At 64.7% G+C, this 56,180-nt stretch carries 56 protein-coding genes, 1 tRNA gene and 1 pseudogene (1 of these 58 running past the window's edge); 35 read left to right on the top strand and 23 right to left on the bottom strand.

What is annotated here, in order from left to right; translation table 11 throughout:
• The 3 genes in view from QM588_RS07485 to QM588_RS07475 are tightly spaced (at most 58 nt apart) and all read left to right on the top strand, a layout consistent with a single transcriptional unit that may run on beyond the window.
• Positions 1-9, top strand: the 3' portion of a protein-coding gene (locus QM588_RS07485; RefSeq protein WP_283312425.1) for a PDR/VanB family oxidoreductase. Its footprint begins 954 nt before the window's first position; only the last 9 of its 963 coding nucleotides appear in the window; its start codon lies beyond the left edge, outside the window; it ends in the stop codon at positions 7-9.
• Between the two features lie 58 nt (positions 10-67).
• Positions 68-847 carry an IclR family transcriptional regulator gene (locus QM588_RS07480; RefSeq protein WP_167328312.1) on the top strand — a complete coding sequence of 260 codons (780 nt, stop codon included), beginning with the start codon at positions 68-70 and terminating at the stop codon, positions 845-847.
• Positions 848-898: 51 nt separating this feature from the next.
• Positions 899-2,431: a protein adenylyltransferase SelO gene (locus QM588_RS07475; protein ID WP_283312424.1), complete on the top strand. Its 1,533-nt coding sequence runs from the start codon at positions 899-901 to the stop codon at positions 2,429-2,431.
• Between the two features lie 69 nt (positions 2,432-2,500).
• Here QM588_RS07475 and QM588_RS07470 read toward each other — a convergent pair whose 3' ends face one another.
• On the bottom strand, positions 2,501-2,704 hold the full coding sequence (locus tag QM588_RS07470; protein ID WP_283312423.1) for a hypothetical protein: 204 nt from the start codon (positions 2,702-2,704) through the stop codon (positions 2,501-2,503).
• 160 nt (positions 2,705-2,864) lie between these two features.
• Here QM588_RS07470 and QM588_RS07465 point away from each other — a divergent pair, with 160 nt between their 5' ends.
• From QM588_RS07465 to QM588_RS07450, 4 genes and pseudogenes are all read left to right on the top strand, one after another.
• A complete protein-coding gene (locus QM588_RS07465) occupies positions 2,865-3,299 on the top strand; it encodes an STAS domain-containing protein (protein ID WP_283312422.1) in 435 nt (144 codons plus the stop codon).
• Positions 3,251-3,352 (top strand): annotated as a pseudogene (locus tag QM588_RS07460) (hypothetical protein); the annotation flags it as partial. The gene QM588_RS07465 and the pseudogene QM588_RS07460, both read left to right, overlap by 49 nt.
• Positions 3,353-3,742: 390 nt before the next feature.
• Positions 3,743-4,027, top strand: coding sequence for a DUF3263 domain-containing protein (locus tag QM588_RS07455; protein ID WP_283312840.1), 285 nt, complete (start codon positions 3,743-3,745; stop codon positions 4,025-4,027).
• A gap of 492 nt (positions 4,028-4,519) precedes the next feature.
• Complete coding sequence (locus QM588_RS07450) at positions 4,520-5,719, top strand: glycosyltransferase (RefSeq protein ID WP_283312421.1); 1,200 nt, start codon at positions 4,520-4,522, stop codon at positions 5,717-5,719.
• 12 nt (positions 5,720-5,731) lie between these two features.
• On the opposite strand, the gene QM588_RS07445 is transcribed toward QM588_RS07450, so the two are convergent.
• A complete protein-coding gene (locus tag QM588_RS07445) occupies positions 5,732-6,433 on the bottom strand; it encodes a GAF and ANTAR domain-containing protein (RefSeq protein ID WP_283312420.1) in 702 nt (233 codons plus the stop codon).
• A gap of 123 nt (positions 6,434-6,556) precedes the next feature.
• On the opposite strand from QM588_RS07445, the gene QM588_RS07440 reads away from it, so the two are divergent.
• On the top strand, positions 6,557-6,706 hold the full coding sequence (locus tag QM588_RS07440; protein ID WP_167735401.1) for a hypothetical protein: 150 nt from the start codon (positions 6,557-6,559) through the stop codon (positions 6,704-6,706).
• A 1-nt stretch (position 6,707) separates the two neighbouring features.
• On the opposite strand, the gene QM588_RS07435 is transcribed toward QM588_RS07440, so the two are convergent.
• Both QM588_RS07435 and QM588_RS07430 read right to left on the bottom strand, forming a co-directional pair.
• Positions 6,708-7,133: a nitroreductase/quinone reductase family protein gene (locus QM588_RS07435; RefSeq protein ID WP_283312418.1), complete on the bottom strand. Its 426-nt coding sequence runs from the start codon at positions 7,131-7,133 to the stop codon at positions 6,708-6,710.
• A 60-nt stretch (positions 7,134-7,193) separates the two neighbouring features.
• Positions 7,194-7,868, bottom strand: a complete 675-nt coding sequence (locus tag QM588_RS07430) for a GntR family transcriptional regulator (protein ID WP_283312417.1) — start codon at positions 7,866-7,868, stop codon at positions 7,194-7,196.
• Between the two features lie 99 nt (positions 7,869-7,967).
• Here QM588_RS07430 and QM588_RS07425 point away from each other — a divergent pair, with 99 nt between their 5' ends.
• Together QM588_RS07425 and QM588_RS07420 are read left to right on the top strand one after the other, a co-directional pair.
• The gene (locus QM588_RS07425) at positions 7,968-8,972 is read left to right on the top strand and encodes a 1-aminocyclopropane-1-carboxylate deaminase (protein ID WP_283312416.1); all 1,005 of its coding nucleotides are present in this window, start codon (positions 7,968-7,970) and stop codon (positions 8,970-8,972) included.
• Positions 8,973-9,080: 108 nt separating this feature from the next.
• A complete protein-coding gene (locus QM588_RS07420) occupies positions 9,081-10,070 on the top strand; it encodes an Lrp/AsnC family transcriptional regulator (RefSeq protein WP_283312415.1) in 990 nt (329 codons plus the stop codon).
• A gap of 27 nt (positions 10,071-10,097) precedes the next feature.
• Here the strand turns inward: QM588_RS07420 and QM588_RS07415 are convergent, their stop codons facing one another.
• Positions 10,098-11,672 carry an AbgT family transporter gene (locus QM588_RS07415; RefSeq protein ID WP_080729091.1) on the bottom strand — a complete coding sequence of 525 codons (1,575 nt, stop codon included), beginning with the start codon at positions 11,670-11,672 and terminating at the stop codon, positions 10,098-10,100.
• Between the two features lie 251 nt (positions 11,673-11,923).
• Here QM588_RS07415 and QM588_RS07410 point away from each other — a divergent pair, with 251 nt between their 5' ends.
• Positions 11,924-13,348, top strand: a complete 1,425-nt coding sequence (locus QM588_RS07410) for an amidase (protein WP_283312413.1) — start codon at positions 11,924-11,926, stop codon at positions 13,346-13,348.
• A 19-nt stretch (positions 13,349-13,367) separates the two neighbouring features.
• On the opposite strand, the gene QM588_RS07405 is transcribed toward QM588_RS07410, so the two are convergent.
• On the bottom strand, positions 13,368-13,943 hold the full coding sequence (locus QM588_RS07405) for a TetR/AcrR family transcriptional regulator (protein WP_283312412.1): 576 nt from the start codon (positions 13,941-13,943) through the stop codon (positions 13,368-13,370).
• Between the two features lie 79 nt (positions 13,944-14,022).
• Between QM588_RS07405 and QM588_RS07400 the strand changes: the two genes are divergently transcribed.
• A complete protein-coding gene (locus tag QM588_RS07400; RefSeq protein ID WP_283312411.1) occupies positions 14,023-14,628 on the top strand; it encodes an NAD(P)H-dependent oxidoreductase in 606 nt (201 codons plus the stop codon).
• Between the two features lie 29 nt (positions 14,629-14,657).
• On the opposite strand, the gene QM588_RS07395 is transcribed toward QM588_RS07400, so the two are convergent.
• Positions 14,658-15,836, bottom strand: coding sequence for an acyl-CoA dehydrogenase family protein (locus tag QM588_RS07395; RefSeq protein WP_283312410.1), 1,179 nt, complete (start codon positions 15,834-15,836; stop codon positions 14,658-14,660).
• Positions 15,837-15,972: 136 nt separating this feature from the next.
• Here QM588_RS07395 and wrbA point away from each other — a divergent pair, with 136 nt between their 5' ends.
• Together wrbA and QM588_RS07385 are read left to right on the top strand one after the other, a co-directional pair.
• Complete coding sequence (wrbA, locus tag QM588_RS07390) at positions 15,973-16,572, top strand: NAD(P)H:quinone oxidoreductase (RefSeq protein ID WP_027495694.1); 600 nt, start codon at positions 15,973-15,975, stop codon at positions 16,570-16,572.
• Between the two features lie 238 nt (positions 16,573-16,810).
• Positions 16,811-19,018 (top strand): EAL domain-containing protein, encoded by a 2,208-nt coding sequence (locus tag QM588_RS07385; RefSeq protein WP_283312409.1) that lies wholly within the window; start codon positions 16,811-16,813, stop codon positions 19,016-19,018.
• 23 nt (positions 19,019-19,041) lie between these two features.
• Here QM588_RS07385 and QM588_RS07380 read toward each other — a convergent pair whose 3' ends face one another.
• The gene (locus QM588_RS07380; protein WP_283312408.1) at positions 19,042-19,662 is read right to left on the bottom strand and encodes a TetR/AcrR family transcriptional regulator; all 621 of its coding nucleotides are present in this window, start codon (positions 19,660-19,662) and stop codon (positions 19,042-19,044) included.
• 105 nt (positions 19,663-19,767) lie between these two features.
• Between QM588_RS07380 and QM588_RS07375 the strand changes: the two genes are divergently transcribed.
• The 5 genes from QM588_RS07375 to QM588_RS07355 are packed head-to-tail and all read left to right on the top strand — an operon-like array spanning position 19,768 to position 28,560.
• Positions 19,768-21,792, top strand: a complete 2,025-nt coding sequence (locus tag QM588_RS07375) for an amidase (RefSeq protein ID WP_283312407.1) — start codon at positions 19,768-19,770, stop codon at positions 21,790-21,792.
• A gap of 2 nt (positions 21,793-21,794) precedes the next feature.
• Positions 21,795-23,036: an MFS transporter gene (locus tag QM588_RS07370; protein WP_283312405.1), complete on the top strand. Its 1,242-nt coding sequence runs from the start codon at positions 21,795-21,797 to the stop codon at positions 23,034-23,036.
• On the top strand, positions 23,033-24,694 hold the full coding sequence (locus tag QM588_RS07365) for an amidohydrolase (RefSeq protein WP_283312403.1): 1,662 nt from the start codon (positions 23,033-23,035) through the stop codon (positions 24,692-24,694). The genes QM588_RS07370 and QM588_RS07365 overlap by 4 nt, the downstream gene beginning before the upstream one ends.
• Positions 24,687-27,572: an aminotransferase gene (locus tag QM588_RS07360; RefSeq protein ID WP_283312402.1), complete on the top strand. Its 2,886-nt coding sequence runs from the start codon at positions 24,687-24,689 to the stop codon at positions 27,570-27,572. Before QM588_RS07365 ends, QM588_RS07360 begins: the two co-directional genes overlap by 8 nt.
• A gap of 58 nt (positions 27,573-27,630) precedes the next feature.
• Complete coding sequence (locus QM588_RS07355) at positions 27,631-28,560, top strand: aldo/keto reductase (protein WP_283312401.1); 930 nt, start codon at positions 27,631-27,633, stop codon at positions 28,558-28,560.
• 48 nt (positions 28,561-28,608) lie between these two features.
• Here QM588_RS07355 and QM588_RS07350 read toward each other — a convergent pair whose 3' ends face one another.
• Positions 28,609-29,469: a class I SAM-dependent methyltransferase gene (locus tag QM588_RS07350; RefSeq protein ID WP_283312400.1), complete on the bottom strand. Its 861-nt coding sequence runs from the start codon at positions 29,467-29,469 to the stop codon at positions 28,609-28,611.
• A gap of 63 nt (positions 29,470-29,532) precedes the next feature.
• Here QM588_RS07350 and QM588_RS07345 point away from each other — a divergent pair, with 63 nt between their 5' ends.
• Genes QM588_RS07345 through QM588_RS07335 form a run of 3 tightly spaced genes read left to right on the top strand, consistent with a single transcriptional unit; the run spans position 29,533 to position 32,705 of the window.
• Complete coding sequence (locus QM588_RS07345; protein WP_283312399.1) at positions 29,533-30,345, top strand: class I SAM-dependent methyltransferase; 813 nt, start codon at positions 29,533-29,535, stop codon at positions 30,343-30,345.
• A complete protein-coding gene (locus QM588_RS07340; RefSeq protein WP_283312398.1) occupies positions 30,336-31,322 on the top strand; it encodes a phytanoyl-CoA dioxygenase family protein in 987 nt (328 codons plus the stop codon). The genes QM588_RS07345 and QM588_RS07340 overlap by 10 nt, the downstream gene beginning before the upstream one ends.
• Before the next feature lie 54 nt (positions 31,323-31,376).
• Positions 31,377-32,705, top strand: coding sequence for an esterase/lipase family protein (locus QM588_RS07335; RefSeq protein ID WP_283312397.1), 1,329 nt, complete (start codon positions 31,377-31,379; stop codon positions 32,703-32,705).
• An 82-nt stretch (positions 32,706-32,787) separates the two neighbouring features.
• Here the strand turns inward: QM588_RS07335 and cynS are convergent, their stop codons facing one another.
• Positions 32,788-33,237 (bottom strand): cyanase, encoded by a 450-nt coding sequence (gene cynS, locus QM588_RS07330; protein ID WP_283312396.1) that lies wholly within the window; start codon positions 33,235-33,237, stop codon positions 32,788-32,790.
• 183 nt (positions 33,238-33,420) lie between these two features.
• Here cynS and QM588_RS07325 point away from each other — a divergent pair, with 183 nt between their 5' ends.
• Entirely contained in the window at positions 33,421-33,810 is a 390-nt protein-coding gene (locus QM588_RS07325) for an aldo/keto reductase (RefSeq protein ID WP_283312395.1), read from the top strand.
• Positions 33,762-34,334: a hypothetical protein gene (locus tag QM588_RS07320; protein WP_283312394.1), complete on the top strand. Its 573-nt coding sequence runs from the start codon at positions 33,762-33,764 to the stop codon at positions 34,332-34,334. The genes QM588_RS07325 and QM588_RS07320 overlap by 49 nt, the downstream gene beginning before the upstream one ends.
• Before the next feature lie 41 nt (positions 34,335-34,375).
• Here QM588_RS07320 and QM588_RS07315 read toward each other — a convergent pair whose 3' ends face one another.
• Positions 34,376-35,257, bottom strand: coding sequence for an oxygenase MpaB family protein (locus QM588_RS07315; protein WP_283312393.1), 882 nt, complete (start codon positions 35,255-35,257; stop codon positions 34,376-34,378).
• Positions 35,254-37,197: a linalool dehydratase/isomerase domain-containing protein gene (locus QM588_RS07310; protein ID WP_283312392.1), complete on the bottom strand. Its 1,944-nt coding sequence runs from the start codon at positions 37,195-37,197 to the stop codon at positions 35,254-35,256. The genes QM588_RS07315 and QM588_RS07310 overlap by 4 nt, the downstream gene beginning before the upstream one ends.
• A 232-nt stretch (positions 37,198-37,429) precedes the next feature.
• Here QM588_RS07310 and QM588_RS07305 point away from each other — a divergent pair, with 232 nt between their 5' ends.
• Positions 37,430-38,059: a TetR/AcrR family transcriptional regulator gene (locus tag QM588_RS07305; RefSeq protein WP_051365028.1), complete on the top strand. Its 630-nt coding sequence runs from the start codon at positions 37,430-37,432 to the stop codon at positions 38,057-38,059.
• Positions 38,060-38,178: 119 nt separating this feature from the next.
• On the opposite strand, the gene QM588_RS07300 is transcribed toward QM588_RS07305, so the two are convergent.
• The gene (locus QM588_RS07300) at positions 38,179-38,955 is read right to left on the bottom strand and encodes an SGNH/GDSL hydrolase family protein (protein WP_283312390.1); all 777 of its coding nucleotides are present in this window, start codon (positions 38,953-38,955) and stop codon (positions 38,179-38,181) included.
• 93 nt (positions 38,956-39,048) lie between these two features.
• Between QM588_RS07300 and QM588_RS07295 the strand changes: the two genes are divergently transcribed.
• Positions 39,049-39,609 carry a PadR family transcriptional regulator gene (locus QM588_RS07295; RefSeq protein ID WP_027495681.1) on the top strand — a complete coding sequence of 187 codons (561 nt, stop codon included), beginning with the start codon at positions 39,049-39,051 and terminating at the stop codon, positions 39,607-39,609.
• Positions 39,610-39,704: 95 nt separating this feature from the next.
• Positions 39,705-40,115 carry a nuclear transport factor 2 family protein gene (locus QM588_RS07290; protein ID WP_283312389.1) on the top strand — a complete coding sequence of 137 codons (411 nt, stop codon included), beginning with the start codon at positions 39,705-39,707 and terminating at the stop codon, positions 40,113-40,115.
• Positions 40,116-40,923: 808 nt separating this feature from the next.
• Here QM588_RS07290 and QM588_RS07285 read toward each other — a convergent pair.
• Together QM588_RS07285 and QM588_RS07280 are read right to left on the bottom strand one after the other, a co-directional pair.
• On the bottom strand, positions 40,924-42,249 hold the full coding sequence (locus tag QM588_RS07285; RefSeq protein WP_283312388.1) for an ISL3-like element ISPfr2 family transposase: 1,326 nt from the start codon (positions 42,247-42,249) through the stop codon (positions 40,924-40,926).
• Between the two features lie 940 nt (positions 42,250-43,189).
• A complete protein-coding gene (locus QM588_RS07280) occupies positions 43,190-43,501 on the bottom strand; it encodes a putative quinol monooxygenase (protein ID WP_283312387.1) in 312 nt (103 codons plus the stop codon).
• Positions 43,502-43,608: 107 nt separating this feature from the next.
• On the opposite strand from QM588_RS07280, the gene QM588_RS07275 reads away from it, so the two are divergent.
• Positions 43,609-44,550 carry a GlxA family transcriptional regulator gene (locus tag QM588_RS07275; protein WP_027504856.1) on the top strand — a complete coding sequence of 314 codons (942 nt, stop codon included), beginning with the start codon at positions 43,609-43,611 and terminating at the stop codon, positions 44,548-44,550.
• Positions 44,551-45,013: 463 nt separating this feature from the next.
• On the opposite strand, the gene QM588_RS07270 is transcribed toward QM588_RS07275, so the two are convergent.
• From QM588_RS07270 to QM588_RS07260, 3 genes are all read right to left on the bottom strand, one after another.
• Positions 45,014-46,462 (bottom strand): aldehyde dehydrogenase family protein, encoded by a 1,449-nt coding sequence (locus QM588_RS07270; protein ID WP_283312386.1) that lies wholly within the window; start codon positions 46,460-46,462, stop codon positions 45,014-45,016.
• 86 nt (positions 46,463-46,548) lie between these two features.
• Entirely contained in the window at positions 46,549-47,415 is an 867-nt protein-coding gene (locus tag QM588_RS07265; RefSeq protein WP_008719926.1) for an alpha/beta fold hydrolase, read from the bottom strand.
• 37 nt (positions 47,416-47,452) lie between these two features.
• On the bottom strand, positions 47,453-47,866 hold the full coding sequence (locus QM588_RS07260; RefSeq protein ID WP_283312385.1) for a hypothetical protein: 414 nt from the start codon (positions 47,864-47,866) through the stop codon (positions 47,453-47,455).
• A 109-nt stretch (positions 47,867-47,975) separates the two neighbouring features.
• Here QM588_RS07260 and QM588_RS07255 point away from each other — a divergent pair, with 109 nt between their 5' ends.
• The 3 genes from QM588_RS07255 to QM588_RS07245 all read left to right on the top strand — a co-directional run bounded on the left by QM588_RS07255 (position 47,976) and on the right by QM588_RS07245 (position 50,345).
• Complete coding sequence (locus QM588_RS07255; protein WP_283312384.1) at positions 47,976-48,950, top strand: LysR family transcriptional regulator; 975 nt, start codon at positions 47,976-47,978, stop codon at positions 48,948-48,950.
• Between the two features lie 296 nt (positions 48,951-49,246).
• Positions 49,247-49,624 (top strand): cupin domain-containing protein, encoded by a 378-nt coding sequence (locus QM588_RS07250; RefSeq protein ID WP_283312383.1) that lies wholly within the window; start codon positions 49,247-49,249, stop codon positions 49,622-49,624.
• A gap of 202 nt (positions 49,625-49,826) precedes the next feature.
• Entirely contained in the window at positions 49,827-50,345 is a 519-nt protein-coding gene (locus tag QM588_RS07245) for a MarR family winged helix-turn-helix transcriptional regulator (RefSeq protein ID WP_283312382.1), read from the top strand.
• Here QM588_RS07245 and QM588_RS07240 read toward each other — a convergent pair.
• Positions 50,258-50,893, bottom strand: a complete 636-nt coding sequence (locus QM588_RS07240) for a nucleotidyl transferase AbiEii/AbiGii toxin family protein (RefSeq protein ID WP_283312839.1) — start codon at positions 50,891-50,893, stop codon at positions 50,258-50,260. The two genes, QM588_RS07245 and QM588_RS07240, sit on opposite strands and share 88 nt — an antisense overlap.
• Here QM588_RS07240 and QM588_RS07235 point away from each other — a divergent pair.
• A complete protein-coding gene (locus QM588_RS07235) occupies positions 50,783-51,106 on the top strand; it encodes a hypothetical protein (protein WP_283312890.1) in 324 nt (107 codons plus the stop codon). The genes QM588_RS07240 and QM588_RS07235 overlap by 111 nt on opposite strands.
• Before the next feature lie 388 nt (positions 51,107-51,494).
• On the opposite strand, the gene QM588_RS07230 is transcribed toward QM588_RS07235, so the two are convergent.
• Both QM588_RS07230 and QM588_RS07225 read right to left on the bottom strand, forming a co-directional pair.
• Positions 51,495-51,668, bottom strand: a complete 174-nt coding sequence (locus QM588_RS07230; protein ID WP_283312380.1) for a hypothetical protein — start codon at positions 51,666-51,668, stop codon at positions 51,495-51,497.
• Positions 51,669-51,991: 323 nt separating this feature from the next.
• Positions 51,992-52,066: transfer RNA gene (locus tag QM588_RS07225), tRNA-Thr, on the bottom strand.
• A gap of 89 nt (positions 52,067-52,155) precedes the next feature.
• Between QM588_RS07225 and QM588_RS07220 the strand changes: the two genes are divergently transcribed.
• Positions 52,156-53,619, top strand: a complete 1,464-nt coding sequence (locus QM588_RS07220) for a threonine/serine ThrE exporter family protein (protein ID WP_283312379.1) — start codon at positions 52,156-52,158, stop codon at positions 53,617-53,619.
• A gap of 10 nt (positions 53,620-53,629) precedes the next feature.
• On the opposite strand, the gene QM588_RS07215 is transcribed toward QM588_RS07220, so the two are convergent.
• A complete protein-coding gene (locus QM588_RS07215; RefSeq protein WP_027495672.1) occupies positions 53,630-53,890 on the bottom strand; it encodes an MbtH family protein in 261 nt (86 codons plus the stop codon).
• A gap of 90 nt (positions 53,891-53,980) precedes the next feature.
• A complete protein-coding gene (locus QM588_RS07210) occupies positions 53,981-54,790 on the bottom strand; it encodes an alpha/beta fold hydrolase (RefSeq protein ID WP_283312377.1) in 810 nt (269 codons plus the stop codon).
• 92 nt (positions 54,791-54,882) lie between these two features.
• Between QM588_RS07210 and QM588_RS07205 the strand changes: the two genes are divergently transcribed.
• A complete protein-coding gene (locus QM588_RS07205) occupies positions 54,883-55,410 on the top strand; it encodes a general stress protein CsbD (protein WP_222087294.1) in 528 nt (175 codons plus the stop codon).
• 31 nt (positions 55,411-55,441) lie between these two features.
• Complete coding sequence (locus QM588_RS07200) at positions 55,442-56,095, top strand: hypothetical protein (protein WP_032389807.1); 654 nt, start codon at positions 55,442-55,444, stop codon at positions 56,093-56,095.
• The last annotated feature ends 85 nt before the right edge of the window (positions 56,096-56,180 follow it).

Raw genomic sequence — 56,180 nt, 5'->3', positions numbered from 1 at the left:
GAACTGTAGAGCTTGTTGTACGACATTCCACACGAATCGAAGCCCGACGAATCGAAGAAAGCACTCCATGACGGCCGAGGGCCCCGCTCGCACCGGTCCGGTGGCCGTACGCGCGCTGACACTGCTGGAGGCGTTCACGCCAGAGCATCCGACCTTGACGTTGAGCGAGCTCGCTCGACGATCGGGGTTCCCGCTCTCCACCACGCACCGGCTCGCGCTCGATCTCGTCGGGTGGGGAGCGATCGAGCGCGATGACCGGACGGGCAGATTCCACATCGGTCTGCGACTGTGGGAGATCGCGTCACTCGCACCGCGGGGCCTGGTCCTCAGGGAAAGCGCGTTACCGGTCATGGAAGATCTCGCCCACGTCACTCAGGAGAACGTGCAGCTGGGAGTACGCGACGGTCACGAGGTCGTGTTCGTCGAGAGAATTCGCAGCCGCGACTCGGTGGCCCTGCGCACGCGCGTCGGCGGCCGTTTCGCGTTGCCGCCCACCGGAGTCGGTCTGGCGCTGCTGGCCCACGCGCCCGCCCACGTGCAGGAGGAGGTGTGCTCGGCACCGTTGACCAGATTCACCGAGCACACCATCTGCGATCCGGACATCCTGCGGCGCACGCTGGCCGATATTCGGAGAACCGGAGTCGCCGTCAGCGACAGACAGATCACCTCGGACGCCGTATCGGTCGCCGCACCGATCTTCGACCGCACTCGCACGATCCGCGCGGCCGTCTCGGTCGTCGTCGACGCCGATACCGCAGCCCCGCACATGCTCGCCCCGTTGCTGCGGGCAGCCGCCCTGAGTATCGAACGCGCACTGTCCCCGCCCGACATATCCGCGCGCTCGTAATGCGCGGAGCACGGTCGGTGTGATTACCCGATCTCGTGGTACCCCTGGAGTATGAGTGAATTCGCGACGGGACCGGTAGCTGCGTCCGACAACCCGCCTTCATCGGTCCCATCGTCATGGGGACTGGAGTCGACGTTGGTGGACGACGTTCCCGGCTTCACGGTGCCGTGGCAGGGCGCACCTGCACCGAATCCGCGGGTGCTGATCCTCAACGAGAACCTCGCCAGGTCACTGGGGCTCGACCCGTCGATGCTGCGCTCCGAGCAGGGCGCAGGCGTGTTGTCCGGGGCTCTCGCACCGGCCGATTCGACCCCCTCGGCGATGGCGTACGCCGGTCATCAGTTCGGCGGATTCGTGCCGTTGCTGGGCGACGGTCGAGCACTACTTGTGGGCGAGCTGCACGACGAACACGGCCGACGAGTCGATCTGCATCTCAAGGGCTCCGGTGCCACGCCGTTCTCCCGCGGCGGAGACGGGCGCGCGGTGGTGAGTGCGATGCTGCGCGAGTACCTGATCAGTGAGGCCATGCACGCTCTGCACATCCCGACCACCCGCTCGTTGGCCGTCGTCACGACGGGTGAGCAGGTGGTTCGAGAGGCAGGTCCGCAGCCCGGCGCAGTGCTGGCTCGGGTTGCCTCGAGCCACCTGCGCGTAGGTACCTTCGAGTTCGCGGCCCGTCGCGAGGGTCTCGCGCAGAACCTCGCCGACTACGCCATCGCGCGTCATTATCCCGAGCTTGCCGAACTCCCGGCAGAGGGCGCGGAGAGTCGATACCTCGCATTCTTCGAGGCCGTCGTCGACAAGCAAGCGCAGTTGGTGGCGCAGTGGATGTCCGTCGGCTTCGTGCACGGCGTCATGAACACCGACAACACGACGATCTCCGGTGAGACAATCGACTACGGGCCGTGCGCGTTCATCGACGCCTACGATCCTGCAACGGTCTTCAGCTCGATCGATCACGGCGGCCGCTACGCGTACGGCAACCAACCCGCCGTCCTGGGTTGGAACCTGGCACGATTCGGCGAAACACTACTGCCGCTGGTCGATTCGGTTCCGGACCGCGCCATCAGCGCGCTGACGACGGTGTTGGACTCCTACGGTGATCGCTACCGACAGCACTACGAGAACCTGATGGCCGCCAAGCTCGGCCTCGATGCGATCGAACCGGACGGCAGTCTCCTCGACGAACTGCACGTGCTTCTGCAGGATCATCGTGCCGACTGGACCCTGACCTTCCGCGCGTTGGCGGAGAATCTGCGGGGCAACGACGCAGATTTTGCGTCACTCGTACCGCACGAGGCAGCTGCACCGTGGCACGAACGATGGCGCGCAGCGGTGCTCGAGCGGGGCCACGACCTCCGGTCCGTCTCGGACGCCATGGACCGAGTGAACCCGGCGTACATTCCTCGAAACCACATGGTCGACGCGGCGCTGGCAGCAGCGACCGAGGGCGACCTCGCGCCCTTCGACCGCTTGTTGTCGGTCGTGACGAATCCGTTCGACAGTCGGGTCGAGCTGTCGGACTACGCCGGACCCGCGCCGGTCGACTTCAGCGCGGGGTTCCGCACATTCTGCGGGACGTGACCGGCTGATCGCAGCAGTTGCGTCGAGACGTCCGCGTCGCAACTGCCCTGCGGCACAGGGAGTTCGGGCCTACATCTCGTCGGGATCCAGGGCGCGCTCGGTCTTTCCTCGACGACTGGTCGCACCCGCTTCGGTCGACGCATGCGCCGTGCGGTCGACGACCGATATCCGCGAAACAGCCAACATCAAGGTCAGCGAGATTGCGTCGGCGCTGATCGAGTCGGTTGCCGAACGAACGAACTCTCGAACCGGCCGACACGGGCAAACGGACACTGAGTATGATTCGGACAGCGTGGTGAAGCCCCTGCCCGCAGTCGACAGCGTCGATGGCACAGGGTTCGCCTCGGTTCTGCACACCGTGCCGGTCTCGGTTACGCCGCAGTGCGCTGTTCGACGAACATGCCACTGCACACGGTAAGGACGGTGACCCCCTATGAAACACAACGAAGCGCTCGGGCTCGGCATCGCCAGCGAGCACCATGACAGCGCAATTGTTCTGCGGGTCAACGGAGAAGTGGATCTCGCGACCGCGTCCGATCTCGCCCACCACATCGAACGAGCGGTCACGGCAGCGCCGGCAGCCGTGATCGTCGATCTGTCGGGGGTGTCCTTTCTGGCGTCCGTCGGCATGAGCGTGCTCATCGCAGCTCGCCGAAAGGCATGCTGCTCAACCTCGTTGGTGGTGGTCGCATCCGGGCCGACCACGGGTCGCCCGATGCATCTGGTCGGACTCGATGCTGCGATTCCGATTTTCACCGATATCGATTCGGCCCTCGAGTCCGTCGGTTCGTCGCTGACGAAGTCAGCGACAGAAACTCCGTGTCGTACAGACCGGCGCACCGACTCCTGTTCCGGCAGCGTGCAGTAGGGGTCACAGTGCGCGTCGGCAACATACTTGCCATCAGCGGTCTCGCCATGTTGGGAGTACCGCTGGTCGGTGCTGCCGCCCTGACGTTCGAGATAGTGCTCGATGTACGCGCCGCAGCCCCGCGGCCACAGTCGTGGCGTCGACGGCCGTCGCGTTCTGGTTCCTACTGCCCCGGATCCACCGCCCTCGGTGACATCCCATCGACAGTGCCTCGCAACCGGCAGTCGACGGCGGAGGAGTCAGGGGTCGAACCTCCGACCCCTGACTCGACCGCACGGCCCGGGCGCGTATGCCGGGCTGGGTATCGACTTCCACGCCCGACGACAGTCCGAACCCGGTATGTGCGACCGATATTCGGCTTTGTATTGCAGGTGCCGGACCCTTGGCACGTGTTCGCGAGCAGTGCTAATTTCGGATCGACAGTCAGTTCCAGGAGGTGGGTTATGCCGAATCGACATACTTCTGCGGGGGCAGAGCGGCCGGTTGCGTTCTATTCCGACACAGACCGCGCCATGATCGACTTCGCCCTGAGATGGGTCAATCACGGAGGCGGACCGGACGACGAAATCCGGTCCGCCTTCTCGATGTCGACTCAGGACTTCTACCGCACCGTGCTGGAGATCCTCGACCGCGACCCAGGCAGCGTGTTCGGTGAGTTCGGCCTCAGCCCCGTCATGGTGACGCGAATCAAAGCCATTGCCAGACGGCGCATCTGGCTTACTCAGTGACCAGCCGGTGGTGAGGCACGCAGACTGTGGACAGGACCGACCAGCGTGATCGACCCGCGTCCTGTGCCACCGGCGAGTTCCACTCGGCTGTAGTGAAACGGGCTGCGTGAGCAGCAACGGCTGCAGCGTCGTCGGTGCCGACACCGGTCTCCCGGTGCTCGGATCCACTCCGGCGACCGTATTCCAGTGTGCGGTAGCCGTACCGAACACGCTCCCCGCTTCGGTCGCAATGGACGTCGACTCTGCCCGTTGTGAACGTTCCAGCAAGGGCGACGCCCTCGTGTCAGGTTTCGCATTGTGGCTCCACGTAATAGAGTGTTGTTCGACGCCCAGTTGCGATGACCGCTCTGGCCGCGTCTCGAGTACGCTGACTCCAAAATCGGGTCGGCATATCCCACACCCTTCACCGGTGCCGGGCTATGCGCCCGAAAGGGGCCGTGCGAACCCATCAGGGATCGAATCGATATGCACGTTGCGCTTGTCTCCGAACACGTGAGTCCGATAATGGATGCTGCCGGCATCGAGGCAGAACAATCGGCTGCCCAGCTCGATCGGCTGGCCTCGTCGCTGGCCCGCGCCGGCACCCGAGTCGACGTATACACCAGGAAGCAGAACCCGGATCACGAGGACGAGCTACTCACCCCCGACGGATACCGGGTGGTCAACCTGTCTGCGGGGCCGACCGTCCCGATGACCGAGGAGCAATCGATTCCTCACACGAGCGCGTTCGCCTCCTCTCTGCGCGATCACTTGATCCGATCGAAACCCGATGTAGCACATGCACATTCATGGGTGTCAGGGCTGGCAACCGTACTGGCCGCCGGCGCGACGGGCGTTCCCACGGTGATGTCGTTCCACGGTCTCGCCGCGACCGACCGATCCGTGCCCCCGACGGCCGGCACCGATTCGGTGGTTCCCCGGGCGGCTATGGAGAAGAAGATCGCTCGATCGGCGAGCCGCATCATCGCGTCATGTCCCGACGAGGCCGACATGTTGACGCGGATGGGCGTCGCCAGAGCCAAGGTGTCCATCGTCCCGACCGGGGTGGATCTGAGTGACTTCGATCCATCCGGACCGACCGCACCACGCACCGATGCCGCTGTTCGGGTGGCGATCGTCGGGTCGGACGCCGACGTGTCGACGATCATCGAACTGCTCGGAAAACTCGAGAACACCGAACTGATGGTCGTCGACGGTGAGCCACGCGATTCGAGCGGCGTCGCGCGTCTACGCACGGTGGCCGCAGCACACGGTATGGCCGGCCGAACGGTGTTCACCGGCCCGGTCCGCCATCGCCACATGTCGTCGCTGCTCAGGTCGGCCGACGTTTTCGTCTGCCTGTCCCCGACCGAATCGGCAGGGATTGCCACTCTCGAAGCCATGGCCTGCGGACTTCCCGTCGTCGCGTACGGAGTGGGCTACGCGGGCGAGCTGGTGATCGACGGAGTCACCGGCAGCTCTGTCGGGCCGGGCGACCGTCGTCGGTTGGCACGAGAGCTCGCCCTCCTCGCACGCAACGAGTCCAGGCGTTTCGAGCTGGGCGTGTCCGGCTCCGACCGTGCGCAATCTCGTTTCTCGTGGGGCCGCATCGCCGAGGACACTTCACGCGTCTACGAGGCGACGGTGCAAACCGGGTCGACACACGACCATCCGGTGCCGCCGACTGCACGCGCTCGTCGGCACACGGTGTGAACAGCCGCGACCCTATCGAGACGAGCGTGCCTTGTTCGATTCGGAACCGAGGTCGACGAGTTCTGCGGCCAAGGTGGCCACCGGGACGTTCTCGGTTTGCGACAGCCGTGAAATCAAGTCGAACGCCTGCACCGCGTCGATTCCGTACCGCTCCATCAACATGCCCTTGGCCTGGCCGATGATGTCCCGTGAGGCCAAGCCGGACTTGAACTGTTCGGTCTTGTTCGCCGCGTACAACGCCACCGCAGCGTGGGTTGCGAGCACGCGACCCAGTTCCTCGTCCTCGTCGCTGAACGCATCACTGGTCAGTGCGAACAGGTTGAGCGCCCCGATGGTGTCCTCGTTGGTGTAGAGCCGGAAGGACATGCTGCTGAGAACCCCCGCGCCCACCGCCTCCGGGCCGAAACGTGGCCAGCGGGCATCGGAGCGGAAGTCGTTGCATCGCACGAACAGCTCGCTTCGTGCGGCGTCGATGCACGGCCCCTCGTCGAGGCGTTCCTGCATGGCGTCCAGGCGAACCGGCAGCTCACTGGTCGCGGCGTGCGACTGGTACTTCTTCGGCCCCGCCACCACGAGAATATCGGCGCAATCGACCGCGGGTATCAGAGATCTGGCGCTCTCCGTCACGCCGCGCAGGGTCTCGTCGAGACTGGACGGTGCGAAGAAAGACCTCGTCGCTTCGGCAATCGCCTGTGTCAGGTCGCGAGCTGGCATCGATCGATCAGGTCCCATACCTGACGATGCTAATCAAGAGGAATCGATCGCTCGACGGTTGAGCCCACCGTAAGCGGGGCATGCAGAGCGCAGCAACCAACCGACCGACGATCAGGAGTGCTCATGACGATGCCGACCGACGCAGGTGCAGAGATTCCATCCGAGGGCAGCAACGACGGACCGCGCGAAGAATCTCGAGACGAGGCTGCAGTCGGTGCTCACGTCGACGAAGAGAACGTCCCGCATCCACCCGAGGACGACACGCAGAACTGATTCACTCGGCGGTCGGGGTCAGGCGGAAGATCGGGAACCGCCTGCCCTCGGCCGTTTCCGTGTATTTCGCGAATCCGTCCGAGGCATCGAGGAATTTCTGCCACTGCCGGTCCCACTCGGATTCCGGAATCTCGTCGGCGTCGACGGCAACGGTGCGAATGCCTCCGTCCCCGGGTGCCTCGATGTCGATGGCCGGATGGGCGCGCAGATTGTGCACCCACGCTGGATCTTTCGGTGACCCGGCAGCCGAGCCGACCACCAACCAGCTCTCTCCCTCCGGAATCGCCATGAGCGGGTTGAGCCGCACCGCACCGCTCTTGGCACCGATCGTGCGCAGAACGACGAGCGAATCACCGAAGCCGGCCGTGGACACGTGGCCATTGTTGCTTCGGAACTCGTCGATGATGATCTCGTTGAAGTCGGCCATGGGCCGATTATGCCGCCGATGCGGCGCGGCCACTCCGCTTTTCGCCGGCGTTCGACGGTGTCAGCTTCCTGGTATTCCGTCCTCGTGATCGACGAGCAAAGACAACGACTCCCAATTCTCCTGCACGGCAGCGGCCGCACCGTCCGCGTCACCCTCACTGCACAGCGTGATGATTCGTTCGTGTTGGGCTATCGAATCGCGGCCCACCAGCGAGGCGAATCGTAGCCGTTCGAGCCGGCGCAGGGTCGGCGTCACCTGCTCGAGAACCGTGACGACGACCTGATTCTGACTCGCTTCGACGGCGACTGCGTGGAATGCGTCGTCGCCGGCCAGCGCGAGGTCCACATCGCCTCGGGTGAATGCGGCGGCGAAATCCTTGTTGGCGCGACGCATCGCGGCGATGTCGCGCTTGTTCATCAGCGGTACCGCCGTCCGGATCGCGAGTGCATGCATCGACGCCGCGACCGCCTGCGCGTCCAGCACCGCCTTGCGTTCGATGGTCGACACGATGGTCGAACGCCCGGGCTGGGTGTGTACGAGGCCGGCCAGTTCCAGCCTGGCCATGGCGTCGCGAATAGGTGTCCGCGACACCCCGAGCCACTGCTCGAGTTCGGCATCCCGCAGCCGCTCGCCGGGCGCGAAGGTGCCGTCGACGATGGCGTCGCGAATCGAGACGTAGGCGTTGTCGCGCAGCAGGGAGCGCTTGTGTTTTCCGAGCTCGACGGGGACCGGCATGCAAAATATCGTAGCCCACCGCTTTCGCTGTCGGACCTCCCGACGTACAGTATGCGATATATTGCATCCTGTATGACACACCGATCAAAGGAGCAGCACGTGGCGATCGCCGACTTCGAGCGTTACCCCCTCACCTTCGGCCCGAGCCCGGTTCACCCGATGGAACGCCTGAGCGCACATCTCGGCGGGGCCAAGATCTGGGCCAAGCGGGAGGACGTCAACGCAGGATTGGCCTACGGCGGCAACAAGACTCGCAAGCTCGAGTACATCGTCCCGGACGCTCTCGCGCAGGGTGCCGACACATTGGTCTCGATCGGTGGCGTGCAGTCCAACCACACGCGGCAGGTAGCGGCGGTCGCGGCAAAGCTCGGACTCAAAGCAGTTCTCGTGCAGGAGAAGTGGGTCGATTGGCCGGATTCGGTCAACGACAAGGTGGGCAACATCCTGCTCTCCCGCATCATGGGTGCAGATGTCCGCCTCGATCCGTCGGGCTTCGGAATCGAATTCAAGGACAGCTGGCAGAAGGCCATCGAGGACGTCGAGCGAGCGGGCGGCAAGCCCTACGCCATTCCCGCGGGCGGCTCCGACCACAAGCTCGGCGGACTCGGCTTCGCCAACTGGGCGTACGAAGTACAGAAGCAGGAAGAGGAGCTCGGCGTCTTCTTCGACACGATCGTCGTGTGCAGCGTGACCGGGTCGACGCATGCCGGCATGATCGCCGGGTTCGCCGGACAGGAACGGCCACGTCGAGTGATCGGCATCGATGCGTCCGCCAAGATCGCCCAGACCCGCGATCAGGTGGCCCGAATCGCCCGTAACACCGCAGAACTCATCGAACTGGGACGCGAGCTTCGGGACGACGAGATCACCGTCCTCGAAGGCTGGGCCGGCGACTACTACGGAATTCCCGTCGAATCCACGATCGAGGCGATCAAGCTCACCGGCCGTCTCGAAGGCGTGATCATCGACCCGGTGTACGAGGGCAAGTCCATGGCCGGACTGATCGATCTGGTTCAGCAGGGCGATATCGGCAAGGACTCCACCGTTCTCTACGCGCACCTGGGTGGTCAGCCCGCCCTCAACGCGTACAGCGGAATCTTTTGAGCTGGACTTCGCGGTACCGGTGCCCGAGGATCGACAGGTGATCCTCGGGCACCGAACCTGTTTCTGCACCGGCCGACCCGAGTCGGCACGACGAGCGAAGGTGTACGCATGAGGCAGCGCTCCGACGAATTGGACTCGCTGAGTTGCCGAATCACGGCGGCGCTGCAGGTAAATCCCCGGGCGTCCTGGGTCAGCATCGCCGAGGCGCTCGGTGAACCCGAACGCACCGTCACCCGACGCGGCAAGGAATTACTCGATTCCGGGGACGTACGCGTGGTCGGCGTCATCGGCGCGACAGGCGCGGTCGTTCTGCGAGCTCGATGTCACGTCGGTATGGCACGTGCGGTGGCAGTCGGGTTGGCGCGCCGCGACGACACGATGTTCGTGTACGCCACGTCGGGGCACGAGGAATGCGTCGCCGAAGTCCTGGTCGACGATGCCCATCTGGCGGATCTGATGCTCGACGACCTACCCGGCATCACCGGGATCAGACGCATTCGGGTCGATCCCATCACGCGGGTCTATCGCTCGGTCCGCGAGTGGCGGCCGGCGATTCTCGATTCGCACCAGATCGCGGCCCTGACGCCTCCCGTACACGAGGGCTATCAACCGGACGGCCGTGTGGGACCGGATATCTCGACCCTGCACCGCAGCATTCTGCGCGTCCTGGCCGAGGATGCCCGGACGCCCACCTCGGACATCGCGCGCGTCGTCGGCGCTACCGAGAACACTGTCCGACGCCACATGGACACTCTGGAACAGACCAACAAATCCCGACTGCGGGTGGTCGTCGAACCGGCGTTGCTGGGGTATTCGGCGGAAGCCCTTGCCTGGGTCAAGGTTCCGCCTCGACACCACGAAGCACTGGTCGAGCTATTGCTCGCACATTCCGAGGTTCGATACGCGGTGGCCCTCGCGGGCTCGGACAGTCTGCTCGTCAACCTCGCGTGCCCGGACCGAATGGCGTTGCATCGCATGACAACTGCGTCGGACTGGGCCGCCCTGGCCGACGCGATCTCGGTGATGTCGATTCTGCGGGCCACCAAACGCAGCGGCAACCGTCTGCTGGCCGCGGACTCCGCGTCGTACCTGTATTGATCCGGTACGACGCGGCAGTCACTGCGGTCAACGGATCGGTGCGCCGGGGCCGAGCGGGATGCCGAGCATGTACCAGACTGCGAACAACGCCGCCCACACGATCAGCATGCCCAGCGCGACAGGGATGGTGAACGAGGCGAGGGTACCGATGCCTGCATTCTTCTTGTAGCGCTGGATGAGTCCGAGGGTGAGCACGAAGTAGGCCGACATCGGGGTCATCGCGTTGGTGCAGGAATCGGCGATTCGGTAGACGGCCTGGGTGGTTTCGGGGTTGACGTCGATGTACATGAGCATCGGCACGAGAACCGGGGCCAGCATCGACCACATGGCCGAACCACTGGTGACGAGCAGGTTCATCACCGAGATCAGCACCAGCATCATGGCGAACACCACGAGGGGGTGTAATCCCCCGGCTTTCAGCAGTTCCGCGCCCTCGACCGCAACGACGTTGCCGATGCCGGTCCACTTGAAGTAGGCGAGGAACTGCGAAATCGCGAAGAACAGCACCAGGATCGGAGCAAGGGTCTTGATGCCGACGGCCATCGATTCCGGAATCTCACGGAGCTGCCGAAGACTGCCGGTAGTGCGTCCGTACACCCATCCGACCAGGACGAAGGCGATCGCGATGAAGAACGCGATGTTCTGCAGCACGATCGACTGTACGAACCCGCCGTCCTCACCACGCAGCGGCGACGAGGGAGGAAGCAGTGCCGCGACGACGACGGCCACGTACACCGCCAAAGCTGCTCCGGCGCGGCGCATTCCCTTCTTCTCGATCGGCTCGAGATCGAGTGCCAGCTTTTCTGCGCCGTCCTCGACGCCCTCGTCGGCATCGAGATTCATGTGCTTGGCCATCACCAACTCGACCACCAGGGTGATGAAGATCGAAATCACCAGGGACGACGCGAGACTGAAGAAGTAGTTGTCCACCGGGGTCACGCTGTAATCGGCATCGACGATCTGAGCGGCGGAGGTCGTCAACGACGACATGATGGCATCGCTGGGTGTGATCAACGGTGACGCGTTGTAGCCACCGGCGATGGCGACGAAGGCCACCATCATGCCCAGCACAGGACTTCGGCCCGCTGCCTTGAACGCCATTGCCGCCAGCGGAAGGACGACGATGAACGCCGCGTCGAACATGACGTGAGACATGGTCCCGGCGAAGGCAACCGAGAACGTCACCCACTTGGCGGGCAGCTTCACGATGGTGGCGCGCAGCAGCGTGGTGAGCACACCGGAATGCTCGGCGACGGACACACCGAGGATGACGGTCACGATGATGGGGAGCGGCGCGAACCCCGCGAAGTTGTCCAGTGCCGTTCCGAAGATCATGGCTACGCCGTCACTGCTGAGCAGGCTGCGGACCATCGACACCTCACCGGTGCTGGGTAGCACCACCCCGGTGCCCAGTGCGGCCAGGATCGCGCTGACCACTGCCAGCACTGCGGCCAGAAGCCAGAACAGCAGGAAGGGGTGCGGCAGTTTGTTGCCGACGCGTTCGATACTGGACACGAGACGGAACAGCGTCTTCAGTCCCCAGGGCATTCGTGTTTCGGGCGCATCCGCAGTTGCCGGTGGACCGTCGATCTGACTGGACATGATTGACTCTCTTTCGCATACCGTCGGATTGCGACCGAGCCCCGGGCTCGGATGTCCTGCTCACTCAAGTCGGTTCACGTTGCCGATATGTTGCATGTGTGAAATTTTCGGCCGTCTGAGCGAAACCGCCAATCCAACGGCGAAAACGCTCAAAGGACGACGATAGCCCGGTGGACTCCGCGCGGTGGTGCAGTCTTGAAACAGGCTTCCGACAACAACTCCGGCCGATCCGGATCGAAGCGAGGAGTTTCATGACCGGCGACATTCAGTCACTGTCCCTGCGCGCGCTCGCGGCACACATCCGCGATCGCGAGATCTCGGCCCGCGAGGCGCTCGAGTCGCATCTGGCTCGCATCGACGACGTCAACCCCATCGTCAACGCGATCGTGACCTTCGACATCGATGGGGCCACCGAGCGTGCGAGTGCAGCAGACCGCGCAACGGTGTCCGGCGAGGTACTGCCCGTCCTGCACGGCGTCCCGATGACGCACAAGGACAATCACCTGACCGCCGGTCTGCGCACCACTTTCGGCTCGCCGATTCTGGCCGAGAACATCCCCACCGAGGACTCGGGCATCATCGCCCGCCTCAAACGCGCAGGTGTCAACACCACCGGCAAATCCAACGTTCCCGAATTCGCTGCCGGCTCACACACTTTCAATCCGGTGTTCGGTACCACCACCAATCCGTACGATCCGACTCGCAGTGCCGGCGGCAGCAGTGGCGGTGCCGCCGCCGCCATCGCCGCCGGGATACAACCGGCGGGCGACGGGTCGGACATGGGCGGGTCGCTGCGCACTCCGGGATCGTTCTGCAACCTCGTCGGATACCGGCCGTCGTTGGGCCGAATTCCGATGCTGCCCGCCAAGAACCCGTGGGCCTGGATCGCTCGGCAGGGCGTGCTCGCGCACGACATCGAGGACGTGCGTTTTCTGATGCGCGCGCTCGCCGGTCCGGATGCGTCCAGCCCTCGTGGTCTCCCGCTCGACGACTCGTACCGCTCGGAAGAGGCCGGCTCGCTGCGTGGACTGAAAGTCGCATGGACAACGGATTTCGGTCTCGGCGTACCCGTCGACCGTGAGGTGATCGACGTCCTGAGCCGCCAACTGCACGTGTTCGAGCAACTCGGTGCCAGTGTGGACGTCGATTGCCCGGACCTGTCCGACGCAGACGAGGTGTTCCAGACGACGCGTGCGTTCGACTTCGCCACCGCCTACGGGCACCTGTTGGACGAACACCGACACCGCATGAAGAGCGCCGTGCAGTGGAACGTCGACAAGGGAATGGCGCTCACGACACGAGACATGATCTCCGCCAACACCGCTCGCAAGAATCTCGATACTGCAGTGCGGCAGTTCTTCTCGCGATACGACGTGTTGATCGCGCCTGCCGTTCAGGTACTTCCGTTCCCCGCGGACGAGGAGTACCCCGCCGTCGTCGACGGCACCCCGATGACCAACTACCTCGATTGGATGCGGGCCGCTTCGCTGATCTCGGCAACAGGCCTACCGTCGCTGTCGATGCCCGGCGGCTTCAGCTCATCCGGCCTTCCGGTTGGATTGCAGATCGTCACCGCCGACCGCGCCGATCAACTGCTGCTCCGGGTAGCGCATGCCTTCGAGGCCGAGACGGCATTCCACCGTCGTGCCCCCGCATCGGCGGCCGCCACCGTCTGACAGGTCCGGCGGGCCGAATTCAGGACCTGTCGACCGCGGCGACGATCAGATCGGTCAACTCCCCGATCGCTTCGGTGGGTGTCAGCGAACCGGATACCGCACCGTGGGACAACGCGTCTGCGGCACCGAAGACGGCGGTCAGAGACGGCGTTGACATGCCGTCGGCATCGGTGAACGGTCGCAGAATTTCTCGACACCGCTCGAAGTAAGCACGCTCGGCGGTGCGCTTGACCTGTTCGAGTTCCGGCGAACCTTCGAGTGCCGCAAGCACACCCGTCAATTCGCTCCCCTGGGCCATTGCGCAGCCCACGTAGGAGTCGGCAATGGCCTGCGCGCGTCCGTGCACCGTCATGGGCGCCGAGTCGAGAGACTGTTCCAGCATCGCCGCCTGCCTGGCGTCGAATTCGGTGAACAGAGCGGCGAGAAGTTCGGCGCGGGAGGCGAAGTGGCTGTACACCACCGGCTTTGCGACACCGGCCTGCTCGGCGAGCCGCCCGAGAGTCAACGCGTCGGCTCCCTCTGCGCGCACCAGAGCCCAGGACACCTCGATCAACTGTGCGTTTCGATCGGAGCGCGACAGCCTCGTCCGTGCCATTCCGCCACCTCCTTGCTTATGTACTAATAGTAACCTACTGTTCGTACATAGCCGATCTTCCCCAGCCGAAGGAACAGCCATGAACACGCTCGTCGTAGTCTCCCATCCCGACCCGCACTCTCTGACCCACCAGGTCGCTCACTCCGTAGTCGAGGCCATCCGATCCACCGGCACCACCGTGGAGACCGCAGATCTCGCTGCGGAGAACTTCGATCCGCGATTTTCGACTGCGGACCTGAGCCTGTATCGCGGAAACGGGAGCACTCCGCCCGACGTAGCCGAGGAACAGTCACGGATCGACCGCGCCGAACACCTGGTTCTCGCCTTCCCCATGTACTGGTGGTCGATGCCCGCGCTACTGAAAGGCTGGATCGACCGCGTGTTCGTCGAGGGCTGGGCCTACGAATACGGAGACAGAGTATTCGTGAAGAAGCTGGACCGACTCACCGTCCATCTGGTCGTCGTCGCGGGCGACGATGCCGACAGCTTCGAGCGCCATGGCGTCTATCAGGCCGTTCGAACGCAGATCGAGCGTGGAATCATCGAATACTGCGGTGCCACAGTAGGATCGACGAATTTCCTGTACGGATCGGACACCAGGACTCGAGAGGAACTCGCTACCGACGTATCCGCTATCGGTAGCACGGTTGCAGACCGGGTCGCCGCGCAGCGCGCGCTCACCTGACCTGCAGTAGCCACGCGGGATGAGTGTGGTCAACGATTCCGCTTCTGCTCGGCACGGATCAAACCGCCGCCGACGATCAGCCGCTGAATTTCGCTGGTTCCCTCGTACAGGCGGAGAAGACGGACATCTCGATAGATTCGCTCGACGGGAACGCCGCGCATATACCCTGCGCCGCCGTGGATTTGGACGGCGAGGTCGGCCACTGTGCCGACCATCTCGGTGCAGAACAGCTTGACCGCCGACGGCGCGATCCGTCGATCGGTGTCCTCCACCCAGGCCCGGGCAGCCTCACGCACCATGGCCCGGCCTGCCATGACTCCCGTCTGCTGGTCGGCGATCATCGCCTGGACGAGTTGATGATTGCCGATGGGCTCGCCACCCTGTGTGGAAGACGCAGCGTAGGAGACGGATTCGTCCAGGGCACGCTGCGCTTGACCGACGGCGAGAGCTGCGATGTGGACGCGGCCGCGCGCCAACGACGTCATCGCCGCCCGGTATCCGATGTCACCGTTGCCGCCCACCAGAGCGTCGGCGTCGACCCTGACGTCGGTGAACGTCACGTCCGCGGTTCCTGCTCCCTGCTGGCCCATCTTCGCGTCCTTGTCACCGACTTGGACACCCGCAGTGTCGGCGGGGACCAGAAACACCGCGATCCCGTTGCCGCTGTTCGGCTTCGGGTCCACTCGCGCGAACACGACGAACAGGTCCGCGATGGGCGCATTGGTGATGTAGCGCTTGCTTCCGCTGATGATCCAGCCCGTACCGTCCACTACTGCAGTCGTTCTCAACCCCGCCGGGTTCGAGCCGGCACCGTCCTCGGTCAACGCGAACGACGCGACGACGTCGCCGGCCGCCATGCCGGGCAACCACGTTGCCTTCTGCTCGTCGGTGCCGAACCCGACGAGCACCTGGCCCGCGATTCCGTTGTTGGTGCCGAACATCGACCGCAACGACAGTGTGGTGTAGCCGAGCTCCATGGCAATCTCGACATCCTGAATCAAGTCCAGGCCGAGGCCACCGAACTCTTGCGGAATCGCGTATCCGAACAACCCCATCTCGGCGGACTGTCTCCGGAGATCGTCGGGAATCGAATCGGTGTTCATGATCTCGAGTTCACGCGGAACCACCCGCGATCGGACGAACTGGGAGACCTGCTTCTTCACGTCCGCGAAGACGTCGTCGGGTACCTCGGCATTGCGCACGGTCATGGCACCACTATCGGCGCTGCCGGAGGAACGGACAACCAGCACCTCCGAATAGTTGACACAACAATCATATTGGGTACGATAAAAGCAGTTGACATCGCAACTACTTCGGATGTCCACCCGACGAAAGGTCTCATCGATGACGAAGATCGCAATCATCTACTACTCCGCGACCGGCCACGGATCCACAATGGCGAACAAGCTCGCCGACGCAGCGACGGCGGCTGGAGCCGAAGTACGCGTGCGGCACATCGCGGAGACGCGCGACCCCAGCACCTTCGCCGAGAACCCGGCCTGGTCCGCCAACTACGAGGCAACCAAGGATCTTCCCGCTGCCAGCGGCGACGACATCGTCTGGGCCGATGGCGTCATCCTCGGATCTCCGACGCGTTTCGGCAGCACCGCGGCACCGTTCCAGAACTTCATGGACTCGCTCGGCGGCTACTGGGCCAAGGGTGAACTCGCGAACAAGGCATACGCAGCCTTCACCTCGAGCCAGACCGCGCACGGCGGCCAGGAGACCACGCTCATCGGTCTCTACACCTCGCTGATGCACTTCGGCGGCGTCCTGGTTCCGCCCGGATACACCGACGGGTTGAAGTTCGCGGACGGTAATCCCTACGGCGTCAGCCACGTCACCGGACCCGAGAACAAGAACGAACTGGACGACGCGACCACCGCAGCGCTGACCCACATGGCCACGCGCGTCGTCACCATCGCCGAGGCTCTGGCGAAGTAGAAGCCTGCTCTCGTCACGTCGAGAAGACCGCTCGACCCGATTCGCGTTCACCGTCCGGGTCCGCACATCGCCGGTGCGGACCCGGACGTAGCACGTACGTGATGACGAACGGCGTGTTTGTCATCTCGCGCGGACACCGCCATGCTGTGTGCAGGGAACAGCAACTCCGCTGACTTCTGCGATTGTCGGTGGCGTCGCCCAACGGCTTGTCGCCGCGACGAGTGCGAAACGGATATCGATGGACGATCCCGGCTTCGATCCGCTCGTTCTCCGCGCCCTGTTCGACGAATCGCCCGACATGGTGGCCCTGTCCGCGTTCTCCGGCCGCGTGATCGACGTCAATCCGGTCGGCCTCCGCCTGGTCGGCCTGGAGGAACTGCCGCCGTCAGGACTGTTCACCGCAGATTTCTTCACTGCCCGCGGACTCGAGGTCTCCGGCGACGTCGAACATGCATTGCAGACGACCGGTCTCTGGCAGGGGCGTACCGAATTACGCCACTTCGTGTCCGGCGCCGGCATTCCCGTTGCGTTGTCCACGTTCGTCGTCCGACGTTCCGGACGAGAACCCGACCTGATCGCCACGATCGTTCGCGACCGTACCCGTGGCCACCAACGCGATCTCGATCTGTTGGCCGCGGCTGCGTCGGCGGAGAGAATCGCAGTCGAGCAACGGGCACTGGCCGAGTTGAGCTCTCTTGCCGTTACTGCGGACTTCGACACGGTGCTGACGGCGGCCACGAGCACGGCGGCCAAGTTGGTTGGCGTCGAGTCTGCGGCATTGGCCAGACATTCGGGTGATTCGACCGACCCGCTTCTGTCCATCGACGCGATCACCCGCACGCTCCCACACGACTTCGTGCTTGCCACCGGCGACGGGTCGTTGACCGGTTACGCCCTGGCGCGAAGGGCGATCACCGTCTGTTCCGACGTCGAATCCGAAACACGATTCGACACCTCGGCCATGGCTGCCCTGGGCTTTCGCAGCGGTGCCGCCGTTCCGATCACCATCGGTGCCGGGCTGTGGGGCGTACTGATCCTGTTCGGCCGCGAACCACACCTCTTCGGCGACGGAGACATCGCATTCGTCTCCGCAGTTGCCGGAGTGCTCTCCGCGGCACTCGAACGAGTGGAACTCGACCGCGAGCTGCGCTGGCGCAGCGCGCACGATCCCTTGACCGAGCTGCCGAATCGTGCGGTGGCATACGACGCGATCGACGCGGCGCTCGCATCTGCCCGCGACGACGAACGGGTGGCGTTGTTACTGCTCGACGTCGACGATTTCAAGATCATCAACGACAGCCTCGGGCACGACGTCGGAGACCGCGCACTCGTGCGTTTCTCTCGCCGCCTGGCCGCGACCGCGAAACCTGGCGACACCGTTGCCAGACTCGGCGGCGACGAATTCCTGATGATCTGCAATCACATCGACGACGTCGCACATGCCGAACGCGTCGCCGAGTGCATCCGTTCCGCTCTGGCAGCCCCCGCCGCGGAAGACGAGGGCGACGACCCGATTCCGGTGAGCGCCAGCATCGGAGTTGCGGTCTCCACCGCGGGCTCGACCCGACGTGAACTCCTTCGATCGGCCGACCTGGCGATGTACCGCGCCAAGGACACCAGGGCCGGACACGCCGTCTTCGATTCCAGCGACCTGTACGACGCCGACCGGGTGCGCTCCATGTCGGTGGACCTGCGCCGCGCTCTGGCCTCCGGCGACCTGACACTCGAGTACCAACCCCTGATCGACATCGAGACCGGACGTATCGTCTCCGTCGAAGCACTGGCGCGTTGGCAGCACCCGAAACTCGGCCCCATCGAACCGTCCGAATTCGTTGCCGTTGCCGAACGTACTGGTCTGGCAACACTTCTCGACGATTGGGCTCTCACCACCGCCTGTCGACAGCTCGTCGACTGGGAGGAGTTCGGCTGCGTCGGCATGCGTGTGAACATCAGCGCGCTGCAACTACGCGACCCGGCCTTTCCCGACCGAGTGGCTGCCGCGCTACTCACCACCGGTGCGCACGCTGACGACGTCGTTCTCGAACTCACCGAGACGGAATGGCTCGCAGACACCGGCACGGTTGCGTCCAACTTGACGAAACTCCACGAGATGGGAGTTGCGTTGTCACTCGACGATGTCGGGAAGGGCTACAGCAGCCTGGCCTACCTCGAGCGCTTCCCGGTGATCGGCAGTTTCAAGATCGACCGAACGTACATCGACTCAGTGGACACCGATCGTGGTCGAGACGTGTTGACCGCCATCGTGTCGCTGGCGAAAGCCTACGGCGTGACCGTCGTGGGCGAAGGCGTCGAAACACGGGCGCAACTCGACGCACTCACCGCAGCCGGATGCACTGTGGTGCAAGGATTTCTACTGGGCCGACCCGCCGACGCCGAGCACACGGCGGAACTGCTGTCCCGTGACAGCGCAGCGCGAGAACACTGAGTGCGCCGAACACGGGTCTCGCACTACCGCGGGCGTGCCGATGCGACGAGCATCGCCAGACCCATCTCGAAGGCGCGGGTGGCGATGGGATCGTCGGTATCCTCGTCCTGCACGGTCTCGTAGGCCGCGGCCAATCGCGGGAAAGCCTCCTCCTGGCCTGCCGGATCGAATACGACACTCGGACCGGACATGTCGAGGACGCTGCCGAGAATGAACGATTCGAACGCGGTCAGCAGAGGCAACACGTCCCTGCTCGCCCAGCCCACCGCCTCTGCGGCAACAGAGAAATCCTCGTACTCCGCCAACAGCACCGGGGTCGATGCGCGTGTGGTCATGAGCAGGGGAACGGCGCGGTGATGCTCTGCGAAGGCCAATCGATAGGACCTGGCCCAGGCGACAAGGCCTTCTTCCCAGGGCAATTCGCGTAGAGGTGCCGAGTCGATTCGGGCCGAGACCAGCGCTCGGACGTCCTCGATCATCGCCGCGCGGTCGGCGACGTGGTTGTAGAGGGACGTAGGGTTCACGCCCAATTTCAGCGCCACGCCCCGCATGCTCGCACCGTCGGCTCCGTGCCGATCGACCAGGGCCAATGCGGTGCGGGCGATCAGGTCACGGCTGAGAATGGCGCGAGGTGGTCGTGCCATGGTCGCCTCCTCTCGGGCGGTCGTCGAGTACGGACAGCCTTGCATGTCGGGATTTTTTTCGATTCACCCGTTCCCAAAACCGACAGTGTGTGTTTTAGTTCTGTCATGACTTCTTCTTCCTTCACCGTGGTCGAGGCCGATGTCGCCGGCGTTTCCGCCGCGCTCGCCGAGGGCACCGTGACGAGCGTCGAACTGGTGGCGCGCTACCTCAATCGAATCGGGCACTACGACCGCACCGGAATCGCACTGAACGCCGTACCGGTACTCAACCCCGACGCGTTCGAGGAAGCCCGCGCAGCCGACCTACGTCGGAGCGCCGGACAGGCTCTCGGCCCGATGGACGGAATCCCCTACACCGCCAAGGCCAGCTACAAGGTGCGTGGCCTTCCGGTGACGGCCGGTTCGCCGGCATTCGAGAGCCTCGTCGCGACCGACGACGCCTATGCGGTGGCGCAGCTGCGAGCGGCAGGCGCGATCTGCCTCGGCCTGACCAACATGCCTCCGATGGCAGCGGGTGGAATGCAACGCGGACTCTACGGTCGCGCCGAAAGCCCTTACGCCGCAGAATTTCTCACCTCGGCGTTCGGATCGGGCTCCTCCAACGGCTCGGGTACGGCCACAGCTGCGAGTTTCGCCGCCTTCGGGCTCGCCGAGGAAACCTGGTCCTCCGGACGCGCACCCGCGTCGAACAATGCGCTCGTCGCCTACACACCCTCTCGCGGAGTGATCTCGGTGCGGGGCAACTGGCCGTTGGTGCCCACGATGGATGTCGTTGTGCCGCATGCTCGTACGGTCGACGACCTACTACACCTACTGGACGTGGTCGTGGCCGACGACGCAGTCACCGAGGGCGACCTGTGGCGCATGCAGGAGTGGGTGACCATTCCGCCTGCCTCGGATGTTCGGCCCGCGTCCTTCGCCGAATTGCCGCCGCTGCCGCTGCAGGGACTCCGACTCGCCGTACCGCGCCTGTACGTCAACGGCGATCCCGACAGTGCGTATCCGATCCACACCCGCGATTCGGTGATGACCCTGTGGCAGACCATGCGTGACGACCTGGTCGCTGCAGGCGCAGAGGTGATCGAAACCGATTTCCCCGTCGTGGAGAACTACGAAGGCCTGCACCCGAACTCGCAGACCATGGTCGACCGCGGTCTCGTTCCCGCCGAGTTCCTCGAACGCGAGCTGGAAGAACTCTCGGTGTGGGCGTTCGACAGCTTCCTGGCCTCGAACGGTCAGCCCGGCCTGCGCGGCCTGGCCGAGACCGACGGGGCGCGCATCTTCCCGCATCCCACGGGCGCGCTCCCCGATCGTTACGGCATCCTGCCGTTCGACACGGCCTACGACCTGGCGGACTACGTCCCCATGGCGAAGGCAAGGGTCACGCCGTTCGATCGCATTCCGTCGGTGGAGGCCGGCATGCGCGGATTGGAAGAGGTCCGCCGCGTCGACTTCGAAAAGTGGTTGCAAGACAACCGCTTCGACGCAGTCGTCTTTCCTGCCGTTGCCGATGTCGGCCCCGCCGACGCCGATGTCGACGTCGCGTCCGCCGATATCGCCTGGCGCAACGGAGTCTGGGTGGCCAACGGCAATCTCGTGCCCCGCCACCTCGGCATACCCACCGTCACCGTTCCCATGGGGTCGATGAGCGACACATCGATGCCGGTCGGCTTGACCCTGGCCGGTGCTGCCTACTCCGATTCGACCCTGCTGCGTCTCGCCCGTTCCGTCGACGCCCTCGGGGCACGACGAGTGGCTCCCGCACGCACCCCGGCACTGACCGACGAGCACGTGTTCGACGGCATCGTCGGTGCCGGTGACTCGGATGCCTCCATCGCAGTGACCGACGTGCAGATTCGGCCGGGCTCCGCGGGCGACGAACTCACCTTCGCCGTCCGGATCGACGGCGGTTCCATCGACGACGTACAGGCTTTCGTCGACGGAGTGCGGGTGCCGCTCCACACGACGGGCAGCGCCGTCACCGGGACAGTGTCGATTCCGCCGGGTTCGTACGACACCCTGCACAGTGAGTGGCGGGCACCGTACGGTCCCCTCGTCGTCGCCGTCGCCCGCTGCACAGACGGTGGTGTCGTCGGAGCCGTGGCGACGACCGACGGATCGCCTCTCTGATCATGAACCTTCCTCTGATGCCCGACGCCACCCGTCTTCCACTGAACACCCGACGAGGGATCTCGACGTTCGGCATGTCCGTACTGGGGCTGCTGACGGCAAACCTGTTGCCGTTCATGGTGATCGCACTCCAGGACTCACTCGGCGTGAGCGTCGCCGAAGCCGGAACCATCATGACGGGCTCGCTGCTCGCCACCGCACTGGCCTGTATCGCCGTCACCCGACTCGCGGAAGGGTCGCGGCGGATCGCGGTAGCCCGAGTCGGTCTCGTGGTGACCGCACTCGGATTCGGTGTCGCTGCGTTCCCGCTCGGCACCACCGTCACTGTCGTCGGCGTCATCGTCGGAGGTGCGGGAGCCGGCGGCGCACTGGCCGCGAGCGGTGCAGCTCTTGCGGCACTGCGCAATCCCAACCGGATGTCGGCCGCCAACGGACTCGTCAACCGAGCCGTCGTGACCCTTGTCCTCGCGGTGATCCCGCTGGTCGGCGTCGGCCTGGGCAGTGTCTACGGATTCGTCGCCGGTCTCGCGATCGTCCTGCTGGTGACGTCCGGTTGGTTGCCCGCCGCACCCGTGCTCGACTCACCGGACCCAGTGCGACGGACTCTCGATCCGCTCGCCTCGGTCGATCAGCGGCGCATCACCGTTGCCGGAGTGTCCCTGCTGGTGATGTACGCGGTGTGGGCGATCAGCGAGGATTCCCTCTGGGCGATCGCGGGCACCATGGGCGCGGACAATGCACAGCTGAGCGACGCGGCTCTCGGCGTGGTTCTCAGCGCATCCAGCGCGGGAGGATTCTTCGCCGCCCTCGTACTCATCCTCCTCGGCGACCGAGTGGGGCGCGCACTTCCGATGGCGGTCCTTCTCGTCGTCGGTGGCGCCCTGAAACTCGGTACATCCCTCGCGACCGATCCCACGGTGTACGGCGTGCTCCTCGTCGCGTGGAACTCGGTGTACCTGGCGGCCTTCCTGTTCTTCATCGCCACCGCGGCCGCACTGGATGCCAACGGCAGATTCTCGGGTCCCTCGCTCGGCGTGTATCTCGTGGGTACCAGTTTCGCTCCAGCGTTCGGTGGTTGGCTCGTGGAGTCGTTCGGCTACAGCACATTCGGCTGGGTCGTAGGCGTGACCAGTTGGTTGTTGGTCGTACCGGTCGTTCTCGTCGCACGCTTGTCCACCCGCGTCGAACAGGCAGAAAACCAAGCACGGCAATCGGATTCGCTACCGCAGGAGACATCTCGATGACAACCCCGACCACCCGGACCGCACTGGTGAACGGCAGGATCCTCAGTTCCTCCGGCACCCTGGAGGCCGTCGCCGACGGTACCTTGGCCGAGGCCGATCGTGTGGTGATCGACGGCGACCACATCGCCGAGGTGCACCTGCCCGGCACCACACACGCGGCGTCCGCCGACGTCACGGAGGACCTCGAAGGCCGCTTCGTCCTCCCCGGATTCGTCGACTCGCACGTACACCTGTTGTGGCTCGGTGCCGGGCTCAGCAGCGTAGCCCTCACCGACGCAGGCGATCTCACGGAGATTCGACAGCGGCTGGTCGACGCACGAGAATCCCTCGGCTCCGAGGCGACCATGCTGCGCGGCCGCGGCTGGCTCTTCGATGCCATCGACGGTGAACCCACCGCAGCCATGCTCGACGAGGTCGTCTCGGACATTCCGGTGTTTCTCGACTCCAACGACATGCACTCGATCTGGGTCAACACCGCCGCACTCGAAGCAATGGGAATCGACGCGACGACAACGGATCCGGCCGGTGGTCGGATCTCGCGTCTTCCCGACGGCTCACCCGCCGGGATGCTGTACGAGCGCGCCGCGCACGAATTGGGTTGGGCCTACCTGTCTTCGGTCACCTCGAACCAGGATCGAGAGCGACACATAGGGCGTGCGCTCGACGCGTTCGCGGCCGCCGGTGTCACCTCGGTCGTCGACATGGGGATGGACGAAGACGGCTGGCGCGCGCTGTGCGGTGTCGCGCAGCGCTCGGGAGGCCGGCTACCGGTCCGTGTCTCGGCACATTGGCTCGTCGTCGATACCGGTGACGCGCAGCGCAATCTGGACCAGGTGAACCGTGTTCTCGAGCTGCGGAACGACCCGACACCGTGGCTCGAGCTCGTCGGTATCAAGCTCGTACTCGACGGTGTCATCGACGCGTGTACCGCAGCGTTGAACTACCCGTACGCCAACGGCACCAACGGAGACCTGCTGTGGAGCGCCGAGGCCCTTCTACCCGTCGTCGTCGCCGCGGATGCTGCACACCTGCGTCTGGCCATCCATGCCATCGGCGATCTGGCCAGCGACATGGCCCTCGATGTTCTCGAGGAGATGATCGACGTCAATCCGCCGTGGGATCGGCGACCGCGGCTCGAGCACCTCGAAATCGTCAGCGATCGGACACCCGACCGAATGGCTCGGCTGGGCATCACGGCATCGGTACAGCCGGTGCACTCCGACCCTGCGATCCAACCGAACTGGCGCGCCCAGTTGGGCGACGACCGCGTCGAACGCGGCTACCCGTGGACGTCGTTCACCGCTGCGGGGGCCCGCCTGGCGTTCGGCACCGATGCCCCGACCGCGCCCCACGAGGCGCTGGCGAATTTGTATATCGCCACGACGAGACGCTCGGCCACCGACCACTCGCTACCACCGAACGAGCCGCAGTTCGCGGTGCCGCTCGACGCCGCCCTACGCCACGCGACATTCGACTCCGCCGCGTCCTTCGATGCCGATTCGCAGGTCGGTCGAGTGCAACCCGGCATGTACGCCGACCTGGTCGTACTGGACGGTGACGTACTCGACGGAGGCAATCTGTTGGCTGTGTCGGTCGTACGCACCATCGTCGGCGGCAAGACCGTGTTCGAGAAAGAGACCGAGGAAACCCATGTCTGACACCGTGTTCGACTTCTTCGCCCAGCCCGAGCTACCGACGCCGACCCTCGAGTCCGACGAGGTTCGTAGGCTGATGGACGAAAACTTCGGATTGGCATGCACCCTCACCGAACTCGGCAGCCAGCAGGACCAGAACTTCGTGGTTCGCGACATCGACAGCGGCACCCCGGTCGGCGTCCTCAAGCTGAGCAACCCGGTGTTCAGCGAGTCCGAGATCGAGTTGCAGGACCTCGCCGCAAGCATCGTTGCCGAGCGAGAGCCGACGCTGCGTACCCCGAAGGTGGTCGTCGGCCCGCGCGGACCTATGTCCGCATGGTGGAACTCGTCGCAGGGGCGCATCCACGGCCGGGTCATCGAATTCATCTCGGGCACAACGCTGATGGGCTCGAACTATCTCTCCCCCGCCACGGCCGCGCGGATGGGTGAACTCGCAGGCAAGGTCAGCGTTGCACTCTCCGATGTCGACCACCCGGCGTCGGGCCGGGTGCTGCAATGGGATCTGCGCCATGCCGATCGCGTCATCGCGACGCTGTTGCCCGACGAGCCGGACCAGGATGTCAGCGACTTCATCACCGACGTCACCGCATCGGCCATGCGTCAGTTGCATTCGGTGTCGGCCGACCTGCCCCTTCAACTCGGTCACTTCGACATCACCGACGACAACGTTCTCGCGCCGACGGCACCCGGGTCGCTCCCCGACGCCGTCATCGACTTCGGCGATGTCAGTCGATCGTGGGCGGTCAACGAAATTGCGGTGACCTTGTCCTCGCTGCTGCACCACGACGGCTTCGCGCCGGTCGACGCACTGCCCGCCATCCGCGCCTTCCACGCCGCACGTCCGCTGAGCGAGAACGAGATCGAGGCACTCTGGCCATTGGTCACCCTGCGCGGAGTGGTCCTCGTACTCAGCGGCCGTCAGCAGGTACGCCTCGACGCCGGGAACTCGTACGCCGACTCCGCGCTGGATCGCGAATTCCGCATCCTCACCCAAGCAGCATCGGTGCCCTGCGCCGTGATGACCGAAACCATCCGTCGGGCACTGGGGTTGGACGCCCGGCCGCGACCGACCTGGCAGGGCGAACCGTTGGTCGCCGGTATGTCCGACGCCGTGACCATCGACGCGGGCACCACGTCGACCGTCAACGACGAAGGGCGCTGGCTCGACCGACACACCCTGACGGCCGCCGCGCTTGCCGCACTCGATGCAGGCGCTCCCGCCGCAGTGGTACCTGCGTGGTCTGCTCGACTCACCGGTGGGCCCAGCCGAACTCCCGCAGAGCCGGCCACGATCTCCACCGCACTGACGCTCTGGCTCGCGCGCGACACTGCGCTCGACGTACCGGCGGACGGCTCGATCACCCACACCGACGACGGCCTCACCGTCGCTGTCGGTAACTACCAGGTGCATTTCGTGGGCGTGCCGAGCTCGCCCAATACCCCAGTGTTACCGGCACGCACACCGATCGACGTCCAGCTCACCCGATCGAACTCGGGGCCGGTACCACTGCGCGTCGAGCCCTCGTACGCTCACGGTTGGTCGGTACTCGCCGGTGACCCAGCGCCGATTCTCGGGCTGCCCGCTACCGTCGTCGACCCCGAAGACGACACCCTCGAGCGCCGCGAACGACTGCTCGCCGAGGTGCAGGAGCACTACTACGCGCAGCCTCCCCGCATCGAGCGGGGTTGGCGTGAATACCTGGCCGATGTCGACGGCCGGGTCTACCTCGACATGGTCAACAATGTCGCGTCCGTCGGCCATGCTCACCCGAAGGTGGTGGCGGCCGCCCATCGGCAGATGCAGCTGCTGAACACCAACTCGCGCTTCAACTATCGTGCGATCACCGAGTTCGCGGACCGTATCACCGCCACACTTCCCGACGAACTCGACACCGTGTTCTTCGTCAATTCCGGCTCGGAGGCAACCGATCTCGCCATCCGGATCGCGATGGCTGCGACCGGACGTACCGACATCGTGGCGATGAAGGAGGCCTACCACGGGTGGACCTTCGCCAGCGACGCCGTCTCGACGTCGATAGCCGACAACCCCAATGCCCCTGCCACCCGGCCGGACTGGGTACATACCGTCGATGCCGCGAATTCCTACCGCGGAAAGCACCGCGGTGACGACGCCTCGAAATACGCCCCCGAAGCCGTACAGTTCATCGACGACCTGGCCGCGGCGGGAACACTCCCCGCCGGGTTCATCTGCGAGTCCTACTACGGCAACGCCGGAGGTGTCGCACTTCCCGACGGCTACCTCCAGCAGGTCTACGCCGCCGTCCGCAAGCACGGTGGCATCGCGATCTCCGACGAAGTGCAGGTCGGTTACGGCCGACTCGGCGAATGGTTCTGGGGCTTTCAGCAGCAGCAGGCGATTCCCGACGTCATCGCGGTCGCGAAATCCATCGGTACCGGCCAACCCGTCGGCGTCGTTGTCACCACCCGAAAGATCGCCGACCGCTATCGCACCGGTGGCTACTTCTTCTCGTCCACGGGCGGATCCCCGGTGTCGTCGGTGATCGGTCTCGCCGTACTCGACGTCATCCAGCAAGAGGGGTTGCAGGAGAACGCGCGTGTGGTCGGTGGCCATTTGAAGTCTCGATTGCAGGCCCTCGCGGCCGAGCACCCCATCGTGGGCACGGTGCACGGCTCAGGGTTGTATCTCGGACTCGAATTCATCCGCGACCACACCACACTCGAGCCCGCCACCGAGGAAACCGAGGCCATCTGCAATCGACTCCTCGAACTGGGAGTGATCATGCAGCCCACCGGCGACCACCAGAACGTGCTCAAGATCAAACCGCCCCTGTGTGTCTCGAAGGAATCGGTCGACTACTTCGTCGACTCGTTGAACAGAGTCCTGACCACCGGCTGGTAAGGGCGAATCGGCTCCTCGGCGGGGCTCCGCGGGCGGCAGTGATGAGAGTATTCAGGGCATGACGCAACTCGGTCTCGGACTTGCCGCACTCGGACGCCCGGAGTATCTGACGGTCGGACATTCACGTGCGGTGGACGGACGGTTCGATCCGGCTGCGCTCGAGCAGCATTGCCACGCAGTACTGGATGCCGCCTGGGACAGTGGCATTCGGCACTTCGACGTCGCCCGCTCCTACGGCCTGGCCGAGCAGTTCCTCGGCAGCTGGTTGTCTGCCCGTCCGAACCGGCGCGAGGAGCTCGTGATCGGCTCGAAGTGGGGCTATGCCTATGTCGCCGACTTCCAGCGGGGCGCGGAGGTACACGAGGTCAAGGAACACTCGGTCGCACGCCTGGCCGAACAGTGGCCGCTTACCGTGCGCGACCTCGGCGGAAAGCCCGACCACTACCTGATTCACAGCGTCACCCCGGACAGCCCTGCCCTTCGCGACGCAGCCCTGCTCGACGATCTTCGCGCGCTGGCAGCCGGTGGCACGCGCATCGGCATCAGCACCAGCGGGCCGCACCAGGCCGATGTCGTGCGTGCCGCGCTCGAGATCGGGGTGTTCGGCTCGGTGCAGTCGACGTGGAACCCCCTCGAACCGTCCGTCGCCCCCGCCCTGGCGGAGGCGCACGAGGCCGGCTGGTTCGTCGTCGTCAAAGAGGCGATGGCGAACGGCCGACTCGTCGCCGAGAACTCCGAACTCTCCGCGCTCGCCGACTCGGCCGGAGTCGGACGCGACGCGCTCGCACTGGCCGTCGCCCTCGCGCAACCGTGGGCCGATGTGGTGCTCTCCGGTGCCGCCACGGTGGCGCAACTCGAACAGAACATCGCTGCGCTCTCCATCGACCACGACGTGATCGCGGCCGGCGACCTGAACATTGCCGACCTGGACATTGCCGAGTCGCCGCAGAGCTACTGGGACAACCGCTCCCGCATGGCCTGGACCTGACCTCCGTCCACCTTTCTCGAATCGGCGCGTTCAGTGGCGTCGAGGCATTCAGCGACGGGTCGCGCTGAATACATCGACCGGGTGGGGCACCCGAGGGACGCCGTCGGCACCGGGCACCGATACCGCTGCTAGGTAGGCCCGCACCGGCTCGTGCAGCTCGGACGTCAACCGGGCTTGCACCGCGAAGTCCAGCACGTCGGCGCTCGCGGCGGAAAGATCGACCTGCGCATGGAGAGTCACCGTGTCGTCGAGGACGATCTCGGCGTCGACGAATGCTTTCTCGACGTCCGCGCTGAACCATTGCCGATGGCCCTCGAGCGGAGGGGCGAGGACTTCGACGAGTGCATTGAGCGCGGCCGTCGGCGCAATCGCCACCCACAGTTCGCCGCCGGGTCGCAGCAGGGCGAGCGCGGCACGCAACGTTGCTCGTAAGTCTGCGACGTAATACATCGAGTGCACGAACATCACGACGTCGAAAGTCTCGTCGACGGGTGCGTCGTCGAACGATGCAACGTACGCGCGGGCGTCGAGTTCGGTGGCCTCGAGCGCCGCCATCTTGGCGGCGAAGAGCTCGGTACTGCCGATCCAGGGGTCGATGCCGACGTACCGCACCGTGCGGCCGGGGGCCCGCAGCACCAGGCCCGCTGCGAGCCTGGCATCGAGCGAGCCGTCTCCGCAGCCCACCGACAGCACCGAGAGCGGTCCATTCCCCATCCCGGCCAGCCGATCTGCGAAGTGCTGGGCGATCAGACCGCGCTGATCGGAGAGCATCTCGAAGGCGGCGTGGTGCTCGGCGTAGGACTCGGGCGGGAGGCCGGCCAGCGCCTCTGCCCCACGCCGCATCGCCCGCAATCCGTCGATGAGCGCGACGGCAGTGTCGGTTGGCGAATTCGGAGCTATGTTGGACATTGGACCGAGTCAACCACGACGCCCCGGCCGGTGCGTCGGAGTCGGCTTACTAGGAGGAATCTCGTGAGCAGTGGAGACACAGCCGAACGCAGTCTCGAGCACTGGAGCGAGGCGGGCCGCACGGGTATGGAGGCGTTCTACGCTCTGGCCACCGAGGACTATCACCAGCTGGCGTTGGCAGCCGATTGGCCGACGCTGCTCGCCGGCCGGGCTCACGACGGCTGGTCGCTACTCGACGTGGCCTGCGGCAGCGGTAAGTTCCCCACTGCGCTGCGCCGTTACACCGACCTGTCCGCAGTACCCGAGGTCGCCTACGACCTGCTCGACCCATCCGAATTCTCGGTGGCCGAGGCGCGCGGAGCTCTGGCCGCACCTTTCGTCGCCCGGCACGATCTGGTGATGACACTGCAGGATCTGCCCGCCGATCACGCAGGCTACGACGTCGTGTGGGCCACCCACGCGCTCTACGCCCTTCCGCCCGCCGAGTTGGATGCCGCAGCCGAAAGATTCGTGGCCGCACTGGCTCCCGGTGGTCTCGGTCTGGTCGCGCAGGCTACGGAAGCCTCCCACTACATCGCGTTCTACGATGCCTTCCGCGCCGGCGTGCGCGAAGCAACGCCGTACACGACGGCCGAGCAGGTGCGCGACGCGCTGATCCGCGCGGGTGCCGACGTGCGCGACCAGCGCGTCTCCTACACCACCGGAACATCCGATCGCGCTGTCGCTGAGGGCTTTCTGCAGCGGTGTGCCTTCGACGACTCCGTGCCCCTCGACGAGATGGAGGCGGCCCCCGTGCTCGGTGACTACCTCGCTTCGTGCCGCGACGCGTCCGGTTCCTACACCTTCTCGCACGAGGCGGCCCTGCTGTGGCTCTGAACAACCCTGCCACCAACGAGCTTCTGCCCGAACGCAATCGCGAGGGCGGAATCGACCAGGACTGGGCTGGCAACGATCAGGACTGGTGGGATTGGTACGTCACGCTGGCCGCCAACGACGCCGCACCCGCCGAACTCGTCGACGGCCCTGGACTGCCGGATGTCGAGGCCGCCACGGACGAACAAGTCGAGCACGAACTCGCCGAGCCCTACGATCTCCACCCGGCTGCCGTCGACGCATTCGCACGACATGCCTTCGTGCGGCTGCCCGCGGTGTTCTCGCCTGGCGTCGTACGTCGACTCGCCGAGCGCCTCGAGGAGTTACTGAGGGCCGAGCACGGCGATGACGTTGCGGGCCGGTTCACCGCGCTCGAGCAGATGTGGCTCCACGACGACCTGATGCGTGCCGTGGCGCTCTCGCCCCGGATCGGCGGCCTGGCCGCGGCACTGCTCGACGTGCCCGGCGTTCGGCTCTACCACGACAATGCGCTGTCCAAGGAACCCGGCTGCGGACGCACACCCTGGCACCACGACGCCGAGCACTTCCCGTTGCAGACCACCGACGCCGTCACCGCTTGGATGCCGATGTCGGCCATTCCTGGCCCGATGGGTCCACTGTCGTTCGCGCGCGGACGGGACGTTCTCGGCGAGGTCTCAGACCTGGAATTCGACAAGGTCGGCACCTCCTACGACGAGGCCGTCACCCAGCGCTTCCGCACGCGCAACGTTGCGGTGGAGTCCGAGCCGTTCGCCGTGGGAGACGTATCGTTCCACTCGGCGCTGTGTTTCCACACCGCCGGCCCGAACCGGACGACGCAGCCGCGTCGCGCACTGGCCACCACCTACTTCGCCGACGGCACCCGCGTCGTGGAATCGCCGACCCTGATCAGCGGCACGTGGCGCGAGTTCCTCCCCGGCATCGAGCCCGGTGGCCTCGCGAACTCCGAGCTCAACCCGGTGGTCGGCCGCCGGAACTGAGACGCCGATTCTGCGGAGCCACCAGTTTCAGTGGACGTGCGTACACTGAATTCGGTGGGGACGAAACCTGGACCGGGGCGTAACTCTCGGCGCACACAGGAGTGGGGTGAGCTCGGCGAGCTCACGCTTCGCGAGTTGGCGTCGGCGGCGGGTGGTGTGCGCGCCGTCCACTCGGCGATTGCACGACGCACGTTCGCTGCCGTGAAGCGCGGCGTCGGTCCCGCCGCCCTGCCGACGCAACTGATGCACGACGCGATCGCCGCCGGCACCTACGCGAGCATCGCGGCCGCCTGCACCGGCGCAGCCAAGATCGTCGGCTCCCTGACCGACGGCTCCCTGGCTGACGGTTCCCTGACCGACGGCGACGACGTGACCGAGGACGACTCGCTACCGTCGCCGTCGCACACCAGCCGTGGCGCGCAAACCATTGCCGTTCTGAACGGTCTTATCGGGGACGACATGGAGAGAACATCCCGGGTACTGGCCCATCCGATGTCGATTCGAGTCGACGGCCGCCCCGTACCGCCGGAGTACCGAGCCTTGGCCGCCGGGTTTCCCACCGCGGGAGCGCACCTCGTGGTATTCGTTCACGGGCTGGTCGAGACGGAATACGCATGGCAGCTCGGTGGGCGGCCCACATACGGGGAGCGGCTGGACGCCGAAGCCGAAACGACCTCGATCTTTTTGCGCTACAACACCGGACGGCGAATTGCGTCGAATGGCGTCGACCTGTCGGACTTGCTGGAACAGCTCGTCACGGCGTGGCCGGTCAGGGTTCACCGAATCACACTGGTCGGGCACTCCATGGGCGGGCTGGTCTCACGCAGCGCCGCTCACCACGCCGCCGAAAGCCGTCGCCGATGGGTGGATCTACTGACGGACGTATTCACTCTGGGGACACCACATCTGGGCGCGCCACTTGCTCACGGCGTCCACGTCGCCGCGGCCGCAATGGCACTCGTACCCGAGACCCGGCCGTTCGCGAACCTACTGGCGCGTCGAAGTGCCGGTATCCGTGATCTGATCCACGGAGCGATCACCGACGAGGACGGTCATGCTCGGTACACCGACAGCTTCGATGTCGGTGCCGCCATGGACATCTCGGTTCCGGAACGGGTGCGTCATCATCACGCGTCCGCGGTCGTCACCGGAAGCCAACGCAACCCGGTCGGAGTCTTCGTGGGCGACGGTCTGGTCCGTACCGACAGCGCCGAAGGCCGAAACAAGCTCCGCAACATAGGACTTCGACCGGACGACGGTCTAGCGATTTACGGTGCGCACCATTTCACCCTCCTCAACGACGAGAGGGTGTACAGCTGGATGCGGCGTGCACTGGTCGTGGTTCCCGACTCCAAGGAATCGGATCTACGCCCCTTGTCGTAAACCACGCCCCGTGTGCGGGGTGCGGATTCGGACAAGGGCCGTATTTACCGACACCGTTCACCGGATCGGCTCCCGAGTTCAGCTATTCGGTCCATCGATAGTCGAGGAACTTCCCATCGAACGTCACCACGACGCGATCCCCGTCATCGTGTGGGCGACGTTCGATGTTCATCGTGAAATTGATGGCACTCATGATGCCGTCGCCGAACTCCTCGGCGATCAGTTCTTTGAGTGCGGGACCGTACACCTCGAGCGCCTCGTGGAATCGGTAGACCGTGGGATCCGAAGAGATGTCGAGTGATCCACGATAGGGAGCCAGGGTGAGCTCGAACAACGAGCCTTCGGGCATGCTCAATTTCTCTGCGAGCAGATCGGCCTGCGCGACGCTGAGAGGATGCTGGCCGTACAGTGCCGACACCGTCCATGCCACCGGCATGTCGATGGCCTCGGCCAAGCTGGCCCAACTCAACCCTGCACGGGCGCGTGCAAGCCGAATCTCACCGATCAATGGCTTCCCTGCGAAATCGGACATCCGCTCTCTCCTCCGTAGTCGTTCTGCAGGCCGGGCCTTCTCGACATCGCGTGGCGGCCCAGCAACTTCGCAGTCTCAGCCGAGAACCCATGTCTCGCATCATTTCGTATCGAGGCCGCGGGCGCTACCCGATCGCGGATAGGGTGGTTGTTCTCTCCCCGGCACAATGAAAGTACTGACGACATGACGCAACTCGGTTTCGGCCTCGCCGCACTCGGACGTCCCGAGTACCTGACGGTCGGGCACTCGGCCGCTGTGGACGGACGATTCGATCCAGCAGCCTTGGAGCAGCTGTGCCACGCAGTACTCGACGCCGCGTGGGACAACGGAGTTCGACACTTCGACGCCGCTCGCTCCTACGGGTTGGCCGAGCGCTTCCTCGGCAGCTGGTTGTCTCGCCACCCGAATCGGCGCGACAACCTGGCGATCGGCTCCAAATGGGGATACGCCTACGTCGCCGATTTCCAGCGGGGAGCCGAGGTTCACGAGGTCAAAGAGCACTCGGTCGAACGTCTGGCCGAACAGTGGCCCCAGACCTGCACGAGCTGGGCGGAGCACCCGATCACTACCTGATCCACAGCGTCACCCCGGACAGTCCTGCCCTCACCGACACGGCACTGCTCGACGAACTACGCGCCGTAGCCGAGAGTGGCACTCGAATCGGCATCAGCACCAGCGGCCCGCATCAAGCCGATGTGGTGCATGCTGCGCTGGAGATCGGCGTGTTCAGCTCGGTGCAATCGACCTGGAACCCGCTCGAGCCGTCCGCAGGCCCCTCTCTGGAACGCGCGCACGACGCCGGCTGGTTCGTCGTCGTCAAAGAGGCAATGGCCAATGGTCGACTCGTGGCAGAAGATTCAACGCTCGGCAGGGTCGCGGATTCGGCCGGGGTCGGCCGTGACGCATTCGCACTGGCATGTGCACTCGCGCAACCGTGGGCCGATGTCGTTCTCTCCGGCGCGGCAACCGCCGCTCAACTCGAGCAGAATGTCGCCGCGCTCTCGATCGACCGTGAGCTGATCGCCGCCAGCGACCTGGATCTGCATGAAACTCCAGAAGCCTACTGGCACAGACGGTCCCAGCTGGCGTGGACGTGACGACTGCTGGCGTTCCTGTGATCATTCCCCGCGCTACCTGATCAGCCGCGGCCGGCCGCCTTCGCCCGTTGGTACCCTACCTCGTCCGGCATCCGTGCCCCGTAGCGATTGTCCCCGAAATCTATTGCCAGTGAGCGGTTTAGAGGCAAGAGGTGCATCGGCAGGGTGTGGACGTACGCCGCGAGGGCCCCGCGGGCCACAGCCCGCATCACCGGCCCCGGGCTCGGCAAGCCGTGGATTTCGCGAAGGCGCGGTGGACAGAACACAGCGATGATCTGCGCGTCCCACCGCCGCAGCGGTGCAGGTAAGCATCGCTGCCCGAAGGCACGTATCAGTGCAGCCGTGATGTGTCGCCCATCCTCGCTGGCGGCGTATTCCGCTTCTTCGTACAGCTCCGCCCATGCGCTCAGCTCGGCACGGGTTTCCGGTATGCCCTCCAAGTGTTGCCGCACTGCGACTTTCCTCCAGAAGAGCCACTGCGACTGCAATTCCGCCGGACCGAACGGCGAGTGCCCCAGCGCCAGTGTGAGATCGTGTGGGTCGAGTGCGAGCGTCGACAGGGTGTACAGCGAATCTTTGTTCCGGATAGGGAAATTGGCATGTATCCGGTTCAGGCGGTCGATCCACTCGCGGCCTGTGGGCGAGTTCGGTCCATGGTCGAGCAGCTGTCCGAAGAACACGATCGTGTCGTCGTTGCGCTGCAGCGTCTCTCGAACGATGTCACCGGTCCCGCGGCGGTACAGAATGCGCGCCATATTCGGCACGGCCACCTGTTTGATGAATGCAACGGTGAAGAGCGCGTAGACAACCCTGTTCTTTCCGTTGAGCGTGACCACCGACAAACGCGCGATCTCGTCGGCATCGACAGTCGGGTCGAGAGCGCGGATCTGCTGCCGGACGCGTCGGCCCGAAACTCGGTTCATGATTGCGGCTCGATTCGTAGTTCGGTTCGGCCCCCGAGGTCGACGGCGAGGACGAATCGGCCGTCGCGTCCTGCCCTGACGGTCGTCTCGACAGCACCGACGGCCATGTAGTCCCGCTCGGGTTGCGCGTTGTCGATGGTCAGATGCACTCGTTTTCGTTCCGCGCCTGGATGGAGAACGCATTCGAGCGCTGCCCCGTCGCTGACGGCGCGGCCCACCAGGACGTCCGGATACGACGCGTCGGCCAGACGTGGTCCGCGGAGCCAGGTCGAATCGGGTCCGTGACCGACGAGGTCGCGCAGACCGGCATGCCGGCCGAATCGCGCCATCAGCGAGTACAGGTTTCCCTGTGTGGAGGTCTGCGTGAATGTCGTTGCGTCGTTGACAGTTCGAGTGGGTTCGTGATGATCCAAATGAGCCAGGACGTTGGCGGCGACGTCCTCGTCGCCGATCTCCCGGGCTGCCATCGCCAGCATGATCTGACCGAAGGTATCGCGACCGAAGGAGTACGAACCGGCATCGACCCGATTGGCCAGAGTCTTCGGCAAGTGGAACCGCTCGCCGTCATGGCGCAGTACCGTATCGCGCATCAACCACCACGAGCGGTGCGCGAGGTCGGGCATGGCCGCGTGCATCCAGTACGTCGTCGGTAACCAGACTCCGTCACCGGACCATGGGCTCCAGGAGATTCCGGCCGTTTCCGATCGGACACCGATGATCCGGCCGTCGGGGCGATGGAACTCCTCGAGGTATGCCCTACGGATTGCGCCTTCGAGATCGTCGAACATGTGAGTGCCGTGGAGCCTGTCGTGCATGACGAGCGTGTTGACGCCGAAGGTGTTGCACACCGGGTAGATCCAGCGAGGTTCACACGAATACAGAGTGAACGGTGACCTCTGCATGTTCCTTTCGATCGATGCCGAGAGCGTATGGAAATCGTTGGCGTACGACTCGGTATCGGACCACCGATACGTCAGCGCTCCTGGCTGGGAGAAGCGGTCGTCCTCGAGGCTCTCGAACATCCCGACGGCGACACCCTGCCAGCCGGTGAGCATGATGTTGTCGGTGTTCGCTACCGGATCGCGACTCGATTTCATTCTGCCCCAGGCATTCTCGAGAGCCCAGTATCCCCACACTCGTCGATCGCTCATCTTGTGAATCGACCGTGCCGCAGCCTCGGCCAGGTACCCCGAAAACGCAGGGGCATAATTGTACCGGTATGTCGACAGCGTGTAGCCGAGGATGCTGAGCTGGTACCGCAGCGCTGCCTCTCTGAACTGGTCCCGTCGGTCGAACCCGTCGAATCGATCCACCGGCTGCAGAGCGAGGTCGAAAGCAAGCCTCATTCGGGTGAGGTCCTCGATCGACGCCTCGCCCACCGGCAGAACGGGACTGGACGGAACCCGCGTGACGGGGACCTGAAGTTCGTTCAACACGAGATTGGTACGGGCCGCCACACCTCGGCGTCGATGATGACGTACTGCGTGGGCAACGACAACCAAGACCAGCGAGGTGGGCACCACCGCGGAAAGTGCTGTCACAGTGGCGCTGTCGATGTGGTGATGGCTCGGCATTGCAACCGCCCACGCCGCATTCAGCCCCCACACGATGAACGGTGCGACAAATGCGCCGACCATCCACCAGAGCAGTACGGCCGCAACCAACGACCCGAGCGCAACGACGCCGAACAGAACGTGTCCGTGGGCAAAGTGGCCACCGCCCGGTACCAGCAGCTCAGCGCCCAGCACCTGGACGCGACCGGTCCCGGCCAGAAGAAGGGTCAGACCCGAGATCCATACCGCGGCGTAGACGATCATGAATTTTCGGATGACTCCGGCCGTCACGGGTGGAAGAAGTGGTGCTCGATCGTCGAGGAGCGGGACCGACATCGGCTCGGTCATGGGCTCGACGGGTAGATCCTGCGGCGTCGCGTTTTTCACCGGAGTACGTCCGATCTCTCGAGGGGGCCGACGGCATACCGTGCCGTGGGCAGCTCGCGCACGTCTCGCCCGCCACCTCTCGCCCATGAGATCGGCTGTACAAAAACCCGCGACAGGATCGACAGGATGGCAATTGCGGCAAGGCAACACACCATGACTACTCCAATCAGGAACTGCGACGTAGCAGTTCCTGAATGATGCAGCGTGGCTCCCCGGGTGTCAAGATGTCGGTATGAACTCGATCGATGGCCCCTCCCGCAAGTACGGCGGTCTGTCTCAGGAGGAACGACTTGCAGATCGGCGAGATCGCCTCAGGGAGGCCGCACTGGATCTTGTGCACGACAACGGCGTCACCGAGCTCACGATCGGCGCGGTATGCGCTCGAGCATCTCTTGCAAAGCGCTACTTCTACGAGACCTATGCGTCCCTGGAAGAGCTGTTGTCGGCGGCCATGCAGGGCGTTTTCGACTCCATCTCGGAGGCCATCGACGCGGCGGGCACCCTCGGAGTCTCGGATCCCCGGCAGGTACTGACGGTGGCTATCGAGGCGGTACTGGACGCGATGGACGACCCGCGTACAGCCCGCCTGTACCTCGAATCAGCAGCCAGCCCAGCACTCCTCGCGACGCGCGACGCTGCCGTGGATCGATACGTGGACCAGCTTCTCGGCTTGATGGCGACGACGTCAGCCGACGACGTCGACGCACAACTGGTGGCACACTTGCTCGTATCCGGCTCGACGCACGTGGTAGCCATGTGGCTTCGAGGTGCACTGCCGATCGAACGGGACGAGTTCATCGGGCGACTACTGAACCTCGCGTCGACGGCAGTCGCCGGTCTCGGTCGAGTCGAACAGCGATGACGGGATCGAACAGCGCCACCGATTCCGGCCTCGAACTGTGTTCGTCGATAGTCCCCCAGCTGGCTCCTACGGGACACGCGCCCATGCAAGTCGATTATCGGTGCCTGTACGACTCGGCCCTACCCGACCAGCGAGGTCAGCTCGGGTCGTTTGGCCGTACGACTGTCCCCCGAGGAGCGTTTACGAATCCGACGAGTCAACCACGGCGCGAGGAACATTCCGGCCCAGGTGAGGTCGGCGCGAACTCGGGAGTGCAGGCGCGGTCTGGCAAGCGGTGCCAACGGAAGATTCCATGCGTCGGTGGCACCCGGTAGACCGAGGGCGTAGGCGGCGGCCGCAGCGAGCCGCGCATGTCCCGTCTCGTTCAGATGCAGTCGGTCCCAACTCCACAGCCGGGGATCAGAGGCCACGTCATGCTTTTCGAGGTCGATCACGACGACATCGGATTCGGCTGCGACTCTGCGAATCTCGGCGTTCAGCTCGGTCATACGCCTGGCGATGACGGTCCTTCCGGGGACCGGGTGAGCGAGGCGGGGAAACGTCATGGTGATCACGGTGCAGTCGGCCGCTCGCAGCGCGGCGAACATTGCGCCCACTTCACTCGCCACGGTCTTCGCATCGAACTGCGGACGCAGGATGTCGTTGACACCGGCAGCGACGGACGCGACCGTCGGCTTCAACGCCAACGCGGCCGGCAACTGCTCGGCCTTGACCTGCGCGGCCTTACGACCACGCACCGCGAGGTTGGCATAGGCGACCCCGTCTGCGCTCTCGGCCATGAGCTCGGCGAGCCGATCGGCCCAACCACGAAAGCCCGTTTCGTCGTTGCCGTCGTTCAGCCCTTCCGTCTGGCTGTCGCCCAGGGCTACGTATCGCAATTGTTTCGTCCGATCCACCACGTCCACCGTTCTTTCACTCGACGTCAATATACAACAAGTTGTCTAGTGCCTGGCCTGCCCGCCACCTCGCGACGGGTACTGTGCTGGATCATGTCGCTACGTGATGCCGTGCTCGCCGCACTGGTCGACGGGGAGATGTCGGGTTACGACCTGTCCAAGGCGTTCGACGCAACCGTCGCCAACTTCTGGACTGCCACTCCCCAACAGCTCTACCGCGAGCTCGATCGAATGGATCGAGACGAGGTGATCTCGGCGCGACTGGTCGAGCAGGACGGTCGACCCAACAAACGCCTGTTCAGCCTCACCGACAAAGGACGGACAGCGCTACGCCAGGTCAGCCATCGGCAACCGAAACTTCCTGCGATTCGCGACGAGCACCTGGTGGCGATCCACGCTCTCGAAGCCGGCGACCTGCAGCCGATGACCGAGGCGATCCGAGAACGAATGCAGCTCTCGCGCGACAAGCTGGCTCGGTACGACCGGATGGCGCACCGCCTGCTCGACGGACGTACCGAGACCGATTTCCTGGCCACCGCCGATCGCATCGGCCCGTACCTCACCCTGATGCGGGGACGAATGTTCGAGGAGGAATCGCTTCGCTGGGGTGCCCGCGTCCTCGAAGTGCTCGACGCTCGCGCTGAACGCGAATAATCCCGCCGAACACCCGTTCATAGTCGCAAAGTTGTGTAGTGTTCGGTCACCAGCCGAGGGTGTCTCAGGCCCTGGCCCCACCCAGGAGATGACGCGTGCAGCAGTTCCGACAGGCCGTCGAGGCCAACGACCACGACGCCATGGCCGCCACCCTGGCCGATGACGTCGTCTTCAGCTCCCCCGTCGCATTCAAGCCGTACCGCGGCAAGCAGACAACCGCGGCGATACTGCGCGCCGTCACCCGCGTCTTCCAGGACCTCCGCTACGTGAAAACCGTAGAAGACATCGGCGGCCGTGATCACGTCCTGTTCTTCGAGACCCGTATCGACGACGTGACCGTCCACGGCTGCGACATCCTCCACCTGAACTCCGACGGCCTGATCGACAATTTCACCGTGATGGTGCGTCCGCTGTCGGCTGCGCAGGCACTCTCGAAGGCCATGGCGACAGAATTCGCCGCCGAAATGGGTTCGATGGCTTCCGTGGAGAAGCAAGACGAGCAGTGATACCGGGCTTGTGGAACGAACAGAGCCGCGCGCCTCTGGGTGCGCGGCTCTGATCAGTATTGGGTGACGGTGTTCGCCAGTGCGCCTCTCGGCAGGTGGCCGCTCGTAGCGGCTGATGGTTGGTACCCGGGGCATTGGGATCGAACACCGTCGATGGAGTCAACGACGACTCGTCTCCTCGTATTCCGCCTCGTAACGATGTGGTGGGCCCGCGGTTGCGCAGCGAAGACTTGAATCCACGCCCCCAATCGGAATCGACACCTCCTACGAAGGGTGTGGATTCCGACGAAGAGCGTAGATGCGGGCCGTCCGCTCGATCAGCTCCCACGTTTCGGATATCCGACTCCGATCGGCGTCGGGTATCCGAAACCGAGGAGCCGATCCGAGACGAAAACGCAAAAACTCCGATCCCAGGGACGGAATCGGAGCCAAGAGAGCCTCCTAACGGGATTGAACCGTTGACCGCTCGCTTACAAGTATGTTGCGAGACAACCAGATACGTCCGCATGGAACCACCATGGAGCTGCTGACCTGCATCGACCGTCCAAGCGGGACCATCCGAATCCACTCTCGTAGGTACCAACATGTGACACGCTCGTGACACCGAGACCCAACTCCACCCAAATACGGTAGTTGTAAACCGACGTTGTACAACACATCCGACACCTCGGCCCACTGGCTCGAACGAACATCAGTATTCTTTGGACCGACAAACACCCGGTCGTTCGCGCAGTCCCGTTGTGGTTGGTTTCGGTCTTGCCTGGCGTGAGGGCGAACGGTTGACTCGCGGCCCCGACGGGAAAGCGGCTCATCCCAATCGGGGGTGTAGGAGTTGGGGTCTGAATCCGCCGGTCTCGAGCAGGCTTCGGGCGATGTAGTTGGTCAGGTTGCGGAACCCGAGTGCGGAGCCGCGCAGGTGTTCGAGCCGTCCGTTGAGCGCCTCGGTCGGCCCGTTGCTGGTGCCGGGTCGTTCGAAGTAGGCGAGCACGTCGGCGGCTCGCTTCTTCAGGGTCCGGCCCAGGGTGGTGAGCTCGGTGAGCACCTTGGGGACGCCGGCGCTGAGGTCGGTGATCAGCTTCTCCATGAGCTCGCGGCCACGTTGCCGGTCCTCGTGGCGATAGGCGGCGATCTTGCGCTGGTAGACACCCCAGGTCGCCTCGACCTCGACGTGAGCGTCATCAACGAACAGCGCGCGTAGCCTGTCGCTCTGCTTGTCGGTAAGCAGGTCCGCGCCGGTGTGCAGCGTGCGCCGCGACTTGTAGAGCGGGTCGTCCCTGAACCCACGGTGCCCGTGGATCGCGAGTTGGACCCGGCGCCGACACCTGTCGAGGGCGTCACCGGCCAGGCGCACGACGTGGAAGGGATCCATCACCGTGACCGCGTCCGGGATCTCCTCCGCAGCGGCGGTCTTGAACCCGGTGAAGCCGTCCATCGCGACCACCTCGACCGCGTCACGGAAGGCGTCGTCGCGGTCGGCGAGCCAGGTCTTGAACGCCGCCTTCGACCGGCCCTCGACCATGTCCAGCAGCCTTGCTGGGCCGGCGCCATCGCGGACCGGGGTGAGGTCGATGATCACGGTGACGTACTTGTCGCCACGCCTGGTGTGGCGCCAGACGTGCTCATCGACGCCAATGACCTTCACGCCCTCGAACCGCGTGGGGTCGTTGATCAGCAGCCGATTGCCTTCGGCCAGGACCGCGTTGTTGGCGGTGTCCCACGCGACCCCGAGTCCCTCGGCGACACGGGCGACGGTGAGGTGTGCGACCACGATCCCTTCCAGCGCCCACCGCAACCCGGTGCGCGAGAGCTTCGCGCGTGGCTCCGCCGCGGCGCTGGTGTCTTGGCGCCACACGTGTCCGCAGTCGGCACAGCGGTAGCGGCGCACTACAACTTCCAGCACGGTCGGTCGCCAGCCCAGCGGCTCGTGGGCCAACCGCCGGATCACGGTGTCACGAGCAGCGCCTTCGCTGCCGCACCGTCGGCACCACTGATCTGGTTCCACCACGCGGCACGCGAGGACCGCACGATCCGGTTCAAGTCGTTGCCCGGTCACGCTCAGACCGAGGCCGTCGAGTCGAGCGAAGGCGGTCAGGTCAGGGCGGCCGAAGCCGGCCGGCGGGGTAGCGTCGGACACGTCGAGGTCTTTCGGATGGATGGCGTAGGAACCTCCATCGTCGGGAGACCTCGACGTCTATCTGCGGACCGACGCGCCCGGCCGACCCACACCCTCATCTGGGAAGAGCCCTGAGAGACGTCTTCGACGACGACGGGACCGGCGAGGAGCAAGGCGCGGTGAGCTAAAGAATGGAGCTTGCTCGGCTTCGACGCCGCCGCGAGCTCCGGTGAAACTCCGGTAAAACGGTCGGTACTGGTCGGTCGTCGTCGGTCACCACCGGATGGCAGCGTCCCCCACGCTCGGCGTTTGTGCAGGTCAGCGGCTCGTTCACCCAGTGGGCGCATCAAGCGATAGACGCAGAGCCGACGTGATTAGGTCGTCGGTTCGGTTCTGGTGGTCGCGCGATGCGCTGGCCTCACGGCTCTGCCCGACACCGACGTCGCTCTCCTCTGCGACGGACCCCTCGCCGGCTGAGCGCTCGCGGCCGGCATCCTGTCCGTGTGCCGAAAGGCCTCGCTCCGCTCGGCAACGCAGCGTGGCGTTGTGTCGCGACCTGGACGTGCGAGGTGTCAACGGTGCGTCGGCGCAACGATCGTTGTGTGCGCAGCGAGATGCTCCATGCCGCACGCGCGGCGCGCACGAACGCAACGCCCCGGAACGCCAACGACCCGTCATCGCTGCGACGCGCAACGCGTCTCCCGTCACGGCAACGGATCGCAACCACGACCCCGCCCACGGCGCCTCGCGGGACGGAGGGCAAGTTGACACAGTTGCGCTGCCATGGAGCCGCGCTGGCTCTCTCGATGACCACCGGTGAAACAGTGCCGCTCCAGGCTTGCGCCTGGTGTTGCCTGGCCTCCTCGTGATCGGCCCGTCGGGGATCGTCAACGTGGTGCGGGTGTCGAGGCGGTCGGGTCCGACGGCTCGGCGGGGCGCGATCGTCTCGTGCGTTGGCGGACTACGGGAGCTTGGACGCGAGGACGTCGGCCGCCAGGATCTCGGGTGCTGCGCTGAGGAGGTGCTGGTTGGCCATCAGGGCTGCGACGATGGCGCCGTTGGCGTGGGCGTCGCGAGCGGCCTCGTCGGGGAATGCATCGAAGATCCAGAAGGTGTCGGCGTGGGTCCTAGCCGCGAACCAGACAATCGTTCCTACTTCTTCGTTGGCGAGTGCGACAGCGCCGGCGAGCAGATCGGCGAGCGCGTCGTGCTGTCCATCGGCCGCGACGATCTTGGCGACGAAGGCATACGGAAGTGATGCGGGTGTGGACATGAGGGGTTCTCCTTGAAGTCGGGGTTCTTCGTGGGGCGAGTTCAGCGTATGACGAGCGAGGGCCGGTGGGGAGTGGCGTATACGACAGTATTGCTATTGTTCGCGCCATGCGTATCGGACTGATCGCGATCGACGGCTGCTTCGGTTCGGCTGTCGCGTCGGTCATCGACATCGTGCGGGTGGCCGACGGAGCCCGCGGCGATGTCGACCCGCGGATCGACCCGATCGAACTCGCCATCCTCGGACCGAAACGGCGAGTGACCACGACGGCATCGATGACCCTGTCGGTAGACCACCCGCTGTCGGAGTCCGGAGAGTTCGACGTGGTCGTCGTCCCTGCGCTTGGAACCCTCACGGCCGCCGCTACCAACGACGCCCTCCAGAGCCGAGATGCACGTTCGGTCATCGCCTCACTCGGGCGCCTCGACGACGCGACCACCCGGATCGCCGCGGCGTGCACCGGCGTGTTCGCCGTCGCCGAGACTGGACGGATGCATCATCGGCGGGCGACGACCAGCTGGTTCCTGGGGCCGGAGTTCCTGAAGCGCTATCCGACCGTCGCCCTCGATCTCGACACCATGGTCGTGGTCGACGGGAACCTCGTCACCGCCGGCGCCGCGTTCGCCCACATCGACCTCGCGCTCTCACTCGTGCGATCGATCAGCCCCGACCTGGCCCAACATGTCGCCAAGCTCCTCATCATCGACGAGCGTCCGTCGCAGGCGGCCTTCGTCGCCTACGAACATCTCCGGCACGAGGACCCGATCGTCGTCGAGTTCGAACGCTTCGTGCGCGCCCGCCTGGACGAACCGTTCAACGTCGCCTTCGTCGCGCAGTCGCTCGGCACCAGCCGGCGCACCCTCGAACGACGAGTCCGTGCTGCGCTCAACCTCACTCCGCTCGGCTTCGTCCAACGGCTTCGCATCGAACGAGCGCGGCACCTCTCAGCAACCACGGACCTCACCTCCGCCGAGATCGCGCTACGGGTCGGCTATGCGAACGCCGAGACTCTGCGCTCCCTCCTGCGCAGGGAGCGACGCCGTTCCTGACCTATCGCCATGCCTGTAGCCGGTGTCCTAGCGCTCGGTTGGAACCACCTCTCAGCACGTCGCGTCGACTCTCCTGCGTCGCCCCTGGACGACCCACTCGACACGCCCGCAGCACAGGCCATGTGACGTGCCCCGGCTTCCCGGGCGGTCGGGGTTGGGTGGCTGTGATGTCGCTGCGTTCTCGTCGAGGGGGTCAGCAGACCCGATCAGGGTCGATTGGGATGAGCCGCGAAGGCGGTCAGGTCAGGGCGGCCGAAGCCGGCCGGCGGGGTAGCGTCGGACACGTCGAGGTCTTTCGGATGGATGGCGTAGGAACCTCCATCGTCGGGAGACCTCGACGTCTATCTGCGGACCGACGCGCCCGGCCGACCTACACCGTCATCTGGGAAGAGCCGGGAAAGCCGGCGCACTGTGAATTTGCCGTCGGAACAGGCATTCGGAGTTGGGTGGGTCGTGCCGAATCTCAGGGAATCTCGATACCGGTCAGAACGAGCACCTTCTCCTGCGTCAGGTCCTCCATTGCCGAATGCACCCCTTCTTTGCCTGTCCCAGAATCTTTGACTCCGCCGTACGGCATCTGATCGGCGCGGAAGCTCGGCACGTCACCGACGATGACTCCGCCGACGTCCAGGACGCGTGACGCCGTGAACGCTGTCTGCAGGTTCGACGTGAAGATGCCCGCCTGCAATCCGAATCGGGATCGGTTGACCTGTTCGAGTGCCTCCGCATCCGAGGCGACTTTGCAGAGTACGACAACCGGCCCGAAGACCTCGTCGTCGACAACCTTGGCCCCCGGCGGTGCATCCTCGATGACCGTCGGCTCGAAGACTGCGCCCGTGCGTCCACCGCCGGCCAGAACGGTGGCTCCCCCCGCGACGGCTTCCTCGATCCACTCCTCCACGCGTACGGCTGCGCGGTCGTCGATCAGGGGGCCGACGTCGGTCTCGTCGTCATCGGGTGAACCGGTCGACAGCGACGCGACGTGAGCCAGAATGCGGCGGCGCATGGCGTCGTAGAGACTGTCGTGGACGAAGACGCGCTGCACCGCGATGTACGACTGACCCGCTTGGTACATCGAGAACCGTGCGATCCTCTCGGCTGCGTACTCCTGTTTCGCCTCGTCGACCCAGTCCGCGCAGACCACCACCGCGGCGTTACCTCCGAGTTCGAGCGTGACGTGCTTGCGCGGAACGAGTTCTCGAATCGACCAACCCACCGGGACCGATCCAGTGAACGAGACAACCGGTAGCCGAGGATCCACGACCATGTCCGATGCCTTGTCGTTAGAGACGGTCAGCACTGACCACGCACCCGCCGGAAGCGATGTCTCGGCGAGCATTCCGCCGAGCACCAAACTCGACAGCGGGGTGGCCGGCGCAGGTTTGACGATGATCGGCGCGCCGACCGCCAGGGCCGGTGCCACCTTGTGGGCCACCAGATTGAGCGGAAAGTTGAACGGTGCAATTCCGAGGATGGGACCACGTGGGACGCGCTGAACCAGCGCCAAACGGCCGTCCGATCCAGCGTCGGTGTCGAGTCGCTGAAGATGCCCGCTCCATCGTCGTGCCTCCTCGGCCGCCCACCGAAATGTCGACACCGCGCGAGCGACTTCCACCCGCGCCCACTTGATCGGCTTGCCGGATTCGGCAGAGATGAGCCGAGCGATTTCCTCCCGACGCTCGTGCAGACGCGTCGAGACATGCACGAGCGCATCCGACCGAACATGGGCCGGCGTTCCCGCGAACTCGTCCGCCACCGCGGCGGACGCCTCGATCGCGGCGTCGACGTGATCCGAAGCCGCCTCGGACACCGACCCCACGATGCGACCGTCGAACGGATTGCGGATCTCGGTGGCTGCACCGCTGGTAGTCGCTTCGCCTGCAACCCAGTACGGAAAGTGTTTGGCAGACATCGGGATCTCCCTTTCGAGGGCCGAAAAGAATGCTCGCCGGCCCCGTGTCGGAGGCCGGCGAGCATGCGGGTGTGCACAGGGTCAGATCAGACGGAGACCGAGGTGGACGCGGATTTCTGCAGAACCTCGAGCGCCTCGATAAGGTACGTCCGGAACACCGGGTGGTTCTCGCTCATCGGGAAGTGCCCGATGTCCTTCATCTCGATGAACTTCGCATTCTTGATCTGCGCAGCTGTGCGGGCACTGTCCTCAGGGGTGGTGAGGTAGTCGTAGTCGCCGGTCAGCATGACGACCGGGCAACGGTCGCCGTCGATCTGGTCGAGCTTGTCGCGCAGATCGTGGTCCACGGAGTAGAAGTGCAAGTCGCCCTTGAACGCCTCGGATCCCTGCGTGTAGTAGAACCAGGTCTTCCAGCGGTCGGCTTCCGGCGACTGTGGTGCCATGAGATCCCATGTGCCACTTGCGCACACCTGCGCAGCGTTCGCGTGGGGGTGCTGCCACCAGTCGAGGTAGAAGCCCGGTGAGTAGTCGGCACCCTCGACCGGGATGACTCCGGCGAAGCGTTCCGGATGGCGAAGCGCCAGCTGCAAGGCGATGTTGCCACCGAACGACGAACCCATGAAGATCGGATTCTCCAGTTCGAGTGCATCGACCAGGGCCACGATGAAATTGGCGTAATGGTCGGCCGAGAGCTTGTACTCCTCTTTCCACCACTCTGTGTTCTCCGGCGGATCGGACTTGCCGTGGCGGGGCAGGTCGTACGCGATCACGCGGTAATTCTGCGTGATGTCCTCGTCTTCGAGCAGTCCACGCCACTGGTGGTTGTGGCACCCGGCGGTGTGCTGGCACACCAGCGGCTGGCCGGTGCCGTTCTCTAGGTAGAAGACCTTGTACAGAAGACCGTCGACGTCGACATCGACGTAATGGCCGGTCACAGGTGAAATCTTGCTCATGTTCTGTTCCTTCGGTGAGTCGTGTGTGAGTCGGGGACTAGACCGGAACGCCGACGGCGCGCAGCAGTTCGATCTGGCGGGTAACGCAGCGCAGGTTCTGCATCAGGACGAGGACATCTCCCTCGAGCCTCATGTCGCGCTGGAACGACGCCGCCCAGATGCCGTGAAACATCGGTGCCGGAACGGGAACTCCAAAGCCCTGCCACGTCTCGACGCCGGCGCGGATGGCGAACTGATAGGGCCGGTCGAGCGGGCCCGGGTCGACGGCGATTGCGTGGACTTTGCCGTTCGACATCTCGACGACGAAGGAGTGGGTGTCCATGTCGAGGAGGTACGAGCACGTGAAGTACGTGCCGTGCGCAGAGATCTCGGCGTCTGCGTCGGATGCTTGGGTGAACGCGTCGGCCCACTGTTCCGGGGTCTGGGTGGTGGTGTCGGTTGCTGTTGTCATGTGACCCATCACACGCTGGACCTGCGGGTTCGTCCAATACCAATCGGTCGCCCGATCGATAGGAAACAACTACTGGTGCTGGTCTAGCTGCGGGAATAGCATCGGAGACGTGAATCTTCTGTTGGAGCTCAGGCCGTTGTCATATTTCGTGGCAGTCGCGGAAGAGCTTCACTTCGGCAAGGCAGCAGCGCGGCTGCATATCGCACAGCCCTCGCTCAGCGTCCAGATTCGCAAACTCGAACACTCCTTGGGAACCGCGCTCTTCATCCGCGATTCCCGTCACGTCTCGTTGACCCCGGCCGGCTACAAGCTCCTCGACGGGAGCAGGCAGCTTCTCGCCGACGCCGAGCGTGTCGCGTCGTTGACACGTCAGGTGGGCCGTAGTGGGCGCAACAACCTGATCGTTGGATTCCAGGCGAACGCTGCCGCGGAACTGACGCCGGACATCTTGTCGGCTTTCCGTGCTCTCCACCCCGGCGTCGAGGTCGAGATGCAGTCGTTCGACTTCACCGACCCCTACGTCGGGCTCGGCGACGGGTCGGTCGATGTCGCGTTCATCAGGCCGCCGGTCGTCGTGCAGGACTGGCTTGCGCTCGAGACACTGTTCGTGGAGCCGAGAGTGCTTGTCGTAGCATCCACTTCGCCTCTGGCGCAGCAAGATTCGACCAGTGTCGAGGAAGTGGCGGGGCAACCGTTCGTCGCGAGGCGCAGCCCGGAATCATGGAGGGACTTCTGGCTCGCCGTCAGCTCGAGAGACGGTGAGACCGTTCGTCTCGGTGCCGAAGTCTCCACTGTCGACGAGTGTTTCGAAGCCATCCTCTCCAGCAAGGGCGTGGCGTTCTCGCAGGCGTCGACTCAAAGGTTCTATGCGAGGCCAGGTTTGGCATTCGTTCCGGTTACGGGTATACCCCCCACTCCTTTGTCCATCGGGTGGCGTTCGGACGTCGACTCGCCTCTGACCCGCGACTTCGTGGCTGCGGCCCGCAGTGTCGCCGTCGATTGTCCGGTTCCGAACTCGTGGGCACCGCCGACCGCCGGCGTTCCGTCGCTCCTCGATCGCTACCAAGCCAAGCTCACGTCCTGAGACCCTCCCACAGGGTCGAGACTCAAAGCTTTCCTTGTCCCGTCCGGACTTCCCCCTTCGGAACACCTCGACACCCATAGTTGATATTTCAACAGTGCGTGTTTACCGTCAAGGTGTCGATGAACGACATCGACACCGGCACGGACGACCGCGGGCATATCCCCGCACAGGAGCGAGTTCGAACCACTCCCAGGTGAACACAATCCGCGGGGTACCACCGGTGATACCGAAAGCGGCGGGGAGACAACCACTCCCGTCGAAGGTTTCACCGTCGCAGCCGGGGAGGGCGAGCGGGTGTGGTTCGTCGCCGACACCATGATCTACAAGGCAACGCCGAGAACACGGGTGGAAGCTTCGCAGTCATCGAATGCATCACCACCCCCGGCGGTGGCCCGCCCCCGCACATCCACACCAACGAGGACGAGTTCTGGACCGTTCTCGACGGGACGTTCGAGATCACCATCGGTGGCGCGACCCACGCCGCCGGGCCGGGTGACTTCGCGTTCGGTCCTCGAGGAATTGCCCACAGTTTCCGCAACACAGCAGATACACCGAGCCGAATCCTGCTGGGCTTCAACCCCGGCGGGATCGAAGGCTTCTTGCCGAGTCCGGCCAACCTGCCACCAACAACGGCCCCGCCCCAGCCATCGACGACGCAGAGATCGCACGCATGATGCTCGCCGCACCCAAATACGGGATCGTCCTGATCGGACCAGACGCGTAAGAACACAACGCAGCGCTGCACGTAGCAGTGCACCTTCGATACTTCAGGCAGAGCTCCCGCACCCTGGCGTCACCGCCGGCGAAGCGCGGCCTACGCGATGTCCACCGAGGTCGATGAACGTGCCCGTCGAACTCGAAAACTACACTCGGGCGATGACGAGCGACCCCCAATGGCTGACCCGGGAGGAGATCCGGGCGTGGCTGACGCTCGCCGGTCTGGTCGAGTCGCTGCCGACAGTCCTGAGTGCCCAGCTCAAGCAAGACGCGGGAATCAACAACTTCGACTACATGGTCCTTTCATGTATATCGGACACGCCCCATCAGACGGTCCGCATGAGTGACCTCGCCGCATTCGTCGGTGGCTCTATCTCTCGCCTGTCACACACTCTGACCAAGATGGAGAATCGCGGCTGGGTGCGTCGCCGACCGGATACCGACAACGGTCGCTTCACAGAGGTGGCTCTGACGCAGGAGGGTAAGGACGTGGTCGCCCAGGCCGCCCCCGGGCACGTCCGCGAAGTCAGGCGCGTCATGATCGACGTCCTAGGACACTCGCAGACGCTGCAACTCGGCACGCTCCTCGATCAGGTTCTCGCTGCGGTCAACCCCAATGTCCAACGCGTCTTCGATGAGCGCTTCCCCGATGTCGACCTCCACGCTTCCGAAGGCTGATCGACCACCCAGCTCGCAAGATACGGGTCCGGGCGCAAAAGTTTGCTCTCCCTACCGGATTCGGTCGGAGCATCCGCGAACTGCAATTCACCAGGCAACTTGTTCGTGGGCCCGAACCTCCGATACAAATCGGCCACTTCCGGTTCGAATGCGCCAATCCGATCGAGTGCCCACAAGTCCCACAGATCACGCGATGCCCGCCGATCACACCAGGTGGCCGTCTTACCCGCAACGAACGCGGGCTGCGTGGGCACCGTCAACTCAGCTCCCGGTGCATCCTTAAACCGTTGTTCGAGCCGCCGGTTTTCCAGCGGCCATGCTGGGCGACCCTCCGCCGACAGCAACTGCACCTTGACAGCCAGACCGGACTGCGACCTCACCACTGCACCGAGGCGCTCGGGCACCTCGCTGATCGCCGAGTCCCACACCAATCGCCCGTGGCTGCGCATCACCGCGCGTGGGAGAGCGCGGACGAGATCACGAGCGACCTCCGATCTGGAACCGACCGCAATCAGGTCGATGTCCTCACTGAGACGACCATCGACCAAATGGGTTCGAGCCAAGGCTGTTCCGCCGATGAATACATTCCGATCCGCGAAGTGCGCACTCAGATAGCCGAGCAGGTGCGAGATCAGGTGATCCCGTTCGACTTGAGCGCTCGCGACACCGAATTGCGTTGCCACCGTCTCCACCTCGTCGGGATTCACTACTTCTCCCCCAACCGATCCTGCAGACGCGTCAGCGTCGTTCGCATCTTCTGAGCCCCAGCGATCTCGGCTAACACTTCTGGACTGCACCGTCGATACAACTGCTCCACCGCCGGCCACACCTCACACTCGGCGTCACCGAGCCCGGACGCTTCACCAAATCCAACTCGGGCACGACGCGCTCCGCATCCAGACGTGCCGTGTCGCGCACAACTAACCGAACCAGCGCCTGACGATCCGCCAACCGAATCGGATCGTGCCGCTTCGGCACAGTCACCACAGCCGTCGCCAACGCTCGTGGGATTACCCTGTGCAGCCGGGCCGCGCTGACACCCATTACGACGGCATCGTCGGCGGTTTAGACCGCAATCGCGATACCTGCCGCCACAGCCTTCATACCCGGCATCCACCCGGTCCCGACCCGATCGTCGGGCACCGCCACCTAGAAGCCTTTTGCCACCAGATGCAGCAGACCCAAGTCCGTCAGCCGCGCAAGCTCGGCACGCGGGTGCGCGTCTACATCAGCCGCCGTCGCGGCCCGCACCATCCGCATCGGAAGCCCCGCGAACTCCGAAGGTAGACCGGCCTGACGGCGTCGAACATCGCTTGTCGTCACAGACACCTCGATCCAGTGTCGGATACGTAGGCTCCAGGCCTACAGAACCGACACTGGATCCGACGTGCAATCCGGTCCGGCAACCTTTCGCTCAGTCCTTACGCGTCCACCTACATCCACGCGAACGCTCACCGGTGAGTTAGCAATGAGTTGTGACAGCGTGTGACATCGAGCAACACATCCTGCCGCCGAACCGGCAAAACCCCAGGTCACAATTGGCGCGTAACCCCATATGGACGAACCGGGCTCGCACAAGAAACGAGCGGCCAAAACAGGCCAAAAAGAGACGGCCCCAACCGTTTTCGCTGGTCAGAGCCGTCGCGTGGAGCCTCCTAACGGGATTGAACCGTTGACCGCTCGCTTACAAGGCGAGTGCTCTACCGCTGAGCTAAGGAGGCAGTGAAGCGAGCCAAGCATACCGTTCAACGGACGCTCAGCGACAACAGGTACCTTGTCGGTGGATCACCCCAGCAACGTAAAGACGGTCATGACTTTCCTGCAAGACCTGACGGCTTCGCTGAGCCGTCTCACCGGTGAGCGTCGGGCCACCATCGATACACCGACCGCCGCGCCGTCACCTCTTCGCCCTATCGATCTGACCGACGACGCGACGGTCGCCGAGGTCCTCGAGCTGGCGGTTCGTGTCGGCGAGGTGTTGTTGGCGTCGGGCACGTCTGCGGTGGATACGGCGACGCAGGTGCAGTTCATCGCCGCGACGTACGGCCTCGCACGATGCGATGTCGACGTCACGTACAACTCGATCACGTTGAGCGCACATCGCGGTCCGACGCGGCCGCCGGCGTCGACGATGCGCATCGTCCATTACCGCTCGATGGACTTCACACGGCTGGCCGCGGTCGACCGACTCATTCGCTCGGTGCGCGTCAAGGTGGTCCCGGCGAGCATCGCGCGTGACCGCCTCGACGAGATCACCTCGGCCCCGCACCCGTACAACCGGTGGATCGCGACCTTCGCGTGGGCAGGCATGGCGGCGGCGATCGGTGTGTTGCTCGGCGGCGGCGCATTGGTGGCGGTCGTCAGCTTCCTGACGACGATGGTGATCGACCGAATCGGCCGCATCCTCAACCGCGCCGGACTGCCCTTCTTCTTTCAGCAGGTGGTCGGCGGATTCGTCGCTGCCACCCCCGCGATCACGCTGTACAACTTTCAGGAACAGCTCAATATCGACATTTCCCCCTCGGTCATCATCGGTGCCGGGGTGACGGTGCTGTTGTCGGGGCTCTCGCTCGTCGGCTCGGTACAGGACGCGATCACCGGGGCACCGATTACCGCGTCGGCCAGATTCTTCGAAGTATTGATGATGACGGGCGGCATCATTGCCGGCGTTGCCACGTCGCTGCGGCTGGCTGCTCTGATCGGGAGTGATCTGCCGCAGATCAGCAACCTGCCTCCCCCGGACATCACACAGGTGCCCACCAAGGTCCTCGCCGGCGCGGCCGCGTCACTGTTCTACGCGCTCGCCTGCTACGCCGAGCGGCGCGCACTGACGGCAGCGTTCATGGGCGGCTTTGCGGGCGCGCTCGTCTACTTGATGTCCCAGACGTTGGCTGTAGGTCCGATCATCGCGTCTGCCATCGCGGCCACGGTCGTCGGATTCGCCGGTGGTCTCCTTGCACGTCGAGCGCTCATTCCGCCGCTCATCGTTGCCGTCGCCGGCATCACTCCGTTGCTGCCCGGCCTTTCGCTCTACCGAGGGCTGTACGCGATCCTGAACGACCAGTTGTTGCTCGGTATCAGCTCGCTCTTCGCGGCGTTCGGCATCGGCTGTGGTCTGGCTGCGGGCGTCACATTGGGTGAGTGGGGTGCGCGAACATTGCGTCGCCCCCGGATCCTGGCACGCACCGAGGAACTACTGCGCCCGACGCTTCGCCGCAGAGAAGAACCGCGCCGACCGACGGTTCGTCGGCGGCGCGGTACGAGTCCTTCGTAGAAGGCGGAACTCAAGCCTCGGTGCTGGGGGTTCCCTCAGCACCTGCGCGGGCAGCTGCGTCGGCCTCCATGGCCTCACGCAGGCTGCGCGGACGCATGTCGGTCCAGTTCTTCTCGACGTACTCCAGGCACGCAGCGCGGGTGTCTTCACCGAAGACGACACGCCACCCCTGAGGGACCTCGGAGAACGTCGGCCACAGCGAATGCTGATCTTCGTCGTTGACCAGCACGAAGAAGCGTCCGTCTTCGTCATCGAACGGGTTGGTACTCATCTCGCCTCACTCGTCGCGAACGTTTGATTGGTAAGTCTGCACCGTGAGGTGCCACACGACCCTAGCAACGCAGGTCGTGCTCAGGTGGCGTCAGGCCTTGAAGAATTCGAGCAAGTGCGCGTTGACGGCCTCGGGACGCTCGAGATATCCGTAGTGCCCGGCGTCCGCGATCTCCACGTATCGAGCCCCCGGAATCGCGTCGGCGAGCTCCTTACCCAGGTAGGCGGGGATCATCCGATCGTCGGCGAACCCGACCGACAGACACGGCACCGACACGGCCCGGTAGGCGTTGGTGCGGTCGAAATCGTCGTCCATGCCCAGCTGCGCGCGCACTCCGGCGGACGGCGAGGATGCCGAGAACTCGAACAGGTCGAGCCAATCGCGAGCCGTTCGCGCATCACGCAACGTGGCGGGCGACAGGTTCATCACCGCCGTCACCGCGGCCGAGTACGTCCCCGGCAGCTCGACGCGCTTGTCGTAGAGCGCCCGCTCGCCCTGAGCGAGCGTCTTCTGGAACTCGTCGACCCGCGCGTGCCCGGCGAGGAACGCCGCCTTGCGAACCAGATCGGGACGCTTCAGAGCCAACTCCTGCGCGACGCGAGAGCCCATCGACGTTCCGACGACGAAAGCCTTCTCGGCACCGTCGCGGACCAGTTCGATCAGACCCGCGGTGTCGGCGACCATGGCATCGATGGTGATACCGGTCGCACTTTCCGACGACGGCGCGATACCGCGGTTGTCGAAGGTGCACACCCGGTAGCCGGCCGCCAGGAGGGCCGGTACCTGATGCAGTTCCCACACTCGGCCGGGACTGCCGGTGCCCATGATCAGAACTACCAGGTCGCCACTGCCCTTGACCTGGTAGTTCACGTCGATGCCGTTGATCTTTGCGATAGGCATACGTCTCCTCACTGCTGATTCGTTCGTCGGCGATCGTATCGTCCGAGGTCGACGTGGGGTTACTCGAACGACCAGTGGGTACCTGCAGTTACATGACTGACGAGAACGTAGCGGGCGAAGCACGCAAGGGAATGCTCGACGGGATCAAGGGCAAAGCCAAAGAGGTCGTCGGCGCTGTCACCGGCAACGACTCGTTGACGGCGGAGGGCCAGTTGCAAGCCGCTCAGGCTCGCGAACGCAAGGAGGCGCAGGCCACCGAACGCGTCGCCGATGCGCAGGCCACCGAGGCCGCGGAGGAGCTCGCCGACGTGCGGACTGCGGCAGACAGTCGACGCGAGGCAGCGGAAGAGAACGCAGCAGTTGCCGAGGCGAACGCAGATCGCGTTCGAGACACCCAGGTGGCCGCCGCCGAGCAGAACAAGCGTGAGACCGTGGCGCAGGAACGAGCGGCAGCCGAGGTCGACGCAACGGCCGAACAGATCGAAGCGACCGAGGAGCGCAAAGCCGAGCAGGCTGCGGCAGATGCGGACGAAATGGTGGCTGCGCAAAAGCACCAGGAAGCGTTGCTGCAGGCCGAAGCCGACCGCAAGAAAGCCGAAGAGCTTCGCAACCAGGCTTGACCCACCACTGCTGATCTAGGAGTTCGACTACATGAGTGTTTTGGCCCTACCACTGACCATCCTGAGACTTCAGTACAAGATCGCACGAATTCCGTTGCAGCTCATCGAGACCAACGTCGTCGTGAAGATGGATGCGGAATCACCGGCGCGGCTCGCCTACGAGCACACGCTCGGATCCCTCGATCGTGCCGTCGGAAACCTGTTGGGAGACAGAAGCCTTGCCGATCGCGGCGAGACGCTGGTCGACAGCACCGAGAACCGCGCCGAAGCAGCACGCCTGGACGCCGAGGCACGTGCGAAGAAGACTGCTGCGGACGCCGACCTGAAGACGGCTCGTGAGACCGCCGAGCAAGACCGGCGGGCCGCCGACGCCGCAGCCCAGGAAGCCGCCCGCGACGCGCGACAGGAGGCCGAGCAGCGCAAGCGCGAGGCCGCCCAGGAAGCAGAACGCGAAGCGGCTGCCAAGAAGAAGAAGGCCGACGAGCAGGCTGCCGCTGCAGCCAAGGCAGCCGAGGATCGCAAGAAGACTCAGCAGGCTCAGGTCGACAAGCAGGAGAAGTTGGCCGCAGCGCCGTCCGAGGCCGAATTAGCCGAGGCCGCAGAGCGATCCGAGGAAGCCGACGCCAAGAAGGACGAGGCGGAGCGCATCGAGAAGCTGTTCATCGCGGAGAAGAACAAGGACTGACAGCCCGATTCTCTCGAATCGAGCTAAGCAACAATCTCTTCCAGCCCCGCACCGTGTTCTCGGTGCGGGGCTGGTGTGTTTGTGT

Origin of the sequence: Rhodococcus sp. IEGM 1354 (assembly GCF_030056855.1) — a bacterium.
Lineage (GTDB): Bacteria > Actinomycetota > Actinomycetes > Mycobacteriales > Mycobacteriaceae > Rhodococcoides.
Note: the sequence above shows the minus strand (reverse complement) of the source record. Positions and strands in the feature narration are given on the sequence as shown.

What these genes read in the sequence shown, in the direction of transcription:
- QM588_RS07480 (WP_167328312.1), top strand. Translation starts at nt 68, where the DNA reads ATGACGGCCGAGGGCCCCGCTCGCACCGGTCCGGTGGCCGTACGCGCG.
- QM588_RS07475 (WP_283312424.1), top strand. Translation starts at nt 899, where the DNA reads ATGAGTGAATTCGCGACGGGACCGGTAGCTGCGTCCGACAACCCGCCT.
- QM588_RS07465 (WP_283312422.1), top strand. Translation starts at nt 2,865, where the DNA reads ATGAAACACAACGAAGCGCTCGGGCTCGGCATCGCCAGCGAGCACCAT.
- QM588_RS07455 (WP_283312840.1), top strand. Translation starts at nt 3,743, where the DNA reads ATGCCGAATCGACATACTTCTGCGGGGGCAGAGCGGCCGGTTGCGTTC.
- QM588_RS07445 (WP_283312420.1), bottom strand. Translation starts at nt 6,433, where the DNA reads ATGCCAGCTCGCGACCTGACACAGGCGATTGCCGAAGCGACGAGGTCT.
- QM588_RS07440 (WP_167735401.1), top strand. Translation starts at nt 6,557, where the DNA reads ATGACGATGCCGACCGACGCAGGTGCAGAGATTCCATCCGAGGGCAGC.
- QM588_RS07435 (WP_283312418.1), bottom strand. Translation starts at nt 7,133, where the DNA reads ATGGCCGACTTCAACGAGATCATCATCGACGAGTTCCGAAGCAACAAT.
- QM588_RS07430 (WP_283312417.1), bottom strand. Translation starts at nt 7,868, where the DNA reads ATGCCGGTCCCCGTCGAGCTCGGAAAACACAAGCGCTCCCTGCTGCGC.
- QM588_RS07420 (WP_283312415.1), top strand. Translation starts at nt 9,081, where the DNA reads ATGAGGCAGCGCTCCGACGAATTGGACTCGCTGAGTTGCCGAATCACG.
- QM588_RS07415 (WP_080729091.1), bottom strand. Translation starts at nt 11,672, where the DNA reads ATGTCCAGTCAGATCGACGGTCCACCGGCAACTGCGGATGCGCCCGAA.
- QM588_RS07410 (WP_283312413.1), top strand. Translation starts at nt 11,924, where the DNA reads ATGACCGGCGACATTCAGTCACTGTCCCTGCGCGCGCTCGCGGCACAC.
- QM588_RS07405 (WP_283312412.1), bottom strand. Translation starts at nt 13,943, where the DNA reads ATGGCACGGACGAGGCTGTCGCGCTCCGATCGAAACGCACAGTTGATC.
- QM588_RS07400 (WP_283312411.1), top strand. Translation starts at nt 14,023, where the DNA reads ATGAACACGCTCGTCGTAGTCTCCCATCCCGACCCGCACTCTCTGACC.
- QM588_RS07395 (WP_283312410.1), bottom strand. Translation starts at nt 15,836, where the DNA reads ATGACCGTGCGCAATGCCGAGGTACCCGACGACGTCTTCGCGGACGTG.
- wrbA (WP_027495694.1), top strand. Translation starts at nt 15,973, where the DNA reads ATGACGAAGATCGCAATCATCTACTACTCCGCGACCGGCCACGGATCC.
- QM588_RS07385 (WP_283312409.1), top strand. Translation starts at nt 16,811, where the DNA reads ATGGACGATCCCGGCTTCGATCCGCTCGTTCTCCGCGCCCTGTTCGAC.
- QM588_RS07380 (WP_283312408.1), bottom strand. Translation starts at nt 19,662, where the DNA reads ATGGCACGACCACCTCGCGCCATTCTCAGCCGTGACCTGATCGCCCGC.
- QM588_RS07375 (WP_283312407.1), top strand. Translation starts at nt 19,768, where the DNA reads ATGACTTCTTCTTCCTTCACCGTGGTCGAGGCCGATGTCGCCGGCGTT.
- QM588_RS07370 (WP_283312405.1), top strand. Translation starts at nt 21,795, where the DNA reads ATGAACCTTCCTCTGATGCCCGACGCCACCCGTCTTCCACTGAACACC.
- QM588_RS07365 (WP_283312403.1), top strand. Translation starts at nt 23,033, where the DNA reads ATGACAACCCCGACCACCCGGACCGCACTGGTGAACGGCAGGATCCTC.
- QM588_RS07360 (WP_283312402.1), top strand. Translation starts at nt 24,687, where the DNA reads ATGTCTGACACCGTGTTCGACTTCTTCGCCCAGCCCGAGCTACCGACG.
- QM588_RS07355 (WP_283312401.1), top strand. Translation starts at nt 27,631, where the DNA reads ATGACGCAACTCGGTCTCGGACTTGCCGCACTCGGACGCCCGGAGTAT.
- QM588_RS07350 (WP_283312400.1), bottom strand. Translation starts at nt 29,469, where the DNA reads ATGTCCAACATAGCTCCGAATTCGCCAACCGACACTGCCGTCGCGCTC.
- cynS (WP_283312396.1), bottom strand. Translation starts at nt 33,237, where the DNA reads ATGTCCGATTTCGCAGGGAAGCCATTGATCGGTGAGATTCGGCTTGCA.
- QM588_RS07325 (WP_283312395.1), top strand. Translation starts at nt 33,421, where the DNA reads ATGACGCAACTCGGTTTCGGCCTCGCCGCACTCGGACGTCCCGAGTAC.
- QM588_RS07315 (WP_283312393.1), bottom strand. Translation starts at nt 35,257, where the DNA reads ATGAACCGAGTTTCGGGCCGACGCGTCCGGCAGCAGATCCGCGCTCTC.
- QM588_RS07305 (WP_051365028.1), top strand. Translation starts at nt 37,430, where the DNA reads ATGAACTCGATCGATGGCCCCTCCCGCAAGTACGGCGGTCTGTCTCAG.
- QM588_RS07295 (WP_027495681.1), top strand. Translation starts at nt 39,049, where the DNA reads ATGTCGCTACGTGATGCCGTGCTCGCCGCACTGGTCGACGGGGAGATG.
- QM588_RS07280 (WP_283312387.1), bottom strand. Translation starts at nt 43,501, where the DNA reads ATGTCCACACCCGCATCACTTCCGTATGCCTTCGTCGCCAAGATCGTC.
- QM588_RS07275 (WP_027504856.1), top strand. Translation starts at nt 43,609, where the DNA reads ATGCGTATCGGACTGATCGCGATCGACGGCTGCTTCGGTTCGGCTGTC.
- QM588_RS07270 (WP_283312386.1), bottom strand. Translation starts at nt 46,462, where the DNA reads ATGTCTGCCAAACACTTTCCGTACTGGGTTGCAGGCGAAGCGACTACC.
- QM588_RS07265 (WP_008719926.1), bottom strand. Translation starts at nt 47,415, where the DNA reads ATGAGCAAGATTTCACCTGTGACCGGCCATTACGTCGATGTCGACGTC.
- QM588_RS07260 (WP_283312385.1), bottom strand. Translation starts at nt 47,866, where the DNA reads ATGACAACAGCAACCGACACCACCACCCAGACCCCGGAACAGTGGGCC.
- QM588_RS07245 (WP_283312382.1), top strand. Translation starts at nt 49,827, where the DNA reads ATGACGAGCGACCCCCAATGGCTGACCCGGGAGGAGATCCGGGCGTGG.
- QM588_RS07220 (WP_283312379.1), top strand. Translation starts at nt 52,156, where the DNA reads ATGACTTTCCTGCAAGACCTGACGGCTTCGCTGAGCCGTCTCACCGGT.
- QM588_RS07215 (WP_027495672.1), bottom strand. Translation starts at nt 53,890, where the DNA reads ATGAGTACCAACCCGTTCGATGACGAAGACGGACGCTTCTTCGTGCTG.
- QM588_RS07210 (WP_283312377.1), bottom strand. Translation starts at nt 54,790, where the DNA reads ATGCCTATCGCAAAGATCAACGGCATCGACGTGAACTACCAGGTCAAG.
- QM588_RS07205 (WP_222087294.1), top strand. Translation starts at nt 54,883, where the DNA reads ATGACTGACGAGAACGTAGCGGGCGAAGCACGCAAGGGAATGCTCGAC.
- QM588_RS07200 (WP_032389807.1), top strand. Translation starts at nt 55,442, where the DNA reads ATGAGTGTTTTGGCCCTACCACTGACCATCCTGAGACTTCAGTACAAG.